The organism is Variovorax sp. W2I14, assembly GCF_050435205.1.
Lineage (GTDB): Bacteria > Pseudomonadota > Gammaproteobacteria > Burkholderiales > Burkholderiaceae_C > Variovorax > Variovorax paradoxus_C.
Genome location: NZ_JBNDJX010000001.1, coordinates 1410051 through 1465667, shown reverse-complemented (window position 1 = coordinate 1465667; position 55617 = coordinate 1410051). Strand labels below are relative to the sequence as shown.

At 67.2% G+C, this 55617-nt stretch carries 55 protein-coding genes and 1 pseudogene (2 of these 56 running past the window's edge); 39 read left to right on the top strand and 17 right to left on the bottom strand.

The window, feature by feature from the left end:
• Positions 1-492 carry the 3' portion of a Bug family tripartite tricarboxylate transporter substrate binding protein gene (locus QF040_RS06865; RefSeq protein WP_429610396.1) on the top strand. The gene continues 468 nt to the left of window position 1, outside the view, so only the last 492 of its 960 coding nucleotides appear in the window; its start codon lies off the left edge, out of view; its stop codon occupies positions 490-492.
• Between the two features lie 22 nt (positions 493-514).
• A complete protein-coding gene (locus tag QF040_RS06860; RefSeq protein WP_306879345.1) occupies positions 515-835 on the top strand; it encodes a non-heme iron oxygenase ferredoxin subunit in 321 nt (106 codons plus the stop codon).
• Between the two features lie 7 nt (positions 836-842).
• Here the strand turns inward: QF040_RS06860 and QF040_RS06855 are convergent, their stop codons facing one another.
• Positions 843-1829 (bottom strand): LysR family transcriptional regulator, encoded by a 987-nt coding sequence (locus tag QF040_RS06855; protein WP_429610395.1) that lies wholly within the window; start codon positions 1827-1829, stop codon positions 843-845.
• 101 nt (positions 1830-1930) lie between these two features.
• Here QF040_RS06855 and QF040_RS06850 point away from each other — a divergent pair, with 101 nt between their 5' ends.
• The 4 genes from QF040_RS06850 to QF040_RS06835 all read left to right on the top strand — a co-directional run bounded on the left by QF040_RS06850 (position 1931) and on the right by QF040_RS06835 (position 5443).
• Complete coding sequence (locus QF040_RS06850; RefSeq protein ID WP_429610394.1) at positions 1931-3160, top strand: pyridoxal phosphate-dependent aminotransferase; 1230 nt, start codon at positions 1931-1933, stop codon at positions 3158-3160.
• Entirely contained in the window at positions 3157-4143 is a 987-nt protein-coding gene (locus tag QF040_RS06845; RefSeq protein ID WP_429610393.1) for a Bug family tripartite tricarboxylate transporter substrate binding protein, read from the top strand. The genes QF040_RS06850 and QF040_RS06845 overlap by 4 nt, the downstream gene beginning before the upstream one ends.
• 14 nt (positions 4144-4157) lie before the next feature.
• On the top strand, positions 4158-4844 hold the full coding sequence (locus tag QF040_RS06840) for an RraA family protein (protein WP_429610392.1): 687 nt from the start codon (positions 4158-4160) through the stop codon (positions 4842-4844).
• A gap of 104 nt (positions 4845-4948) precedes the next feature.
• Entirely contained in the window at positions 4949-5443 is a 495-nt protein-coding gene (locus QF040_RS06835; protein WP_429610391.1) for a RidA family protein, read from the top strand.
• A gap of 12 nt (positions 5444-5455) precedes the next feature.
• Here the strand turns inward: QF040_RS06835 and QF040_RS06830 are convergent, their stop codons facing one another.
• On the bottom strand, positions 5456-5986 hold the full coding sequence (locus QF040_RS06830; RefSeq protein ID WP_429610390.1) for a DinB family protein: 531 nt from the start codon (positions 5984-5986) through the stop codon (positions 5456-5458).
• Between the two features lie 55 nt (positions 5987-6041).
• Positions 6042-7121, bottom strand: coding sequence for a DUF72 domain-containing protein (locus tag QF040_RS06825; protein WP_429610389.1), 1080 nt, complete (start codon positions 7119-7121; stop codon positions 6042-6044).
• 61 nt (positions 7122-7182) lie between these two features.
• On the opposite strand from QF040_RS06825, the gene QF040_RS06820 reads away from it, so the two are divergent.
• The 8 genes from QF040_RS06820 to QF040_RS06785 all read left to right on the top strand — a co-directional run bounded on the left by QF040_RS06820 (position 7183) and on the right by QF040_RS06785 (position 13740).
• Positions 7183-8661, top strand: a complete 1479-nt coding sequence (locus QF040_RS06820; protein ID WP_429610388.1) for a sensor histidine kinase — start codon at positions 7183-7185, stop codon at positions 8659-8661.
• Positions 8658-9296 (top strand): response regulator transcription factor, encoded by a 639-nt coding sequence (locus tag QF040_RS06815; RefSeq protein ID WP_429610387.1) that lies wholly within the window; start codon positions 8658-8660, stop codon positions 9294-9296. The genes QF040_RS06820 and QF040_RS06815 overlap by 4 nt, the downstream gene beginning before the upstream one ends.
• Positions 9297-9558: 262 nt before the next feature.
• Positions 9559-10053, top strand: coding sequence for a GlcG/HbpS family heme-binding protein (locus QF040_RS06810; protein ID WP_429610386.1), 495 nt, complete (start codon positions 9559-9561; stop codon positions 10051-10053).
• A gap of 5 nt (positions 10054-10058) precedes the next feature.
• Positions 10059-10754: an ankyrin repeat domain-containing protein gene (locus QF040_RS06805; RefSeq protein ID WP_429610385.1), complete on the top strand. Its 696-nt coding sequence runs from the start codon at positions 10059-10061 to the stop codon at positions 10752-10754.
• Positions 10755-10796: 42 nt separating this feature from the next.
• A complete protein-coding gene (locus tag QF040_RS06800; protein WP_429610384.1) occupies positions 10797-11441 on the top strand; it encodes an FMN-binding negative transcriptional regulator in 645 nt (214 codons plus the stop codon).
• Between the two features lies 1 nt (position 11442).
• Positions 11443-11679: a hypothetical protein gene (locus QF040_RS06795; RefSeq protein ID WP_429610383.1), complete on the top strand. Its 237-nt coding sequence runs from the start codon at positions 11443-11445 to the stop codon at positions 11677-11679.
• On the top strand, positions 11669-12784 hold the full coding sequence (tadA, locus tag QF040_RS06790; RefSeq protein ID WP_429610382.1) for a tRNA adenosine(34) deaminase TadA: 1116 nt from the start codon (positions 11669-11671) through the stop codon (positions 12782-12784). The genes QF040_RS06795 and tadA overlap by 11 nt, the downstream gene beginning before the upstream one ends.
• Positions 12781-13740, top strand: a complete 960-nt coding sequence (locus QF040_RS06785; protein WP_429610381.1) for an LD-carboxypeptidase — start codon at positions 12781-12783, stop codon at positions 13738-13740. Before tadA ends, QF040_RS06785 begins: the two co-directional genes overlap by 4 nt.
• 42 nt (positions 13741-13782) lie before the next feature.
• On the opposite strand, the gene QF040_RS06780 is transcribed toward QF040_RS06785, so the two are convergent.
• Positions 13783-14121: a hypothetical protein gene (locus tag QF040_RS06780; protein WP_307599661.1), complete on the bottom strand. Its 339-nt coding sequence runs from the start codon at positions 14119-14121 to the stop codon at positions 13783-13785.
• Positions 14122-14385: 264 nt separating this feature from the next.
• Between QF040_RS06780 and QF040_RS06775 the strand changes: the two genes are divergently transcribed.
• The 5 genes and pseudogenes from QF040_RS06775 (at position 14386) to QF040_RS06755 (ending at position 19655) form a co-directional block, all read left to right on the top strand.
• On the top strand, positions 14386-15333 hold the full coding sequence (locus tag QF040_RS06775; protein WP_013541367.1) for an adenylate/guanylate cyclase domain-containing protein: 948 nt from the start codon (positions 14386-14388) through the stop codon (positions 15331-15333).
• 76 nt (positions 15334-15409) lie between these two features.
• Positions 15410-15763, top strand: coding sequence for a hypothetical protein (locus QF040_RS06770; protein WP_429610380.1), 354 nt, complete (start codon positions 15410-15412; stop codon positions 15761-15763).
• Between the two features lie 210 nt (positions 15764-15973).
• Complete coding sequence (locus tag QF040_RS06765) at positions 15974-17812, top strand: DUF1800 domain-containing protein (RefSeq protein ID WP_429610379.1); 1839 nt, start codon at positions 15974-15976, stop codon at positions 17810-17812.
• Positions 17813-17828: 16 nt separating this feature from the next.
• A pseudogene (locus QF040_RS06760) lies at positions 17829-19305 on the top strand (DUF1501 domain-containing protein).
• Positions 19302-19655, top strand: coding sequence for a hypothetical protein (locus QF040_RS06755; protein ID WP_307506857.1), 354 nt, complete (start codon positions 19302-19304; stop codon positions 19653-19655). The pseudogene QF040_RS06760 and the gene QF040_RS06755 overlap by 4 nt, the downstream one beginning before the upstream one ends.
• Positions 19656-19768: 113 nt before the next feature.
• On the opposite strand, the gene QF040_RS06750 is transcribed toward QF040_RS06755, so the two are convergent.
• From QF040_RS06750 to QF040_RS06725, 6 genes are all read right to left on the bottom strand, one after another.
• Positions 19769-20299, bottom strand: a complete 531-nt coding sequence (locus QF040_RS06750) for a hypothetical protein (RefSeq protein WP_429610378.1) — start codon at positions 20297-20299, stop codon at positions 19769-19771.
• A 27-nt stretch (positions 20300-20326) separates the two neighbouring features.
• A complete protein-coding gene (locus tag QF040_RS06745; RefSeq protein ID WP_307645445.1) occupies positions 20327-20689 on the bottom strand; it encodes a response regulator in 363 nt (120 codons plus the stop codon).
• 73 nt (positions 20690-20762) lie between these two features.
• Positions 20763-21980, bottom strand: coding sequence for a hybrid sensor histidine kinase/response regulator (locus QF040_RS06740; RefSeq protein WP_429610377.1), 1218 nt, complete (start codon positions 21978-21980; stop codon positions 20763-20765).
• Positions 21970-22578 carry a chemotaxis protein CheB gene (locus QF040_RS06735; RefSeq protein ID WP_306879373.1) on the bottom strand — a complete coding sequence of 203 codons (609 nt, stop codon included), beginning with the start codon at positions 22576-22578 and terminating at the stop codon, positions 21970-21972. Before QF040_RS06735 ends, QF040_RS06740 begins: the two co-directional genes overlap by 11 nt.
• Entirely contained in the window at positions 22575-23357 is a 783-nt protein-coding gene (locus QF040_RS06730) for a CheR family methyltransferase (RefSeq protein ID WP_373424306.1), read from the bottom strand. Before QF040_RS06730 ends, QF040_RS06735 begins: the two co-directional genes overlap by 4 nt.
• A gap of 98 nt (positions 23358-23455) precedes the next feature.
• Positions 23456-26959 carry a response regulator gene (locus QF040_RS06725; protein WP_429610376.1) on the bottom strand — a complete coding sequence of 1168 codons (3504 nt, stop codon included), beginning with the start codon at positions 26957-26959 and terminating at the stop codon, positions 23456-23458.
• Positions 26960-27104: 145 nt separating this feature from the next.
• On the opposite strand from QF040_RS06725, the gene QF040_RS06720 reads away from it, so the two are divergent.
• The 9 genes from QF040_RS06720 (at position 27105) to QF040_RS06680 (ending at position 37643) form a co-directional block, all read left to right on the top strand.
• Positions 27105-29435 carry an ATP-dependent DNA helicase gene (locus tag QF040_RS06720; RefSeq protein WP_429610375.1) on the top strand — a complete coding sequence of 777 codons (2331 nt, stop codon included), beginning with the start codon at positions 27105-27107 and terminating at the stop codon, positions 29433-29435.
• Complete coding sequence (locus tag QF040_RS06715; RefSeq protein ID WP_429610374.1) at positions 29422-30072, top strand: alpha-ketoglutarate-dependent dioxygenase AlkB; 651 nt, start codon at positions 29422-29424, stop codon at positions 30070-30072. Before QF040_RS06720 ends, QF040_RS06715 begins: the two co-directional genes overlap by 14 nt.
• Before the next feature lie 198 nt (positions 30073-30270).
• The gene (locus QF040_RS06710) at positions 30271-31164 is read left to right on the top strand and encodes a nitrilase family protein (RefSeq protein ID WP_429610373.1); all 894 of its coding nucleotides are present in this window, start codon (positions 30271-30273) and stop codon (positions 31162-31164) included.
• Between the two features lie 76 nt (positions 31165-31240).
• Positions 31241-32401, top strand: a complete 1161-nt coding sequence (locus tag QF040_RS06705; protein ID WP_429610372.1) for a substrate-binding protein — start codon at positions 31241-31243, stop codon at positions 32399-32401.
• Between the two features lie 38 nt (positions 32402-32439).
• Positions 32440-33273, top strand: coding sequence for a branched-chain amino acid ABC transporter permease (locus QF040_RS06700; RefSeq protein ID WP_429610371.1), 834 nt, complete (start codon positions 32440-32442; stop codon positions 33271-33273).
• A gap of 34 nt (positions 33274-33307) precedes the next feature.
• Positions 33308-35077 carry an ABC transporter permease subunit gene (locus tag QF040_RS06695; RefSeq protein ID WP_429614622.1) on the top strand — a complete coding sequence of 590 codons (1770 nt, stop codon included), beginning with the start codon at positions 33308-33310 and terminating at the stop codon, positions 35075-35077.
• Positions 35074-35790, top strand: a complete 717-nt coding sequence (locus tag QF040_RS06690; protein WP_429610370.1) for an ABC transporter ATP-binding protein — start codon at positions 35074-35076, stop codon at positions 35788-35790. The genes QF040_RS06695 and QF040_RS06690 overlap by 4 nt, the downstream gene beginning before the upstream one ends.
• 67 nt (positions 35791-35857) lie before the next feature.
• The gene (locus QF040_RS06685; RefSeq protein WP_429610369.1) at positions 35858-37009 is read left to right on the top strand and encodes a transporter substrate-binding domain-containing protein; all 1152 of its coding nucleotides are present in this window, start codon (positions 35858-35860) and stop codon (positions 37007-37009) included.
• A gap of 4 nt (positions 37010-37013) precedes the next feature.
• Positions 37014-37643 carry an ANTAR domain-containing response regulator gene (locus QF040_RS06680; RefSeq protein WP_429610368.1) on the top strand — a complete coding sequence of 210 codons (630 nt, stop codon included), beginning with the start codon at positions 37014-37016 and terminating at the stop codon, positions 37641-37643.
• A gap of 82 nt (positions 37644-37725) precedes the next feature.
• On the opposite strand, the gene QF040_RS06675 is transcribed toward QF040_RS06680, so the two are convergent.
• Positions 37726-37965: a hypothetical protein gene (locus QF040_RS06675; protein WP_429610367.1), complete on the bottom strand. Its 240-nt coding sequence runs from the start codon at positions 37963-37965 to the stop codon at positions 37726-37728.
• 309 nt (positions 37966-38274) lie between these two features.
• Here QF040_RS06675 and QF040_RS06670 point away from each other — a divergent pair, with 309 nt between their 5' ends.
• From QF040_RS06670 to bioD, 5 genes are all read left to right on the top strand, one after another.
• Positions 38275-38586 carry a hypothetical protein gene (locus QF040_RS06670; protein WP_013541381.1) on the top strand — a complete coding sequence of 104 codons (312 nt, stop codon included), beginning with the start codon at positions 38275-38277 and terminating at the stop codon, positions 38584-38586.
• A gap of 10 nt (positions 38587-38596) precedes the next feature.
• Entirely contained in the window at positions 38597-39463 is an 867-nt protein-coding gene (locus tag QF040_RS06665; RefSeq protein WP_429610366.1) for an NmrA family NAD(P)-binding protein, read from the top strand.
• 306 nt (positions 39464-39769) lie between these two features.
• Complete coding sequence (bioA, locus tag QF040_RS06660) at positions 39770-41164, top strand: adenosylmethionine--8-amino-7-oxononanoate transaminase (RefSeq protein WP_429610365.1); 1395 nt, start codon at positions 39770-39772, stop codon at positions 41162-41164.
• Positions 41148-42380 (top strand): 8-amino-7-oxononanoate synthase, encoded by a 1233-nt coding sequence (bioF, locus tag QF040_RS06655; RefSeq protein WP_429610364.1) that lies wholly within the window; start codon positions 41148-41150, stop codon positions 42378-42380. The genes bioA and bioF overlap by 17 nt, the downstream gene beginning before the upstream one ends.
• Positions 42377-43105, top strand: a complete 729-nt coding sequence (gene bioD / locus QF040_RS06650) for a dethiobiotin synthase (RefSeq protein WP_429610363.1) — start codon at positions 42377-42379, stop codon at positions 43103-43105. Before bioF ends, bioD begins: the two co-directional genes overlap by 4 nt.
• 122 nt (positions 43106-43227) lie before the next feature.
• On the opposite strand, the gene QF040_RS06645 is transcribed toward bioD, so the two are convergent.
• Entirely contained in the window at positions 43228-44262 is a 1035-nt protein-coding gene (locus QF040_RS06645; RefSeq protein WP_429610362.1) for an aldo/keto reductase, read from the bottom strand.
• A 243-nt stretch (positions 44263-44505) separates the two neighbouring features.
• Here QF040_RS06645 and QF040_RS06640 point away from each other — a divergent pair, with 243 nt between their 5' ends.
• From QF040_RS06640 to QF040_RS06625, 4 genes are all read left to right on the top strand, one after another.
• Positions 44506-45498, top strand: a complete 993-nt coding sequence (locus QF040_RS06640; RefSeq protein WP_041942910.1) for an AraC family transcriptional regulator — start codon at positions 44506-44508, stop codon at positions 45496-45498.
• Positions 45499-45523: 25 nt separating this feature from the next.
• Positions 45524-46465: a cation diffusion facilitator family transporter gene (locus tag QF040_RS06635; protein ID WP_429610361.1), complete on the top strand. Its 942-nt coding sequence runs from the start codon at positions 45524-45526 to the stop codon at positions 46463-46465.
• 123 nt (positions 46466-46588) lie between these two features.
• Entirely contained in the window at positions 46589-47821 is a 1233-nt protein-coding gene (locus QF040_RS06630) for a class I SAM-dependent methyltransferase (protein ID WP_429610360.1), read from the top strand.
• 197 nt (positions 47822-48018) lie between these two features.
• Positions 48019-49506 (top strand): MFS transporter, encoded by a 1488-nt coding sequence (locus tag QF040_RS06625; protein ID WP_429610359.1) that lies wholly within the window; start codon positions 48019-48021, stop codon positions 49504-49506.
• Between the two features lie 3 nt (positions 49507-49509).
• Here QF040_RS06625 and QF040_RS06620 read toward each other — a convergent pair whose 3' ends face one another.
• A complete protein-coding gene (locus tag QF040_RS06620) occupies positions 49510-49983 on the bottom strand; it encodes a hypothetical protein (protein ID WP_429610358.1) in 474 nt (157 codons plus the stop codon).
• A gap of 163 nt (positions 49984-50146) precedes the next feature.
• On the opposite strand from QF040_RS06620, the gene QF040_RS06615 reads away from it, so the two are divergent.
• Positions 50147-50965, top strand: coding sequence for an ornithine carbamoyltransferase (locus QF040_RS06615; protein ID WP_429610357.1), 819 nt, complete (start codon positions 50147-50149; stop codon positions 50963-50965).
• A gap of 111 nt (positions 50966-51076) precedes the next feature.
• On the opposite strand, the gene QF040_RS06610 is transcribed toward QF040_RS06615, so the two are convergent.
• The 4 genes from QF040_RS06610 to QF040_RS06595 are packed head-to-tail and all read right to left on the bottom strand — an operon-like array spanning position 51077 to position 54632.
• Positions 51077-51937 (bottom strand): transporter substrate-binding domain-containing protein, encoded by an 861-nt coding sequence (locus QF040_RS06610; protein WP_429610356.1) that lies wholly within the window; start codon positions 51935-51937, stop codon positions 51077-51079.
• Positions 51930-52757 carry an ABC transporter permease gene (locus QF040_RS06605; RefSeq protein WP_429610355.1) on the bottom strand — a complete coding sequence of 276 codons (828 nt, stop codon included), beginning with the start codon at positions 52755-52757 and terminating at the stop codon, positions 51930-51932. Before QF040_RS06605 ends, QF040_RS06610 begins: the two co-directional genes overlap by 8 nt.
• Complete coding sequence (locus QF040_RS06600) at positions 52754-53563, bottom strand: ABC transporter ATP-binding protein (protein ID WP_429610354.1); 810 nt, start codon at positions 53561-53563, stop codon at positions 52754-52756. Before QF040_RS06600 ends, QF040_RS06605 begins: the two co-directional genes overlap by 4 nt.
• 13 nt (positions 53564-53576) lie before the next feature.
• Complete coding sequence (locus tag QF040_RS06595) at positions 53577-54632, bottom strand: ABC transporter substrate-binding protein (protein WP_429610353.1); 1056 nt, start codon at positions 54630-54632, stop codon at positions 53577-53579.
• Positions 54633-54784: 152 nt separating this feature from the next.
• Between QF040_RS06595 and mgrA the strand changes: the two genes are divergently transcribed.
• A protein-coding gene (gene mgrA / locus QF040_RS06590) for an L-glyceraldehyde 3-phosphate reductase (RefSeq protein ID WP_429610352.1) crosses the window boundary here: on the top strand, positions 54785-55617 show its 5' portion. It continues 208 nt past the right edge of the window; the window shows 833 of its 1041 coding nt (coding positions 1-833); it begins with the start codon at positions 54785-54787; its stop codon lies off the right edge, out of view.

Here is a 55617-nt window from a genome sequence, read left to right as displayed (position 1 = left end):
TCGATCTCGCACCTGGGCGTGGAGCTCATCAAGCTCAAGACGAATTCGTTCGCGGTGCACATTCCGTATGCATCGTCGGGGCAGGCTGTCACCGCGATCATCCAGGGCGATGTGCAGTACGCGTGTCTGCCTCCCGTCACCGTGATGCCCCAAGCCAAGGCCGGGCGGCTGAAGGCGCTGGCGGTGACGTCGGCCGAGCGTTCGGCCCTGTTGCCCGATCTGCCCACGCTGCGCGAATCGGGCCTGCCCGACATCCAGGCCGTGCCGTGGTTCGCCTACATGGCGCCCAAGGGCACGCCCAACGAGGTGGTGCAGCGCATGAGCCGCGAGATTGCGGCCGTGCTGCAGGACCCCGAGACGAAGAAGCGCCTGCAGACCGCGTATTTCGACCCCGTGGGCAGCACGCCCGAGGCGCTGGCGAAGTTCATGGGTGAGGAACTGGTCCGCTGGAAGCCGGTGATCCAGCGTGCCGGCCTCAAGCCCGACAACTGACGAGCGAAGAAGGAAAAAACACATGAGCACAATGACTTGGGTCGACGCCGCGGCGGTCGACGACGTTCCCGCCGACGACGTGGTGGGCATCGAGGTGCAGGGCCGCGACATCGCCCTCTACGGCACCGAGGACGGCATTCACGCGACCGACAACATCTGCACGCACGGGCATGCGCGGCTGTGCGATGGTTTTCTCGAAGGCCATGAGATCGAATGCCCGCTGCACCAGGGGCGTTTCGACGTGCGCACGGGCAAGGCGATGTGCGCGCCGCTGACGGAGGACCTCCGCAGCTATCCGGTGAAGATCGAAGGCGGGCGGGTGTTCCTGGCGTTCGAGGCGTAGGCATTTTTTATCTGCGCGTCTTCCTGGCGACTTTCTTCGCAAGTTCGCGCGGCACCCGCTGTCGTTTCGGCGAGCGTGCCGGCGCCACGTCGTGCTGGCTGGCCCGCAAGGTGAAATCGCAGGTCTTGACGGCCAGCTCGACGATGCGTGCCAGCGCGGGGCTGACGTTGTCGCGCCGGTAGACCGCGCTGTAGACCAGCGGCGGCGGCATGGGATCGCTCTTGACCACGCGCAGCAGGCCGCTTCGGATATCCGGGCGCACATAGTCCAGCGCCTGCTGGCTCAGGCCGAAGCCGCTGATCGTCAGCTCGCGCAGCACTGTCGTGCTGTTCGTCAGCATGACCTTGCCGAAGCGAAAGCCGTGCTCCGCGCGCCAGGCTTCATAGAACCTGTTCTTCGAGGCGCCCGCGGGCTGCTCGATCACCGGGTAGTCGGCAAACTCGTGCGGCTTCAGTGCGCGAGCGGGAATCTGCAGGCGTGGGCTTGCGATCCAGACCTGCTCGACCTCTGTGACCTTGATCGATTCGAAGGCCTGGCCCCAGAAGGTGCCGGGCATGACAGCCAGGTCGAGCTTGCTGGCTTCCAGACGCTCGAAGAGCGTGAGCCCCGCGTCCACCACGGGCTCGATCGTCACCTGGGGATGGAGCTTCTGCAGCAACTGGATCAGGCGCGTGAGCCAGGTCATCGCGATGAGCTCGGTCACGCCGACCCGGAAGGTGCCGCGCAGCGTCTTGTCGACGCTGATGTCGTGCGCAATGCGCTGCCAGAGGCGCTGCGTCTCTTCCGCGAGCGGCAGCAATTCGCGGCCGACCTGCGTCAGCTCCAGGCCATGCGAAGTGCGGTGCAAGAGAGGCCCGCCCAGCGACGCCTCCAGTTCCGCCAGCCGCTTGGAAATCGCCGATTGCGTGGTGTGCAGCTTGACCGCCGCGGCGCTGAAGCTCTGCAGCTTGACGCTGAAGAGAAAGGCCTCCAGTTGCTTGAAGGTGAAGTTCATCCGGCGGAATGTACGCCTACGGGCGCGCGCGAAAAAAAGGAATGGCCTGCCCAGCGGATTTCTCGTTTGTGCCGCGGCAAACGGACTTCGATACTGCGTGCATGCTTCACATCGCACCCCGCCTGAACCGAATCAAACCGTCCCCCAGTTCCATGGCAGGCCAGAGGGCGCGCGAGCTGCGCGCGACCGGCCGGGACATCCTCAGTCTGACCGCTGGCGAGCCCGACTTCGAGACGCCCGCGAACATCAAGGAAGCGGCCATTCGCGCCATGACGGCCGGGCAGACCCGCTACACAGACGTGGGCGGCACGCGGGTGTTGAAGGAGGCCATCGCCGGCAAGTTTCTCGGCGAGAACGGGCTGGCCTATGCATCGAACGAGATCATCGTCGGCACCGGCGCCAAGCAGGTGATCTTCAACGCGCTGATGTGCACGGTGGCCGCGGGCGACGAGGTGATCGTGCCGGCGCCGTACTGGGTGTCCTACCCGGACATCGCCTTGCTGGCCGGCGGCGTTCCGGTCTGCGTCGACTGCCCGGCGGCCATGGGCTTCAAGCTGCAGCCCGCGGACCTGGAACGCGCCATCACCGGCAGGACGCGCTGGTTGATGCTGAACTCGCCGAACAACCCGAGCGGCGCGACCTACACGCGGGCGGAATTGCAGTCACTGGCCGAGGTGCTGCGCCGCCATCCGCATGTCTGGGTACTGACCGACGACATCTACGAACACCTCATCTATGGCGACGCCGAATTCGCCACCATGGCGCAGGTGGCCCCCGACCTCAAGGACCGCACGCTGACGGTGAACGGCGTGTCCAAGGCCTATGCGATGACGGGCTGGCGCATCGGCTACGGCGCGGGGCCGTCGGCGCTCATCCAGGCGATGGTCAAGCTCCAGTCGCAAAGCACCTCGGGGCCGAACTCGATCGCGCAGGCGGCGGCCGTCGCGGCGCTCACGGGTCCGCAAGACAGCATTGCCACGAACCGGCGCGAATACGCGCAGCGGCGCGACACGGTGGTGGCGGCGCTCAACGCCATCGACGGCATCGATTGCGCCGTGCCCGATGGGGCGTTCTACGTCTTCGCTTCATGCAGCGCGCTGTTCGGCCTTCGCACGCGGCAGGACGTGGCGATCGAGACCTGCGACGACTGGGTGATGCACCTGCTCGATGCACAGAACCTCGCGGCACTGCAGGGCAGCGCCTACGGCGTGCCGACGCATTTCCGCCTCTCGTTTGCCGCGAGCACCGAACAACTGCTGGAGGGTTGCCGCCGCATCGCGCGGGCGCGCGACGAACTCTCGGGCTCCGCCATCCACCAGGAACCGCAATGAAACTCCGATCCTTTCTGAAGCTGCTGCCGGCCCTTGCCGCGAGCACCGTCTGCCTCGGCGCTGCGCACGCACAGGGCCCGGATGCCTTTCCGTCGAAGCCCGTGAAGATCCTCGTGGGCTTCTCGCCCGGCGGCTCCAACGACGTGGTCGCGCGCCTGATCGCGCCGAAGCTGGCCGAAGGGCTCGGGCAGCCGATCCTGATCGAGAACCGTCCCGGCGCCGGCGGCAACATCGCGGCATCGGCCATGCTCGCCGCGCCCGCGGACGGGCACACGCTGCTGATGTGCACCACGGGCACGCTGTCGATCCAGCCGTACATCCTCAAGAGCATGCCTTTCGATTCCGAGAAGGACATCGCACCGGTCACCCAGATCGTCAACGCGCCCTACATGCTGCTGGTGAACACGACGCTGCCGGTCAAGAGCGTGAAGGAGCTCGTGGCGTATGCCAAGCAGAAGCCCGGCGAGATCAACTTCGCTTCTTCGGGCACGGGCACCGGCGGGCACCTGGCGGGCGAAATGCTAAGGAGCCGCGCGGGCATCGACATCGTTCACGTGGCCTACAAGGGCACAGGACAGGCGATGACGGACCTCATCGCCGGCCAGGTCTCGATGATCTTCGACCAGCCCGTGAGCTCGATGCAATACGCACGCGCCGGCAAGCTGCGCGCGCTGGCGGTGGCGAGCCCGCGCCGGCTGGCTGCCTTTCCCGACATTCCGACCGTGACCGAGGCCGGCGTGCCCGACTTCGAGCCGGTGACCTGGGCCGGCATCTGCGCGGCGAAGAACACGCCGCCCGCCGTGGTCGACCGCATCCAGCGCGAAGTCGCCAAGGTGCTCGCGATGCCCGAGATCGCCAAGCGGCTTGCCGCCGACGGCCTGGAGCCCGTGGGAAGCACCGCGGAGCAGTTCCGCGCCTTCCTGGCCGCGGACAAGCGCAAGTGGGGCCGCGTGGTGAAAGACGCCGACGTGAAAGCCGAATAGGAAAGAGACAGACGATGAATCAGCTACCCGACATCATTCGCGACTTCGAGCGCGTCTCCTCCGACCTGGTCCAGCAAGCCTCGGCCTTCCAGCCGGCCATCCTTGCCGACGTCGCGGGTCGCCGCGGCGCGCTGCACGGCCGCATCCAGGCCCTGCGCCACCGGATGAAGCTGGCCGGCAGCGCACTCACGGTCGAAGTGCGGCCGGGCGACAACCTGATGATCCACGCGGCCATCGCGCTGGCCAGGCCTGGCGACGTGTTGGTGATCGACGGCAAGGGCGACCAGAGCGCCGCGCTCATGGGCACGATCATGATGAACGCCTGCCGGCAGGTCGGCATCGCCGGCGTGGTGATCGACGGCGCGGTGCGCGACAGCGCCGAGATCGACGAGATGAACTTTCCCGTCTTCTCGGTCGGCACCAATCCCAACGGTCCGACGAAGCTGGCCTCGGGGCGCATCGGCCATCCGGTCTCGGTGGGCGGCGTGACCGTGCGCCCCGGCGATCTCGTCGTCGGCGATGCCGATGGCGTGGTGATCGTCGAGCGGGAGAAGGTAGAGGCGCTTCTTCAGGCCGCGGAGAAAAAGGTCGAGGACGAAGCCGCGCGCATCGAGGCCATCAAGAACGGCAACACGGCCGCCAAATGGCTGGATGCCGCGCTGCGCAACGCGGGCGTTCTCAAGGCGGGCGAGACGCTGTAGCGCCAGGGCGAACCGGCCATCTGTTCTGCACTTGGTCCGCGCGATCTGTATCTGTTTTTGGCGCGTTCCATTGGCGACAATGGCCCCCGTTTCATGGAACACATATGACGACAGCGCAAAGCCGAGACCAGATTGCCGATCAGATTGCCGCCGAGCTGGGCCACAGCTTCGCCGGGGAGATGCTTGCGGGCGGGCATTACGTGCCCATCGTGCGCGACGGCCGCACGCTCTACACCAGCGGGCAGGTGCCGCGCGTGGGCACCACGGTGGTCGTCACGGGCCGCGTGGGCGACGTGGTGTCGCTGGAGAAGGCGCGCGAGGGTGCGCAGATCTGCGCGCTGCGCTGCCTCACGCTGCTGCGCCGCGAACTCGGTTCGCTCGATGGTGTCGAGAAGGTGCTGCGCGTGGGCGTATTCATCCAGTGCACCGCCGAGTTCACGCAGCAGAGCGAAGTGGCCGATGCCGCGTCCGATCTGCTGCACCGCGTTTTCGGCGATGCCGGCGTGCATGTGCGCACGGCGGTCGGTGTGTATCAGTTGCCGAAGAATGCGAGCGTCGAGTTGGAGATGACGGTCGCGGCCAAGGACAGCAAGGCCTGAGGGTCTGAGGCCCTACGCGGCCTGCAGCCGGTCTTGGCCCTGCAGCCGGCGCGACGGGTCGGTGCTGTGCAAGTACACCGCGAAGGTGTCCCACGGCAGGCCGACAGCGTGCTGCCGCATGAGCCGGCCAACTTCACCGCGGTGATAACCGCCGTGGGTGACCACATGGGTCAGCATTTCCTCGCGCGTCATGTAGCCCTTGTCGCCATCGGTGAAGCTGAAGGGCACGGATTCGGACAACTGCTCCGGCGTTGCCGATTCCAGGTAGTCCAAGTACCAGCGGTCGAGCGCGGCAACGGCGGTGCGAAGGGCTTTGAGCGACGGCGTATCGGGCGTGTTGTCCGAGGCGAACCCATGCGCCTTGCCGGTGAGGTGCGCAGCGAAGATCTGGTCGACCACGTGGCAGTGGTTCATGAGGCGGATGGCGTCGTGCCGCGCGTCCTGGTGTCGCTCCGGATCGAAGCCTTCCATCTTTTCGAGCAGTTCGTCGTTGGCCCAGGCGCGGTAGTTGAAGAGGGTGCGAAGCAGTGACAGGGAGCTCATGACCGTTGTTCCTGTGGGGAGGCGCGGGCCATGCTACGTGAATAGGATTTCCTGTCTACCCCGTGCGCGATGGCAGATCGACGATGTCCCGCGCGAGCGAGGCAATCGTCAGCGGGGCGCAGCCCTCGGCGTTGTTGCTCACGGTGACGAAGGCGTTCTGGCCCGCGCGCGTGGTGCCGGCAATCACCTTGGCGAGCGCCGCGCGCGTCTCGGGGTCAGGGTCGACGATCTTGTCGAACGGGCCGTAGAGTTTTTCGGCATCTTCATAGCCGAATCGGCCGTGCCGGCGGTGCAGGTTCCAGCGGCACACGAGCGGCCCGGGCCACAGGGCGCGCAGCATCGGCAACTGGTCTTCGATCGGCGGCATCTTGGCGTGCAGGCCCATGCAGAAGGTCGCGCCCGCGCTGTGCAGCATGTCGGCGAAGGCGGGGCACAGCAGTTGCGGGTCGCGCACCTCGACGGCGATGACGGCATCGGGCGCGGTCTGCTTCAGGCCGGGCAGTGCTTCGAGCATTTCGCCGATGCGCGTGAGCAAGGCTGGCTGGTCGGTGAGCAGTTGCGAAGGGATCGGGCTCAGCTGGAACACCAGCGCGCCGATGCGGTCGCCCAGGCCTTCGAGCGCGGGCTGCACGAATTCCTGGATCGCGATCTCGCTGTTGAGGAACACGGGGTTGACCTGCGTGCCGCGGCCGCTTTCGTCGCGCACGGTGGCGTCGGTCACGAGGCTCGGCGCCTTCACCACGAAGCGGAAGTCGGCGGGCACCATGGCCGCGTAGCGCGCGTACTGGCTCGCGGTGAGGGCGCGGTAGAAGTTGCGGTCCAGGCTCACGGTACGAAACAGCGGGTGCTGCGCCAGCGCTGAGAGGCCGTTCTTCGAGAGCACGGTCTCCGCATATTCGCCGTCCCACACGAGGTTGGCCCAGCCGGGGTAACTCCATGACGAGGTGCCCAGGCGCAGCCCTTGTGGAAGGGCGGCCGCCAGTTCGACCAGGGCCGGATCGGTGGGCGCGGGAGCGACGGTGGCGCCACGCGGCTTCTTCTTCGCGGGCGGCTCGGTCTCGGGTGGCGGCGCGGCTGCGGGCGCCTCCGGCGGGCGCGGCAGATCGGGGAAAAGAGAGTCCTGTACTTCGCTCATGCTGGGGCCGCATTCTCGGCCAACACAGAGCGGCCTCGCAGCGGCGGGCACAATCCGCGCCATGAAACAGTGGTTGCGCTCGCAGGGTGGTTGGTGGCTGGCATGGCTGGTCCTCACGGCCGCGGGCGCGGTGTGGCTGGCGCGCGCGGAGCTCGTGCAACTGCAGCAGGACTTCGAGACGGACGCGCGCATCGCGCACCGGCTCATGAGCCAGCAGGTGGTGCAGTACGACGCGGTGCTCGCCACGCTCGCGCTGCTGGAGCCCGGCGCCGATGCGGGGCAGCCGGAGCAGCGCTTGCCCTCGGTGTACGCGTCGATCCTGAAGGTGCAGCGGCGGGCGCGCGATGAGGCATGGCCCGATCAAAAGCAGGCGGACGCGCTGGCCGCGGCGGAGGCCCGGTCGCGCAGCCAGCAGCGCGCCGAACTCGCATCGCTCGACCTCGCGCATGGCCGCTACCAGCTCGTGATGGGCGCCACGCCCTTGAGCTATGCGCTCGAGATCGACCTGGCCGGCTCCGTGCCATGGCGCGACTGGTCGATGAATCCGCAGACGAGCCCGGTGCGTGTGAGCCTGCAGCGCGATGGGCAACAACTGGTGCTGCAGCCCGGTCGCATAGGCGAAGGCGGCTGGCGCTTCGGTCTCACCAAGGCGCTCGCGTCGCCGAGCCAGCCCTTCGAACTCGTGGCGGAGCGTCAGGTCGGCTGGGGCGAGCTGCCGTGGCGCAGCATCGCCGGATGGGCGGTGGCGATGGCGGTGCTGATGGCTGGCCTGTGGATGGCGCAGCGGCAGCGCATCGCACGCCGCCGCGCCGAAGAACTGCTGCGGCTCGGACAGGTCGCGCGGCTCAACGCATTGGGCGAGCTGTCGGCAGGTTTGGCGCATGAGCTCAACCAGCCGCTCACGGCCGTGCTGGCCAATGCGCAGGCTGCGCGCCGGCTGCTCGATGACGATCCGCCCGACCTCGCCACCGCGCGCGACGCGATGGGGCAGGCCGTGGTGCAGGCTCGCCGCGCGGCTGACGTGGTCGGCCGTTTGCGCCGCGTGATCGAGCGGCCCGAGGCCGGTGGCGACGTGAAGCCGCTGGTGCTGCAGGAGGTGGTGCGCAGCGCGATGCACCTGCTCGCGCCCGAGTTCGCGCAGCGCGGCGTCGCCGCCCAGTTCGATGCAGGCGCGCAGGCACCGGTGCGCGTGCAGGCCGAGGCAGTGGCGCTGGAGCAGATCGTTCACAACCTGCTGATGAACGCGCTGCAGGCGCTGGACCTCGTGCCCGCCGCCGAACGTCGGCTCGTGGTGTCGGTCGGCCGGAACGGGCAGGAGGGCGTGTTGACGGTGACCGACAACGGCCGCGGCATTTCGCCCGAGGCGATGCCGCGGCTCTTCGAGCCGTTCTTCAGCACGCGGGAAGGCGGCCTCGGTCTGGGCCTGAGTCTCAGCGAGACGCTGGCGAGCGGCATGGGCGGCAGCCTGACGGCGGCCCATGCGGCGCCGCGCGGCGCGCGCTTCACCTTGTTGCTGCCGCTGGTGGCGCAGTCGACATGAACAACTCGATCACCCAGCAACCCCAGTCCCCGCTGATCCACCTGATCGACGACGACCAGGCGGTGCGCGACAGCCTCTCGCTGCTCATCGGCACGGTCGGCCTGCGCGTGCAGGGCTGGGCCGATCCGCAGGCTTTCATCGACGGCTTCGACCGCGCGAGCGTCGGCGCCATCGTGCTGGACGTGCGCATGCCCGGCATCAGCGGGCTCACGGTGCTCGACCGGCTGATGGCGCAGGGCGTCGATCAGCCGGTGATCATGCTGACCGGCCACGGCACGGTCGAGATGTGCCGCCGTGCCTTCAAGGCCGGCGCGGCCGAGTTCCTGGAGAAACCGGTGGACGACGAGCAACTGCTCGAGGCGCTGCAGCAGGCGGTGCGCCAGCATGTGGGCACGCGCGAACGCTCGCAGGCCGACAACGCCGCGCGCGAACGCGTCGCACAGCTGTCGGAGCGCGAGCGCGAGGTGCTGGCTTTCATCGTGCAGGGACTCACCAACAAGGAGATCGCGCGCACGCTGGCGCTGTCGCCGCGCACGGTGGAAACGCACCGGGCCAACCTGTTCGCGAAGCTGGACTGCGATTCGCTGGCGCAGTTGATCCGGCGGTATGCGGTGCTGGTGAGCTTGGAAGACTGATACCGCTTGCGTTCGACGGTAGATAGATCCGTTCACGTTGAGCTTGTCGAAGCGCCGCGCGAGGCTTCGACAAGCTCAGCCCGAACGGTTTTGGCAGCCCGAGAACGCCATTCCGTGTGAAAGGCGTGCTCCGTAGTTCTACGGAGCGGCGGGCGTAGCCGTACGAATGGTCGCGGCGGCCGACGTTTTCTACAGTGGCGCAGCCGTCGGCCACAACAGACAGTGGCCGGCGCATTCACCTGATCCACTGGAGAAATCAAACATGCGTTCCACCCTCTGCCTCGCCGTCCTGCTCGCCGCATCGGCCGCACAAGCGCAGACGCCGGCACCCGCCGTGCGCACCGAGAAGAACATCTCGCTCGCCCTGGCCAACCAGATCGCCGCCGAAGCCGTGGCCGCCTGCGCCGCCAACGGCTACAACGTGGCCGCCACTGTGGTCGACCGCGCCGGCACCGTGCGCGCCGTGCAGCGTGCCGACAACGCCGGCCCGCACACGCTGGCCTCGAGCGAGCGCAAGGCCTGGACCTCGGCATCGGCCAAGAGCCCGACGCAGGCCATGATGGAAGGCGCGCAGAAGAACCCCGGCGCCGCGAACCTGGTGTACCTGCCGGGCTTCCTGCTGCTGGGCGGCGGCGTGCCGGTGAAGTCGGGCAACGAAGTGATCGGCGCCGTGGGCGTCGGCGGTGCGCCGGGCGGCCACCTGGACGAGCAGTGCGCCAATGCGGCGATCGAGAAGGTCAAGGGCCTGCTGGGCTGAATGTGATGAAGCGCGGTCTTTGGTCTTTCATCCTGGCTGGCGCACTCGGCCTGGGCGCATCGGCCGGCGTGTCGGCCCAGGTGCCGCCGCTCGCGGCCGAGGTGCTGGCCTACGAAGGGCTGCACCGCGCCGCATGGCATGGCGATCTGCCGAAGCTGAAGGCGTTGATTGCCTCGGGCGCGAGCCTCGATGCCCGCGATGCGAAGGGGCGCACGCCGTTGCATGTCGCCACTTACGCGCGGCAGGGCGAGGCGATCAAGCTGCTCGCCAAGGCGGGCGCGAACCTTGACCGGCTCGAGGACGATCGCTATGACGCGGTGACCATTGCATCGATCGCCGACGACCCGGCGACGCTTGCATTGCTGCTGTCGCTCGGCGCCAATCCCGGGCAGACGACGAGCCGCTACGACGGCACCGCGCTCATCGCCGCCGCACACCTGGGCCACGACGAAGTCGTGCGCCGCCTGATTGCGGCCGGCGCGCCGCTCGACCATGTGAACAACCTGCACTGGACGGCGCTGATCGAATCGATCGTGCTCGGCGACGGCGGGCCGCGCCACCAGCGCACGCTGGCCGCGCTGCTCGATGCGGGCGCGAGCGTGAAGCTGACCGACCGCCAGGGCAACACGCCGCTGCAATTGGCGAAGGCGCGCGGCTACACCGCGATGGTCATGCTACTGGAAGCACCGCGCGCAAGATAGGTCGGCTCGGGGACAATCGGGGTTCGCCACGAGGAAAAAACCATGTACATGCCCCCGCAGTTCAATGCCAAGGACCCGGCGATCGCGCTGGAGTTGATGCGCTCGCACCCGTTCGCGAGCCTGATCTCGAACGACGACGACGGCCTGCCGTTCGTCACGCACCTGCCGCTGGTGGCGGAGCCGGGCGAGGGCGACGGGCTGGTGTTGTGGGGGCACTGCGCCAAGCCGAACCCGCACTGGCGCTACCTGCAGGCGCGGCCGCAGGCGGTCGTTACTTTCCTCGGCCCGCATTCGTACCTGTCGCCTCAGGTCTATCCCGACCTGGCCCGCGTGCCGACGTGGAACTACCTCGCGGTGCATTGCACGGTCGAGGCCCGGCTGGTCGAGGAGCCCATGGAGAAAGACGTGCTGCTCAAGAAACTCATCGGCGACCACGAGCCCGCCTACGCGCAGCAATGGCGCGACCTGGGCGAGGAGTTCCAGCTCAAGATGCTGAACGGCATCGTCGGCTTCGAGCTGAAGGTGACCGCGCTGCAGTGCAAGGTCAAGATCAACCAGCACCGCAAGGAATCGCATGCGGCCATGCGCGCCATGTACGGCGCCGGCACGCCGGACGAACAGGCGCTGGCGGCGTGGATGGACCGGCTCGGCATGAACGCCGAAGCGCCGGTGGCGGAAGGAAACTGAAATGCGCGTGTTCGGATTGCTCGGCCTCGTGCTGGCACTCGTGATCGGCGGACTGATCGCCAAGAAGCAGCTGACGACGGCCGTGGTGCCCGTGTTGCCGTCCGTGCCCGGTGCCGCGGCGCCCGCACCGGGTGAGGCTCGCGCCGATGTGCGCACGCAGAGCCAGCAGGTCCAGCAGCAGGTGAAGGATGCGCTCGACGCCGCGGCGCAGGCGCGCAAGATGCCGGATGACAACTGAGTTGCCATCGCAGACAAACGACGCGCATTGGATGGCGCTCGCGCTGGCCGAGGCGCGTCTCGCGGCCGAGGCGGGCGAGGTGCCGGTGGGCGCGGTGCTGGTGAAAGACGGGCAGGTCATCGCGACCGGCCGCAACACACCCGTGGCGCAGCACGACCCGAGCGCGCATGCCGAGATCAACGCCCTTCGCGCCGGTGCCGCCGCGCTGGGCAACTACCGGCTCGATGGCTGCGAGCTGTTCGTCACGCTCGAACCCTGCGCGATGTGCGCCGGCGCGATGCTGCATTCGCGGCTGGCCCGCGTGGTGTTCGGCGCGACCGATCCCAAGACGGGCGCCGCGGGATCGGTGCTCGATCTCTTCGCGGAGCCGCGGCTCAACCACCGCACGCAGGTGCAGGGCGGCGTGCTGGCGGAGGAATGCAGCGCGGTGCTGCAGGGCTTCTTCCAGCAGCGCCGCAGCGTGGCGCGCGAGCAGGCCGAGCCCTTGCGCGACGACGCGCTGCGCACGCCGGCCGAGCGCTTCGCTTCGCTAAGCGACTACACCTTCGCGCCGCACCACGTGCAGGACCTGCCGAGCCTGCAGGGCTGGCGCCTGCATTACGTGGACGAAGAGGGCGCAGCGGGCAGCGATGGCCAATCGGCGCCTTGCCTTTGTCTGCACGGCCCGGGTGAATGGGGCTACTTCTTCCGTCACCTTGTCGGCGCGCAAGGGCTGCGCACGCTGGTGCCCGACCTCATCGGCTTCGGCAAGAGCGACAAGCCCAAGCGCGAAGCCGCGCACAAGCTCGAGTGGCACCGCGACGTGCTGCTCGAATGGCTGGACCGCGTGCAGCCGCAGCCCGTGGTGCTGGTGCACAGCGTCGCGGCCAGCGAGCTCGCATCGTTGCTGCAAGTCGCGGCTGCCGATCGTTTTGCGGCCACGATCGCCGCGCCCGATGGCGGCGAGCGCATCAAGGACGCGTGGCGCGCGCCGTACCCCGACCGTGGCTACGAAGCCGCGCTGCGCGCACTCGGACCGGTCGCTTCGTCCTCGGGTCCGACGGCCTCGCAGGCCGCGCTGCTCGCGCGGCTGGCGCGCAACGCAATGGGATACTCGACCTCGTGACCAAACACATCTACATCTACTCTCCGTCCAGCGCGATCCGCGACAAGGCCGCCTTCCGGCGCGGCGTGAAACGACTCCAGGCCCTCGGCCACGAGGTCGAGATCGATCCCGACGCTCTCTCGGTGCACCAGCGTTTTTCGGGCGACGACGCCACGCGGCTCGCCGCCATTTCGCGCGCGGCCGCGAGCGGCGCCAACATCGCGCTCATCGCACGTGGCGGCTACGGACTCACGCGCATCCTCGATCAGATTCCGTACAAGGCGGTGGCCAAGGCGATCCAAAAGGGCACCGAGTTCGTCGGCTGCAGCGACTTCACCGCGCTGCAGAACGCGCTGGTCGCCAAGACCGGCGCCGTCACCTGGTCGGGCCCCGCGGTCGGCGAAGACTTCGGCGCCGAAGCCGGTGCCGACGACATCATGGAAGCCTGTTTCGACGACCTCGTGAGCGGGCAGGGCGAAGGCACCGGCTGGCGCATGCCGGCGCGCGATGCCGACCTGAAGTTCAAGCCTGTGGAAGACGCCGTGCTCTGGGGCGGCAACCTCTGTGTGCTGACGAGCCTGCTCGGCACGCCGTACTTTCCAGTGGTCGACAAGGGCGTCCTTTTCATCGAGGACACCAACGAGCACCCCTACCGCATCGAACGCATGCTCGACCAGTTGAAGATGGCCGGCGTGCTCGGCAAGCAGAAGGCGATCGTGTTCGGCCAGTTCACCGGCATCCGCAAGGTGCCGGGCTACGACCGCGGGTTCGGGCTCGATACGGTGGTCGATCGCCTCCGCGCGTCATTGAAGAAGGTGCCGGTGCTCACGGGCCTGCCGTTCGGCCATGTGCCGACGAAGGTGCTGCTGCCGGTGGGCGCGAAGGTGGCGATGGCGGCCGAAGGGCGCGATGTCTTCCTCGTGTGGGGGCATCGGCATGCCCATTCGCACGACCATGACCAAGCGCACTCGCACTGAATGCCGCCCGGGTCGGCGGCGGCCTCGAAAGCCGCTTCGCCTTCAGCCGTTGTTGGTGAAGCGCTGATGGGCGCGCGGACCCATCGAGCCGGGCAGGCCGCCCTTGAACATGCTGTTGATGGATTTCATCTGGCGGCGGGCGGCGGATTCGCCGTCGATGGCGCTCAGCGCGGTCATCACGTCCTGCCGCAGATACCAGAGGGCCTCGACGTCGACCGCGAAGCGCACGCGCTGGCTGACGCGCTGGATCGAATGGCCGCCATGGGCCTGGAGCACCGACAGCATGGCCGTGCGAATCCGACCCAACTGGCTTTCGGTCGCCTGACGGGAACCGAAACTGGGCAAATTCAGCAGACGAAAAATGCGGCGGAAGAGCACCATGTGACGAATAGCGTATTGCCGGAAGCCGGGACGGCCGCTACCTTAAGCTTGAGTTCGCCGTTACACAAGATGTTAAACAGTGTTTCTTGTTTGCAAACAACAAGCTTTACGTATCAGTTTCAGCACTTATTGGAGTTTGATATCAAAAGTACTACATCCTTTGGCGAGCTCGGTTTTCGGCATATGTCAGACAAAACACGGGCAAGAGGCTGAAGAGCTTCCTGACCATAATCAACCAGCGATCGCTACCGAGTACAAGCCAGTATGGGTGTCAATGCCACAGTCGTTTTCGCGGACCTGACGGGGAGCACGAGGGTCTTCGAGGCCATGGGGAATGCGCGCGCCACCGAGACGGTGACGCGCCTGACCCAGTGGATCGGCGGCGTCTGCCAGGCGCACGGCGGCCGGGTGGTGAAGTCGCTGGGAGACGGCGTCTTTGCCATCTTCTCCAGCGGCGCCGCCGCCACGCACGCGGTGATCGAACTCCAGCGCTACCACCAGAAGCGCCTTCAGGTCTGGCCCGCGCCCTTGCGCATGGCGCTGCAGATCGGCGTGGCCAGCGGCGAAGTGGTCGAGGTGGAGGGCGACTGCTTCGGCGACGCTGTCAATCTCGCATCGCGCCTGAGCGATCTCGCCGGGCCCGGACAGATCTGGGTGACCGATGCGGTGATCTCGCAACTGCGCGAAGGCAGCGTGCAGCATCGCGACCTCGGGCTCATCAACATCCGCGGCCGCAGTGAGATGTCGGTTGTGCACCGCATCGACTGGCAGGAGGACGTGACCTCCTTTCTCACCGTGCCGGCCGCGCTGGCGCCGATGCGGATTCCCGATTCGTCGTTCGGCCAGATCGAGCTGTCCTGGCTCGACGTGCGCTCCATGTTCAGCAGCGAGCAGTTGCCGATTCACCTCGGGCGCGTGGACGACGCGCAGTTCGTGGTCAACGACCCACGCGTCTCGCGACTGCATGCGCGCATCGAAATGCGGCAGGGCAGCTGCGTGCTGATCGACATCAGCACCTATGGAACCTGGGTGCGCTTTCATGGCAACGGCGGGCCGAGCACCGAGATCGCCTTGCGCCGCGAGGAATGCGTGCTGCACGGCCGCGGCGAAATCGGCCTGGGCGCGCCGCTGAGCGATTTCAGCGCGCCCACCATCGCCTTCAACACGACTGGCGGCGAGGTGATGCTGTCGCGCCGCGAGGTGAGTCCTTGAGAGAAGGTGCACCGGCGGGTTGCGTCGGGCGTTGCTTGTGAACCGGGCGCTGTTCGCCCTTGGCCATGGAGCCGCTGTGAACCTCAAACAACATTCTTCTGTTTTCAAATGGGCAACCCTCGGCGCGATCGCGGCCGGTGCGTTGCTCGCCGCGGGCGCCGCCAATGCGCGCGGCCACTGGTCGGTGCAGATCGGGACGCCCGGCTATGTGGGCGGCGGTTATCCGGCGCCGTATTACGCGCCGCCGCCGGTTTACTACCCGGCACCGATCTACTACCAGCCCGCGCCGCCCGTCTACTACCGGCCGCAGCCGCCGGTGTACTACCGCTCGGCACCCGTCTACAGCCCGCCGCCCGGACGCATCTACTACGGTCCGGGCTATCCGTACCGCCCGCCGAACGGCTACGAATGGGAAGACGAGCAGGACTGAAGTCCTGACCCAAGGCGCGATAACTTAAGACTTGCTCCAGCGGGTCGCTGGAGTTGCCAATTTTGTTTCAGAAGTGACGAAAAAGTCACATAAAGTCACAAATATTGGATTGACGACCTGTCGCCAAAGGTTCTCACCACCGAAATCCATAGGGCACAGCACTTGCCTTGAATCGCTACCGGCGCAGGAACGCCGCAGGAGCGAGGAAACATGGTGGAACCGATAGAAGCCGGCTGCGCGAGCGTGGCCGACGATTTGGCGTACGTCGATGCGCCGGCAACAACAGATACAGCTGAGACCGAAGCGTCGTCCAGGCCCCTGAAGGCGTTGGCGACGTTCTCCATCGCGGCCGCGCTTGGGGCCTGCGGGGGTGGAGGTGGAAGTGGCGGCGGAGGCGCTGGAGCCGGATTCGGCGCCGGCATCGGCGGCCTGCCAGGGGCAGGCTCAGGCCCCGGCGCGGGATCGGACGCGGGCCCGTACCGCTACACGCAAGCCAAGACCGACGAAGAAGCCGCGCGCTTCCTGCTGCAGGCCCAGTTCTCGGCCTCCGAACCAGAGATCGCCGACCTGCGCAGCAAGGGCTACCTGCCGTGGCTCAGTGAGCAGTTCGGCGCACCGCGCACGCAGTCGGCCTGGGAATGGATCGACAGCAAGCCCTGGAACACCGTCGAGATCGATGCGGCCGTCTGGCGCCAGCTGATGGTGTCGGCTGACCCGGTGCGCAAGCGCATGGCGCTGGCGCTCAGCGAAATCTTCGTGGTCTCGGCCAATGAGATCGGCTCGAGCTGGCCGCACGCCATGATGGCCCAGTACTTCGACACGCTGGTCGCGGGCGTCACCGGCAACTTCCGCACGCTGCTGGAAGACATCACGCTGAACCCGGCGATGGGCTTCTACCTGAACACCCGCGACAACCGAAAGGAAGACGGCCGGGGCCGCCAGCCCGACGAGAACTACGCGCGCGAAGTCATGCAGCTCATGACCATCGGCCTGTCGCAGCTCAATGCCGACGGCACGGTGAAGACCGACACCGACGGCCAGCCGCTGGACACCTACACGCAGGACGACGTGACAAACCTCGCACGCGTCTTCACCGGCTACGTGCTCGACATCCGCACCGGGGAGCGCGAGGGTTTCAAGCCACCCGGCGGCGGCGGCGCCTTCGACACCAAGGACTGGACCACGCGTCCCATGGCCTACCTGGCCGCGAACCACTCCATGCTGGAAGCCAAGTTCCTCGGCACCACCGTGCCCGGCGGCACGCCCGGCCCGGCGGCGCTGAAGATCGCGCTCGATGCGCTTTTCAACCACCCGAACGTCGGTCCCTTCATCGGCAAGCAGTTGATCCAGCGGCTGGTGACCAGCAACCCGAGCCCGGCGTACGTGAAGCGCGTGGCCGATGTCTTCGGCAACAACGGCGCCGGCGTGCGCGGCGACATGAAGAGCGTGTTCGCGGCCATCCTGCTGGACGACGAGGCGCGCGGCCCGGGCGGCCTTTCGGACCCGAACTTCGGGCGCCTGCGCGAGCCGATGCTGCGCCTGGTGCAATGGGGCCGCACCTGCGGCATCGCCTCGGCCACCGACGCCTGGAAGATCGACAACCTCTCGGATGCCAGCTTCAACCTCGGCCAGAGCCCGCTGCGCTCGCCCTCGGTCTTCAATTTCTTCCGGCCCGGCTACGTGCCGCCATCGACCGCCATCGCGAGCAACAAGCTGGTTGCGCCCGAGTTCCAGCTGGTCAACGAAAGCAGCGTGGGCGGCTATCTCAACTTCATGCAGAACAGGCTGTCCAACGGCTTCGACAACAAGGACGTGATGGCGAGCTACGCGGCCGAGAAGGCGTTGGTGCTCGATCCGGCCGCGCTGGTGCGCCGGCTCAACCTCGTGCTGACCGGCAATCAGTTGCTGCCCGCCACCGTCAACCTCATCACCACCGCGCTTGCCACGCCGAATCTCACGGCGGCGAGCAGCGATGGCGCGAAGCTCAATCGCATCTGCGCCGCCGTCCTCCTGGTGATGGGTTCACCCGAATACCTTGTCCAGAAATAAAGCGAGAGCGTCTTTCATGTACCTGATCGATCCCGCCCGTCACACCCGCCGTGCGTTCCTCCGCCGCTCGGGCCAGCTCGCGATGGCCGGCACCGCGCTGCCGTTCGCGCTCAACCTCGCCGCCATGGGTGAGGCCGCCGCGCAGGCCGCGCCCGGCAACGACTACCGCGCGCTGGTGTGCGTGTTTCTCTTCGGCGGCAACGACTATGCGAACACCGTCGTCACCTACGACGCCGACAGCTACGGCAAGTACAGCCTGATCCGTGGCGGCAATGGCGAGGCGGGCGGCGGCATCGCCATCGCGCGCGCCGCACTCACCGCGACCGAGCTCAAGCCGACGCAGGCGCTGCCCGGCGGGCGCACGTACGCGCTGCATCCGTCGATGACGGGGCTGGCGGACCTGTTCAACAACCAGGGCAAGGTGGCGGTGCAACTGAACGTCGGCCCGCTCATCAAGCCGCTGACGCGGGCGCAATACAACAGCAGCAACCGCCGCGACTTTCCGATTCCGCCCAAGCTCTTCTCGCACAACGACCAGCAGTCGGTGTGGCAATCGTCCTCGCCCGAGGGCTCGACCGTCGGCTGGGGCGGCAACCTCGGCGACCTGGCCCTCGGGCCGAACGGGGGCTCGCTCTTCACCTGCATGTCGGTCTCGGGCAACGCGGTGTTCCTCTCGGGCGACCAGGCGCTGCAGTACCAGGTGGGAACGGGCGGCGCGGTGCGCATTGGCGCCGTGAGTGGCGTCGGCGGCAACCTCTACGGTTCGGCAACGGTGAAGGCGGCCATGCAGCAGATCGCCCAGCGCGAGAGCGGCCACACGCTGGAGAACGAATACACGAAGGTCATCCGGCGCGCGGTCACGGCCGAGGGAAAGATCACCGAGGCGATCCAGTCGGACTTTCCCTCCGGCACCTTCCCGCAGCAGAACTACCTGGCCGACCAGCTCAAGATGGTGGCGCGCCTGATCCGCGGGCGCGAAGCACTGGGCGTGAAGCGCCAGGTGTTCTTCGTCTCGATGGGCGGCTTCGACCTGCACGACGACCTGATCGCGCGCCAGCCGGGGCTGATGAAGAACCTCTCCGAAGCGCTGGTCGCGTTCCACGCCCAGATGGACGCACTGGGCCTGGCCGAGAAGGTCACCACGTTCACCGCCTCCGACTTCGGCCGCACGCTCTCGAGCAACAGCAATGGCTCCGACCATGGCTGGGGCGGCCACCATTTCGTGGTCGGCGGCGCGGTGAAAGGCAAGGCGATCTACGGCACGGCGCCGCCGGTGAGCATCACCAACACCGCGAGCGACATCGACCAGTGGCACGTGGGGCAGGGCCCGCCTCTTGCCCACCACCTCGGTCGACCAATACGCGGGCACGCTGGCGCGCTGGTTCGGCGTGCCCGACGACCAGCTCGACGGCATCCTGCCGAACCTCAAGAACTTCGGCATGACGGCGCCGAGCGGCATCGCCTATCCGCGCAACGTGGGGTTCATGGGATGAACGACGCAAGCGGCATGAAGGGAATGAAGGGCCTGAACGGAGAGGAGGGCGGCATGCGCGTGTCCTTTCCGTCCGATGGCGGCAGGAAGGCGTCCGTGCGCATCCACAGTGGGGACCTGACACCCATGCACCCCTTCTCCAGCGTCGAGGGCGCCATCGCGGCCATCGACGCGCTGGACCGCGGGCTGCGGGAGTTCGAGCTGTCGGTGTCCGACAGCCTGCAGGACTATCTCGGCGTGCAGATGGCGCAGATCACCGACCGCGCACTGGCCCGCGGCTGGGAGCCCATCAGCTTCATGCAGAAGAATGGATACCGGCGCTATCGCTTCAAGGCGATGCGCCGGGCCTGAAGCATCGCCTTTCTTCTCTACCATGCGTTCGAACCAGACCGCTGCCATTGGCACTCTTGCGACCCTGTTGCTGGTGCTCGGAACGCCCTGACCGCCTTCCACGGTCGCGCGCGTCAGTCCAGCCGGATGCGGCCCCACAGTTCGAGCGTGCGCTTGCCGATGCGGTCCATGACCTTGGCCTGCACGCTGTAGAGCCCGGCCTCATTGCTCGGGCCGAAGCCGAAGTTCATGCTGGCCGAACCGAGCACCAAGGTTGCCGCGGGCGGCTCCGAAGTCCAGAGCGGACCGCCTCCGGCCGGCACGCGCTGTCCGCTGGGGGTGATCATGAAGAACTCGACCACCACATCGCACTGGCCGACGGCATTCGGCGCGCAGCCGCGCAGGAACAGCATCGCGCTGGAACTGATGCCGCGCTTCACGCTGTCAGTGACCCGCAGCGTCGGCGCGCGGCTGGCGGTGCTCCAGGCCTTGCGCAGCTCGGCCTCGTCGGGGGTGATGAGCAATTGCGCGAGAAAGTCGCCGTCGCTGCGCATCGACTCGGTGTCGGGAATCGGCTTGCCGGTGCCGTCGGTCCATCCCGCCGTCGATGCGAGCGGCACGAGAAGCAAGAGAACAACGACAGGAAGACGGAAGAGGCGGCGCATCGGCACAAGCCTCCCGTTCTGTTCTGGCTAGCGCGCCGGCTGCGCCAGGATCCGATCGAGCTGCGCAATGTCGATCGGCTTCTGCAGGTGATGGTCGAACAGCCCCTTGGCGGCTTCGCCGGCCGCATCTTCGGCCGAGAAACCCGAAATCGCGACCAGGAGCCGCGGCGTGCCTTCGGCGGTGCTCGCACGCAGTCGCCGCGCCACCTCGGAGCCCGGAAAGTCGGGCAGGGTGAGGTCGATCAGCGCGGCATCGAAGTGTTCCTCGGCTGCCGCGTCCATCGCCTGCTGCGCCGTGTAGGTGCAGCGGGCGGTGTGGTCCTGCAGCGTGAGCAGTTCCTGCAGGAGGTCGGCAGCGGCCTGGTTGTCGTCGACGATCAGCACGTTCACGGCGGTGAGTCTCTTGAGTAGGTCTAAAGATGCAGTATCAACGGAATGTGTCTTGAGCGGCGTAAGGGTGTTCCTACGCTTGGGACGCGGGGCCCGCCGCGGCGGCCCGCAGCGGCAGCTCGACGGTGAAGCGCGCGCCCTGGCCGGCCGCGCTTTCCACGCCGATCTGCCCCGCATGCAGGTCCACGATCTTGCGCGTGATGTAGAGCCCGAGGCCCAACCCGGCCGCGTGCTGGCGGCTGTGCTCGGTGCGCTCGAACTGCTCGAAGATGCGCGCCTGGTCCTCGGGCGCGATACCGATGCCGTGATCGCGCACGCTCACGCGTGCCACGTCGCCGGCCCGCTCGACCACCATCTCGACCGGCTTGCCGCCGCCGTAGCGCAGCGCGTTGGTCAGCAAGTTGGTCAGCACCTGTTCGATGCGGAACTCGTCCCACACGCCGTGCAGCTCGGCCGGCGCTTCGAGCGAAATCGTCGAGCCCGCGGCTTCGGCCTGCTGGCGCAGGTTCTCGACCACGGCGCGGGCGAGCACCGCCAGGTCGACCGGCTTGGTCTGGATCGACAGCGCATCGCGCCGCATGCGCGTCACATCGAGCATGTCGTCGATGAGCCGCACCATGTTGCGGATCTGCCGCTGGTCGCGTTCGATCATCGCGGGCAGCCGCTCGGGCGAGAAGCTCGCGAGGTTCCCCTTGCTCAAGTGAAGCTGGCGCAGCTGCGCCTCCAGGTAGAGCGTATTGAGCGGCGTGCGCAGCTCGTGCGAGACCATCGACATGAAGTCGTCGCGCATGCGCACCGCGCGCTCCAGTTCGAGCTGGGTGTGCTGCAGCTGCTGCACCAGCTCTTCCTGCTTCCTGTGCGCGGCCGCGAGCAGCTCCATCTCGTGGCGCAGCGCCTTCCGGTGCTGGTAGAGGTCGACGAACACGTTCACCTTGCTGACCACCGCGTGCGGATCGAGCGGCTTGTGCAGGAAGTCGACCGCGCCGCTCTCGTAGCCCTGGAAGGCGTAGTTCAGCTCGCGCCCCGCGGCGCTCACGAAGATGATCGGGATATGCCGCGTGCGCTCGGTGCCGCGCATCATTTCGGCCAGTTCGAAGCCGTTCATGCCGGGCATCTGCACGTCGACGATGGCGAGTGCGAATTCATGCTCCAGCAGCAGCGAGAGCGCGGCCTCGGCCGAGCCGGCGCGGTACACGACGCGGTCGGGCGAGCGGATCAGCGCCTCCAGCGCCAGCAGGTTCTCCGGCAGGTCATCGACGATCAGCAGCTTGCTTTGGACGTCAATGGGCATGGGCGGCCTCCAGTTGCAGGAGCAGGGCGCGAAGCTCGCGCAGCGGCAGGACGTGGTCGGGGGCGTGTCGCGCAAGGGCGGCGTTGGGCATGATGGAAATCAGGGCTTCTTTGGGGTCCTGCACGGCGGTGAGTCCGCCGGCCAGGTGAATGCGATACAGGCCTTCGGCGCCATCGTCGTTGGCGCCGGTCAAGAGAAAACCGGCCAGTGCGGGGCCGTAGGCGTCGGCGGCCGAGGCCATCAGCACGTCGATGGACGGCCGCGAGAACAGCACCGGCGCCTCGCAACTGAGCGAGAAGCAGCGCTCCCGCTCGATCGACAGGTGGTAGCCGGGCGGCGCGAAATAAAGCGTGCCGACGGCAATCGGCATCTTGTCGGCGGCCTCGTGCACGGGAATGGGCAGGCGCTGCGCGAAGATCTCGGCGAGATGGCTGTCGTGGTTCTCGGGCAGGTGCAGCACGACCGTCATCGGCAGGCGCCAACCGGCGGGCAGGTCGTGCAAGAGCACCATGAGCGCATCGATGCCGCCGGCCGAAGCGCCGAGCACGACCATGTCCACGCGCTTGCGGGTGTAGGGACGAGGCAGCGTCGTCGTCATGTCGCCTTGCGGTAGATGCGCTCGGCGCGGGCGTGCGGCGCGAAGCGGTCTGCGTAGCCGGAGAAATCGATGCTTTCCTTCGACCCGAGGCCCAGAAAGCCGCGGTGCGACAGCGACTCGTGGAAGAGCCCGAGCGCACGGTCCTGCAGCAGCCGGTTGAAGTAGATGAGCACGTTGCGGCACGACACGAGTTGCGTTTCGGCGAACACGCTGTCGGTCGCCAGGCTGTGGTCCGCGAAGATGACGTCGGCGCAGAGCGAGGGGTCGAAACGCGCCGCGTCGTAGGCGGCGGTGTAGTAGTCGGAGAACGCACTGCGCCCGCCCGCGCGCTGGTAATTGGTGGTGTAGCCGCGAATCGCCTCCAGCGGAAAGATGCCCTGGCGCGCCTTCTCCAGCGAGGCCGGGTTGATGTCGGTCGCGTAGATCTGGGTGCGTTCGAGCAGGCCTTCTTCGCGCAGCAGGATCGCGAGCGAGAACACTTCCTCGCCCGTGCTGCAACCGGCCACCCACACCTTCACCGAGGGGTAGGTGTGCAGGATCGGCACGACGTGATCGCGCAGCGCCAGAAAGTACGCCGGGTCGCGGAACATCTCGCTCACCGGAATCGTGAGGAACTGCAGCAGCCGGCCGAACAGCCCCGCGTCGCGCAGCACTTTCTCTTGCAGCGCCGAGATGCTCGGCAGCCCGAGCTGGTCGAGCGCATAGAGCACGCGGCGCTTCTGCGAGGCCGTCGTGTAGTTGCGGAAGTCGTAGCTGTACTTGAGATAGATGGCCTCCATGAGCAGGCGCAGCTCGATCTCGGTGTCGCTCAGCGGCTGGAGCGGCGAGGGCGGGGAAGACGGCGGGGAAGACCGCCGAGGTAAGGGCTGCTTGTCGGTCACAGGCGCTCCATCTTGGGCATCCACACGCGCAACAGCGAGAACAGCCGCTCCAGGTCGACCGGCTTGGCCAGGTAGTCGTTGGCACCGGCTGCGAGGCACTGGTCGCGGTCGTCCTTCATGGCCTTGGCGGTGATGGCGATCACCGGCATCTTCTCGAAGCGCGGGTCGGCGCGCAGGCGCCGGGTGGCTTCCAGGCCGTCCATCTCCGGCATCATCACGTCCATCAGCACCAGGTCGATCTCGCGCACCTGGTCGAGTTTTTCGAGCGCCTCGCGGCCGTTGCGGCCGATTTCCACGGCCGCGCCGCGCTGCTCCAGCGCGCTGGTGAGGGCGAAGATGTTGCGCACGTCGTCGTCCACCAGAAGGACGGTGCGGCCCTCGAAGATGCGGTCGCGCCCGCGCGCCGTTTTCAGCATGCCCTGGCGCTCGGTCGAGAGCGAGGCTTCCACCTTGTGCAGGAAGAGCGTCACCTCGTCGAGCAGGCGCTCCGGCGAGCGGGCGCCCTTGATGATGATCGAGCGCGAGTAGCGCTGCAGCTCGGCTTCTTCATCGCGCGTGAGGTTGCGCCCGGTGTAGACGATGACCGGCGGGAACGACACGATTTCTTCCGCCGCCATGGCCTTGAGCAGATCGCTGCCCTGCATGTCGGGCAGCCGCAGGTCGGTGACCATGCAGTCGAACACGCGGGTGCGCAGCAGCTCCAGCGCTTCTTCGCCGGAGCCGACGGCCACGATCTCGATGTCGTCGTCGCCGATCAGCTTGATCACGGCTTCGCGCTGCAGCTCGTCGTCTTCCACCAGCAGCACGACCTTGACCTTCTGCGTGAGCTTTTCCTCCAGCCGGCCGAAGACCTTCATCAGTTCGTCGCGCGTGGCCGGCTTCAGCGCGAAGCCGATGGCGCCCATGTGCAGCGCGGCGGCCTGTGCGTTGTCGGCGGCCGACACCACATGGATCGGGATGTGGCGCGTGTGCGGCGAATCCTTCAGTTTCTGCAGCACGTCGAGGCCGGTGCTGTCGGGCAGGCGCATGTCCAGCAGGATGGCGTCGGGCACGAACTGCGTGGCCAGCTCGAAGCCGTCGGCCGCGCCGTGCGCCACAAGGCAGCGGTAGCCCAGCTCGTGCGCCAGGTCGTAGAGGATGTGCGCGAACTGCGGCTCGTCCTCGATCACCAGCACGCGGCGCACCTGGTCGCGCGGGATCGCGCGGTCGTCGTCGAACTGCGGCGCCGGCACTACGGCCCGCGGCGCGGGCGCTTGCGGTGCGGCAGGGGCGAGGGCGGGCGCGGCGGCGGAGTTCCGGTTGCCGGGCACATAGGTGGGCACGTTGCGCGGCGCGCTGGCCTGCTGCCCCGAAGCCTGCGGCGCCAGCGCCGGCAACTGCAGCACGAAGGTGCTGCCCTTGCCCGGCTCGCTCTGCACGGTGAGCGTGCCGCCCAGAAGGTGCGTGAGGTCGCGGGAGATCGACAGGCCCAGGCCCGTGCCGCCGTAGCGCCGGCTGGTGGTGCCGTCGGCCTGGCGGAAGGCCTCGAAGATCAGTTCGTGCTGTTGCGGATCGATGCCGATGCCCGAATCGGAGACCGCGAAAGCCGCGCCGCCATCGGCCGTGGCGGAGACCACCAGCGCCACTTCGCCCTTGTCGGTGAACTTGAGCGCGTTCGACAGCAGGTTCTTCAGGATCTGCTCGACCCGCTGCCGGTCGGTGACCAGCGAGGCCGGCGCGCCGGGCTGCAGCTCGAGCCGGAAGCTCAGGTTCTTCTGCATCGCGAGCGGGCTGAAGGTGCTCTCCAGGCTTTCTGCGAGGCGCGCGAGCGACACGTCCTCCGGCACCACTTCGAGCTTGCCCGCCTCGACCTTGGCGATGTCCAAAATGTCGTTGATCAGCACCAGCAGGTCGTTGCCCGATGAATAAATCGACTCGGCGAACTTCACCTGCTCCAGCGTCAGGTTGCCCTGCGGGTTGTCGCCGAGCAGCTTGGCCAGGATGAGCGCGCTGTTGAGCGGCGTGCGCAGCTCGTGCGACATGTTCGCAAGGAACTCCGACTTGTAGCGGCTCGCGCGCTGCAGCTCGTCGGCGCGGTCTTCCAGGTCGCGCTGCACGCGGCGCAGGGCGGTGTTGCGCTGGTCCAGCGCCTCGGTGCGCTCGGAGAGCTGGCTGTTGGTCTGCTCCAGCTCGGCCTGCTGGTTCTCCAGCATCGCCTGCGAGGCGCGCAGGGCCTTCGACTGTTCTTCGAGCTCTTCGTTGGCGGTGCGCAGCTCTTCCTGCTGCACCTGCAGTTCCTCGTTGAGCTGCTGGGTCTCGGCCAGCACCTCCTGCAATTGCTCGCGGTAGCGGGCCGCGGCAAGCGAGGTGCCGATGTCGTCGGACACCACGTCCAGCAACTGGCTCGCGCGCTCGTCGGGCGCGCCGGGCAGGCCGAGCTCGACCACGCCGTTGACCATGCCGCCGTTCATCACCGGCAGCAGCAGCACCGTACGGGGCGCCATCGCGCCCAGGCCGGAGTTGACCTTGAGGTAATCGGCATCGATCGGATCGATCAGCATGCGGCGCCGCTCGGCCGCGGCCTGGCCTACCAGGCTCTCTGTGGGCGAGAAGACCTGCGGCGAGGCTTCGGCATCGGCCGAGAAACCGTAGCTCGCGGCCCGGCGCAGCGGACCATGGCGCTCCCGCACATACATCGCGCCGACGCTGCTGCCCAGGTGCCGCGAGAAGAAGGCGAGGATCTTGCGGCCCATGTCCGGCGCGCTCAGCTCGCCGACCAGTTCGCCCACCAGCTCGGTCTGCGCGCCGCGCAGCCACGCTTCTTCGGAGAGCCGCTGGGTGTGCTCGGCCTGCTCCTTGAGCACCACGTCGTAGCTGTCGGACAGCCGCACGAGTTGGCGGCGGCCGAAGAAGCTGATGAGGCCGGTCAGCGTCAGCGTGAACAGCAGGAAGAGGCCGACTGTCCACCAACTGGTGCGGTTGGCGTCGTTGTTGCGCTGGAAGCGCAGCGTCTGCTCGGTGTCCATGAACGCGGTGTATTCGGCGCGCATGTCGTCGGTCAGCCGCTTGCCGCGGCCTAGCCGAATGGCCGCCTGTACGTCGCCGCCGGCGCGGCGGATCGCAATCATGTCGCGGGCGAATTCGTTCCAGGCATCCTGCAGGCTGGCGATGCGGTCCACCCGCTCGACCTGCTGCGGGTTGTCCGACACAAGCCTGCGCAAGGCGTCGGCATCGGGTTTCAAGCGGGGCAGGGCGCTCTGGTAGGGCTCCAGAAAGGTGTCGTCACCAGTGAGCAGGAAGCCGCGCAGCCCCGTTTCCATGTCGATGCTGCGGCGCTGCAGCTCGCTGGCCGAGCGGGTCACGCGGTCGGTGTGCTCCACCCAGCCGATGGTCGAGAGCAGGAAGAGGATGAGCCCGACGAACACCACGGCGCCGAACAGTCCTCCGAGCATCGGGAGCTTGAGATTGCGGCTCAGCAGGCGGTCGAAGTCGTCGGGATCGATGGCGGCAGGTGTTTTCATCAGCACATTTGTAAGCAAAACTTGTCAAGTTTTGCCGGAAATGGAGGGGCGCCCTGTCGGAGAAGACCCCGAGACGAGCGCATGGACCCTCAACGTTAACATTCCATCGATCGTTATACTGTGCTTTCATACAGTGAATCGAGAGATGGCCCCGGCTTCCTCCACCACCCCACCAGATGCGGCTTCGGCCGCCTGCGTCGTTTCGGTCAAGGCGCTTTGCGCTTTCGGCGCGAAGGCGGGCGACCTCGACCTGCGCTTCGTGCCCGCGCCCAGCGCGCTCGAAGGCATGGCCGGCCACGCGCTGGTGCAGGGGCGGCGCGGCGGCAGCTACCAGAGCGAGGTATCGCTCGACGCCCGGCACGGCGCACTGCGGGTTCGCGGCCGCGCCGACGGCTATGTGCCCGATCCACCGCGCGTGGAAGAGATCAAGACCTTCCGCGGCGACTTCGACGCCATCCGAGGCAACCACCGCGCGCTGCACTGGGCGCAGGCCCGCGTCTACGGCTGGATGCTGTGCGACCAGCACGGGCATGCGCAGATGACGGTCGCGCTGGTCTACCTCGATCTCGCCACCGGCGAGGAAACCGTGCTCGAGGAACAGCACACGCGCGAGGCACTGCGCGAACATTTCGAGTCGCTGTGCGAGCGCTACAGCGCCTGGGCGCAACAGGAAGCCGACCACCACGGCGCGCTCGACCGAACGCTGGCGCAACTCGCGTTCCCGCATCAATCTTTCCGCACCGGCCAGCGCGAACTGGCTGAAGCCGTCTACCGCGCAGCCGCCGGCGGGCGCTGTCTCATGGCGCAGGCGCCGACCGGCATCGGCAAGACGCTGGCCACGATCTTTCCGCTGCTCAAGGCCCGCGCGGCGGGCAAGCTGGACAAGGTCTTCTTTCTCACCGCCAAGACCTCGGGCCGGCCGGTGGCGCTCGATGCGCTGCGGGTGCTTGGCAAAAGTTGTGCAGCGGGCGGCGCGCAGCCCCGCGTGCTCGAACTCGCGGCGCGCGAGAAGGTCTGCGAATACCCCGACCGCGCCTGCAACGGCGATTCGTGCCCGCTCGCCAAGGGCTTCTACGACCGATTGCCCGCCGCCCGCATCGAAGCCGCGCAAACCGGCTGGCTCGACCGCCAGGCGCTGCGGCAGGTCGCGCTGCAGCACACGGTCTGCCCCTATTTCCTCGCGCAGGAAATGGCCCACTGGAGCGACGTCATCGTGGGCGACTACAACTACTACTTCGACGGCAGCGCCTTCCTCTTCGCCATCATGAAGGACGCCGACTGGCGCGTCGCGGTGCTCGTCGACGAAGCCCACAACTTGCTGGAGCGCGCGCGCGGCATGTACACCGCGCAGCTCGAAGGCGGGGCGCTCGAAGAGGCGCACCGCATCGCGCCCGCGCCGGTGCGCGGCCCGCTCGCACGGCTCTTTCGCGAGTGGGACACCGTCCAGCAATCGCAGACCGACAACTACGAAACCGCCGACGAGATTCCCGAGCGCTTCGTGCGCGCACTGCAGGCCGCCAACACGGCGATGGCCGAGTACTTCGCCGCCAAGCCCGAGGCCGCGCAAGGTCCGCTGCAACGTTTCTTCTTCGACGCGCTGCACTTCGCCCGGCTCGCCGAGGTGTTCGACGACCACTCGGTGTTCGAGCGCACGCTCGGCATCACGCAACAAGACCGCACGCTGGCCATCCGCAACCTCGTGCCCGCGCCATTCCTCGAAGGCCGGTTCGCGGATGCGGTCTCGGTCACCTGCTTCTCGGGCACGCTCTCGCCGTTCGAGTTCTATCGCGACGCGCTCGGCCTGCCGCCGGACACCGCGCCGCTCGACGTGGCTTCGCCGTTCCACAGCCAGCAGCTGCGTGTCGAGGTGGCAATGGATGTCTCCACGCGCTTTCGCGACCGCGCCGGATCGCTCGGCAATGTGGCCGGCATCATCGGCGCCCAGTTCGAGCGCATGCCCGGCAACTACCTGGCCTTTTTCAGCAGCTTCGACTATCTGGAGAGCGCCCGCGCCGCCTTCTCGGCGCGGCACCCCGGCGTGCCCGTGTGGACGCAGACGCGCGGCATGCTCGAGGCCGACCGCCACGGCTTCATCGCACGCTTCGAGGAAGGCGGGCAGGGCATCGGCTTCGCGGTGCTCGGCGGTGCATTCGGCGAGGGCATCGACCTGCCGGGCAGCCGCCTCGTCGGCGCCTTCGTTGCGAGCCTGGGGCTGCCGCAGTACAACGCGCTGAACGAGATCACGCGCGAGCGCATGCAGTCGCGCTTCGGCAAGGGCTATGAATACACGTATCTCTATCCGGGCCTGCAGAAGGTGGTGCAGGCGGCGGGCCGCGTGATCCGCACCGAAGAAGACCGCGGCGTGCTGCACCTGCTCGACGATCGCTTCGCGCGCACGGAAATCCGCGAGCTGCTGCCGCGCTGGTGGCATGTGGAAGTGGGCGGAATGGGAAGGGCACGCGATGCGCTCCGCTAGGCGCCTCGAACACGCGGGCCAGGACGATCTGTTCGGCGGAACGCCCACGGCCGTCATCGAAGGGCTGCGCTACGAGCGCGAATTCCTGTCGCGCGATGAAGAAGCCGAACTGCTGCGCATCGTGCAGGCCTTGCCGCTCAAGGAGATGCGCTACAAGGAATACACTGCGCGCCGCCGCGGCATCGGCTTTGGCGGCAGCTACGACTTCGATACCAACCGCCTCAAGCCCGGCGCGCCGCTGCCTGACGCGTTGCATCCGCTGCGGGCGAGGGCGGCGGCATGGCTGGGCGTTGCGCCCGAAGAACTCAGCCACATGCTGATCGCCGAGTACCAGCCCGGCACGCCGCTCGGCTGGCACCGCGACGTGCCGGACTTCGAGGACATCGTGGGCGTGTCGCTGCAGGGCGATGCGGTGATGCAGTTCAGGCCGTACCGGCCGCAAGGCGCATCGAGCTCCGAGGCGGGCAACGTGCAGTTCCTGATCGAGCCGCGCTCGATCTATCTGCTGCGCGGTCCGGCCCGTTGGGCGTGGCAGCACGCCATCGCGCCGACCGAAGCGCTGCGCTACTCGATCACGCTGCGCACGTTGTCCCGCAGGCGCCCGGGATCGCACACGAGCGCATTGCAGGCGCGGTGAGTGCGCGCCATCGCGCTTTGCGCATGCCGCAGAAAATTCAAATTGACACCGCGAATACCTTCTTCTAATCTCCGACCCCACGACAGCACTCGGCCTTGAGTGCGTCGGGCAGCAACATCGCTGCTTCACATACCGGCTATGAAAGCCCTCGAACAACGCGCAAGCGGGGTCGAGGGCTTTTTGCTTTTTGGAGCTTGAATGACAACAGCAGTGCAGGAAGAGGGCCTGGGTTTTCCGGACCTCGTCGTGGCGAGCGTGCAGATGGAGCCGCACGTGGGCCACACGGCGGCGAACGTCGCGCGCTCGGTGCAACTGATCGAAGAGGCAGCCGCGCAGGGCGCATCGATCGTGGTGCTGCCAGAGCTGGCCAACAGCGGCTACGTGTTCGCCAGCCGCGCCGAGGCCTTCGCGCTGGCGGAGCCGGTGCCCCACGGTCCAAGCACACAGGCCTGGGCCGACGCGGCCCGCCGCTGCAACGTGCACGTGGTCGCGGGCATCGCCGAGCGCGAGGACGACCGCCTCTACAACGCGGCCGCGGTGCTCGGCCCGCGCGGCTGGCTCGGCACCTACCGCAAGCTGCACCTCTGGGGCGACGAGCACCTGTTCTTCGAACCCGGGAACAAAGGGCTGCCGGTGTTCCACACCGAGCTCGGCCGGCTGGGCGTGATGATCTGCTACGACGGCTGGTTCCCCGAGGCCTATCGCCTGCTCGCGATGCAGGGCGTGGACATCGTCTGCATGCCGACCAACTGGGTGCCCATGCCCCAGCAACCCGCGGACCGCCCGGCCATGGCCACCACGCTCGCGATGGCCAGCGCCCACAGCAACGGCATGAACATCGTGTGCGCCAATCGCACGGGCACCGAGCGCGGCCAGCCCTTCGTCGGGCAGAGCCTGATCGTGGGCGCGCAGGGCTGGCCGCTGGCCGGGCCCGCTTCGCACGACGGCGAAGAGATTCTTCTCGCGCGCATCAACCTCAAGGCGTCGCGCCAGGCGCGCCACCTGAACGCGTTCAACGATGTACTGCGCGACCGCCGCGACGACATCTATGACCCGATGCTGGGCACGGGCTGGCCGCTTCCGCGGCACTGAATCCACGCCTTTTTTGCTGTTCTTTTCCGCTGTCACCCACTCAACTTTTCCATCGACCCCCAAGAGGACTCTGAACATGAAGATCGCTTCCCTCCTGCGCCTCGGCGCCATGACGACCGCCACCTTGCTGGCCGCCCACGCCCAGGCTGCCGACCCCTTGCGCATCGGCGTGGCGGTTGGCCTGTCGGGCGCCAACAGCGTCGTGGCGCCGGCCGCGGTGCAGTCGTCGCAACTGGCCGTCGACGAGATCAATGCCGCCGGCGGCATCCTCGGCCGCAAGGTCGAGCTCGAGATCGTGGACGACGCCTCCGGCGCCGTCGGCGCGCAGAAGGCCTTCGACACGCTGGTGTTCCAGAAGAAGGTGGCGGCCATCATCGCGATGGAAAACAGCGCGGCGCGCAATGCGGCGCTGCCGGTGGTGAGCAAGGGCAAGGTGCCCTATATCTACACCTCGTTCTACGAGGGACGCTCGTGCAACAACTGGATGTATGTGAACGGCTGGGTGCCCGAGCAGCAGGTGGCGCCCGTGGTCGACTACTTCCTCAAGAGCAAGAACGCCAAGACCTTTTTCCTGGTCGGCAACGACTACGCCTTCGGCCGCGGCATGCTCGACTTCACCCGCAAGTACATCGAGCAGAAGGGCGGCAAGGTGGTCGGCGAGGAATACCTGCCCATCGACGGCAGCGACTGGACCTCGGTGATCTCCAAGCTGCGCGCCGCCAAGCCCGACGCGCTCGTCAGCGCCACCGCGGGCGGCGCGCCCAACGTCTCGCTGGCCAAGCAGCTCAAGGGCGCGGGCCTCACGCTGCCCTACGGCAACCTCGCGATCGACGAAGGCACGGCCAAGACCATGGGCGATGTGGCCAGCGGCATGTACATGTCGGCCTCCTACCTCACGGGCATCGACATCCCCGAGAACAAGAAATTTATCGAGGCGATGAAGAAGAAGTTCGGCGCCGACCTGAAGACGCCCAACGAGTTGTCCGAGCCGCAGTACGAGGCCTTCTTCCTCTACAAGGCCGCCGCTGAAAAGGCCGGCTCGGTCGATGCGGCCAAGGTGGTGAAGGCGCTCGGCGAGGTGTCGTTCACCGGCCCCCGCGGTGCGGTGTCGATGAACAAGAGCCGCCACACGCCGCTGTCGATGCGCCTCGGCCAGGTGCAGTCGGACGGATCGATCAAGATCCTCGAAACCTTCGCGAGCGTCGATCCCGGCGCGCAGTGCCCGAACCTGAAATAACGTCGCAAACGAAGAGACGAAAAGACAAAGGCCGCCACATGGTGCTGTTGCTGGATTTGCTCACGACCGCCGCGATGCTCTTCATCGTCACCGCCGGGCTGATGATGATTTTCGGGGTCATGAAGATCGTCAATTTCGCCCACGGCGCGCTGCTCACTCTGGGCGGCTATGCGAGCTACTTGGTGACCCAGCTCAAGCTCGATCCGTGGCTGAGCTGGCCTCTGGCATTGGTGGTCGGCGTGGTGGCGGGCATGGCGGTGGAGTGGCTGATCGTGAAGCCGCTCTACAAGCGTCCGCTCGACGCCATCCTCGCGACCTGGGGGCTGGGCATCGTCATCGGGCAGTCGATCGTGATGGCCTTCGGCCGTGAGGTGCAGTTCGTCGACGCGCCGCTCGCGGGGACCTGGTCGCTCGGCGGGGTGGACTACTCGGCCTACCGCCTGCTGCTGGTGCCCATCGCCATCGCGCTGTGCCTGCTGCTCACCGCGCTGCTGAACGGCACGCGCTTCGGCATCCGCACCCGCGCGGTGATCATGAACGAGGAGCTGGCCAGCGGCCTGGGCATCCACGCGGGCCGCGTGCGCTTCATTACCTTCAGCCTGGGCGCCGGCCTGGGCACGCTGGCAGGCGCGATGATCACGCCGCTGTCCAGCGTCGATCCGAACATGGGACTGCCCTGGCTGGTGAGCGCCTTCATGCTGGTCATGGTGTCGGGCCATTCGATGCCCAGCCTGCTGCTGACCTGCGTGGTGTTCGGGGCCTGCCAGGTGCTGGTGAGCACCTATGCGAATCCGGTGCTCGGCGGGCTGACCATCGCGGTGCTCGCGGCGGTCACGCTGCGCATCCGTCCGAAGGGGTTTGCCCGTGGCTGACAGCATCGCCATCGCTTCCACGGCGCCTTCTTCGCTGCGTGCCACGCTGCACTCGGGCCGCGGGCTCACGGTGCTGGGCGGCATCGGCCTCGCGTTGATCGTGGCCGGGCCTTGGGTGTTCGACACCTACCTGCTCAACATCCTCGTGAAGGCCTTCTTCTTCGCCATCGCGGCGATCACGGTCGATGTGCTGTGGGGCTACACCGGCTATCTGAGCTTCGGCCAGTCGGCCTTCTTCGGCATCGGCGCCTATGCGGCGGGGCTGGTGTTCACGCACAGCGGCTTCAGCGTTTCGACGGCCTTGCTGGCGCTGGGCGCCGCCATCGTCGTCAGCGCGGCGGTCGGGGCGCTGGTGGGCTGGCTGTCGTTCTACCGGGGCGCCTCGCCGTTCTTCGCGACGGTCATCTCGCTGGTGTTGCCGATCGTGCTCACGCAACTGCTGCTGTCGGGCGGCCAGTGGACCGGCTCCAGCTCGGGCCTGACCGGCTACGAGAGCTTCGACCTTTCGATAGAGGCCTGGTACTGGGTGGTCGGCGGCATGCTCGTGCTGTTCGGCCTCCTGGGTTGGCTGCTGGTGCGCAGCGACGCGGGGCGCGTGCTGGCCGCCATTCGCGACAACGAGTCGCGCTGCACCTACCTCGGCATTCCGACCGCGATGGTCAAGATCGTGCTGCTGACCGTCATGGCGATGGTCGCGGGTATCGCGGGCTTCGGCTACGGCGCGTTCAGCGGCGTGGTGGCGCCCGAGCTCACCGGCTTCGCGCTGGGCACCGAGCTGATCATCTGGGTCGCGTTGGGCGGGAGGGGCACGCTCTGGGGGCCGCTCGTCGGCGCGGTGCTGATCAACGTGGCCACGGCTTATCTCAGCAGCAGCATGCCGTTCGCGTGGCAACTGATCGTCGGCGTGGCCTTCGTGCTGGTCATCGTGCTGCTGCCGCAGGGGCTGGTGCCGCTGCTGCTCAAGCCCTTCGGGTTGGGCCGCATCGCCGCGCGCCTCCCGGTGCTTGAAGTGCGCAAGGCCAGGAGCGTGGCGGCACAAGCAACCGAGCCGGCCCTGCACATGCAGCAGGTGGCGAAGCACTACGGCGCGCTCAAGGTGCTGCAGGGCATCGACCTGGAAGCGCGCGCCGGCGAGTTGGTCGGCCTGATCGGTCCGAACGGCGCCGGCAAGACCACGCTGATGCGCTGCATGAGCGACGGCGCCGAGCGCAGCGCCGGCACCGTGAAGCTCTGCGGCCACGACATCCGCGATTTGCCGCCCGAGGCCTGCGTGCGCTTCGGGCTGGGGCGCAAGTTTCAGAACGCCAACATCTTCGAGTCGCTGACGGTGGCGCAGTGCCTGCGCATCGCGGGCACGCTGCTGGAGAAACCCTCGCTCGTGCGGCAGGACGCCGCGCTGCGCCTGCCGGCCTATGCGCTGGACGTGGTGCGCACCACCGGGCTCGATGCCAAGCTGGCAACCATTGCGCGCGATCTCTCGCACGGCGAGCAGCAGGCGCTCGAACTCGCGATGGTGCTGGCGCTGGAGCCGCGCATCGTGCTGCTCGACGAGCCGACCGCGGGCCTCACCAAGACCGAGCGTTCGCAGATCGGCGACGTGCTGGCCTCGCTCGCGCACCGGCATGGCCTGTGCTGCCTGCTGGTGGAGCACGACCTCGATTTCGTCGAGCAGATCGCCACCCGCATCGTGGTTCTGCACCAGGGAACCATCGTGATGCAGGGCAGCTTCGAGGAGGTTGTGAATTCGCCGCTGGTGAAGACCATCTACGCCGGCAGCGCGCACGCACCGCAGGAGGCCGCATGAGTGAAGGCCAGACGAAGGCATTGCGGCTGGAGCGCCTGAGCAGCGGCTACGGAGCCTCCCTCGTGCTGCGTGGGCTGTCGCTGGACATCGCACCCGGCGAGGCCGTGGCGCTGCTCGGAAAGAACGGCATGGGCAAGAGCACGCTGCTCAAGACCGTGATGGGCTACCTGCCCAAGAAGGGCGGCCACGTCCACCTGAACGGGCAGGACATCACGCGGCAGCCGCCGCACCGCATCGCGCGCCAGGGCATCGCCTATGCGGCGCAGGAGCAGGCGCTGTTCGCCGACCTGAGCATTCGCGACAACCTGCGGCTCGGGCTGGAGAAGGAGTCGGTGTTCGACGAGCGCTTTGCGGACATCGAGCTGCTGTTCCCGGTCTTCAAGACTCGCCTGAAGCAGGACGCCGGCACGCTGTCGGGCGGCGAGCAGAAAATGCTGCTGCTGGCCCGTGCGCTGATGATGCGGCCCTCGATGATCCTGCTCGACGAAATCACCGAGGGGCTGCAGCCTTCGGTCATTGACCGGCTGGCCCGCGCGCTGATGCACGAACGCGCCCGGCACGGCACCGCGATGCTGATCGTGGAGCAGAACGTGCCGTTCGCACTGGAGGTCGCCGACCGCTACGTGGTGCTGAAGCAGGGCGAGCTGGTCGACGAGCGGAATGCCAAGGCCGCAGGCGCCGCGGCGTCCGTTTTCGATCACCTGCGCGTGTGACTTCGGACGCAAGGCACGGATTCTGCTGGTGCCTCTTGAATGACGATGGTGACGATGGAGAAAGCCGATGACCACTGAGAAGAAACCCGCCCCGGCCGAAGACGGCTGGCGCGTCGGCGTGCTGCATTCGCGCTCGGGCGCGACCGGCGTGACCGAGTCGGAGCACTTCTTCGGGACCGCGCTCGCCATCGAGGAGATCAACGGCCTGGGCGGCGTGCTCGACCGCCCGCTGCTGCCGGTGGCCTACGACCCCAAGGGCGATGCCGACGAATACCGGCGGCTCGCAACGCGGCTGCTGCTGGAGGACGAGGTCAACGTGATCTTCGGCTGCTCGCGCTCTTCGAGCCGCAAGGCCGTGCTGCCGGTGATCGAGCGCAACAACGCGCTGCTCTGGTATTGCTCGTTCTACGAGGGCTTCGAGTATTCGTCCAACGTCATCTACACCGGCGCGGTGCCCAACCAGAACAGCGTGCAGCTCGCGGCCTACCTGTTGAAGAACCGGGGCCGGCGCTTCTTCCTGATCGGCGCCGACTACATCTTTCCGCGCGAGTCGAACCGCGTGATGCGCGAGATGGTCGAGCAGCACGGCGGCGAGATCCTCGACGAGGTCTATGTGCCGCTGGAGGCCTCCGAGGCGCAACTGCAGGACGTGATGCGCGACATCGCCGATGCGCAGCCCGACGTCATCTTCTGCACCATCGTCGGCCAGTCGGCCCGGCGGCTGTACCAGATCTACCGCGAGCACGGGCTCGACCCGCAGCGCATGCCCATCGCCAGCCTGTCGATGGTGGAAGAAGAAGTCCGCATGACCGGCGCCGACGCCTGCGCGGGCCACATCACCTCGGCCACGTACTTCAGTTCGCTGAAGAACGAATGCAACGACCGCTTCAGCGCGCTGTGGCGCAAGCGCTATGGCGACCGGCCCACCAGCATGTGGTCCGAGGCGGCCTACAGCCAGGTGCACCTGTTCGCCCGGGCGCTGGAGCGCAGCGGCAGCCTGGACACGCGCAAGCTGGTCAACGCGGTCCGCTCGGTGCGCTTCGAGTCGCCCGAGGGGCCGCTGTCCATCGATGCGGAGAACAACCACACCTTTCTCACGCCGCGCATCGGCGTGTGCCGCAGCGACGGGCAGTTCGACCTGCTGTGGGAAGGAGCCGGGCCGGTCAAGCCCGACCCGTACCTGTCGACCTTCGGTTTCTCCGAGTTCTGGCTGAGCTGACGTCATGAGCAGCTTGCGTCGCCTCTACGATGATTTGCGCAGCATCTGCGTCGCGGTGGTGTACCCGCCGGGCGAGGACCGCGACATCCTTCTCGACCAGCTCAAGCGCATCGGCTGCCGGCTCAAGATCATCTGGCCCTTTCCCGCTGCGCCGCCTACGGGTTGCGACGTCATCTTCTTCCAGGTGTCGCAGGAGCTGCAGGACAGCACGAGCTGGTGCGCCAGCGCGGTGGAAGCAACGCTGATCGCGCTGTCCGACTACGAGAGCCCGACCACGCTGAAGCTGTTGCTGGACACCAGCGCACACGGCGTGCTGACCCGCCCGTTCCGCTCGTCGGGCGTGCTGAGCACGCTGGTGCTGGCGCGCTCGTCGCGCGGCTACCAGGAGCGGCTGCAGAGCAAGGTCAGCAAGCTCGAAGAGACGATCAAGTCGCGCCGGCAGATCGAGAAGGCCGTCCGCATGCTGGCCGAAACGCAGTCATTGACCGAAGCCAAGGCTTATGAGCACATGCGCACGCGTGCCACCACGCTGCGGGTCACGGTGGCGGAAGTGGCGCTGATGGTGGTGGAGGCGCACGAGGCGATGGAGAAGCTGGGTCTCGGGCGTCTGCGCGAGGGCGGAAGCGGAAGCTGACCGGCATCGGCGCTCCCGGATTTCCTTGCCCCTCAGGTTGGTTCGACCAACAGCGTCCCGAGGTGGCCCAAACCTCGCAGGCTCAGACTGGAAAAAATCGGCTCCGGCGATCTTCCGTCTCAAAGAATGCCTTGTGCTGGCGAACAACGGTGCGCCCATCGTCCAGCCGGTAGACAACCTCTTTGAGAACCGGCGCATAGCGTTTGGTGACGCTCAAGTGCTCGATGTAGACGCCGCTTGCGGTCACGGTGGCGTGGTGGTCGAAAGCATCGACCACTTCAACCCGTTCCGTTTCGCGGACGATGGTTGTGTAGGTAGCCATGGCACCTCCTGCCCGACATCGGGAAGCATGGCCGGGAATGGCTTGCTTCCAGGTGATTCGTAATACTTACGTTTTCGTGGCGTACAGGTGAGCGGGTTTTCCATGTCTTCCAATCCGCTCGTCGAGCCTTGCGGGCTTCACTTCAGGCCCGGGCGTGGTGCGCGGGTTCGAATGGCGTACAGATCCCTTCGATCCGCGGGCGACGGCGACAGACAACGCTGACGCGCATCGCGCCCGTCTTCTTACCCACGTCGCGATTCGCACGCCCAGCATGTGAAGCTTCTCACTCAACCTGAAGGAGCGATGACCATGCCAAGAGGCGACAAGTCGTCCTACACGGACAAGCAGAAACGCAAGGCCGAGCACATCGAGGAAGGCTACGAGCACCGCGGTGTCGGCAAGGGCGAGGCCGAGCGCCGCGCTTGGGCGACGGTGAATGCCGAGACCGGCGGCGGCAAGAAGAGCGGATCGGGCCGCGGCAAGTCCGAGAACCACGCGCCTTCCCGCAAGGGCGGCCACAAGGGCGGGGCGGCGGCGGCATCGCGCACGGCCGAGGAACGCTCGGCATCGGCGAAGAAGGCAGCCGCCACGCGCAAACGGAACGCCGAGAAGCGGTCGTAGGGAAATTGCGATGCACATCATCCTGGGCGCGACGGGCCATGTCGGCTCTGCATTGGCGCAGGCGCTGCTCGCGCGCAATGAGCCGGTCACCGTGGTCACGCGCAAGGCAGGCAAGGCCGAATCGCTGAAGACCAAGGGTGCCCATGTGGTCGAGGTCGACGTGTTCAACACGGCCGCGCTGCACCGCGTGATCGAAGGCGGGCATCGGCTCTTCGCGCTCAATCCGCCGGCGCCGCCGTCGTCCGACACGGTCGCTGAAGAGCGAAAGAGCCTGAACGCCATCGTCGCCGCGCTCGAAGGCTGCAAGCTCGAGAAGATCGTCTGCGAATCGACCTATGGCGCGCAGCCCGGCGATGGCATCGGCGACCTCGGCGTGCTGTACGACATGGAGCAGGCGCTGCGACAAACCGGCGCGGCGCCGGTCAGCGCCATCCGCGCGGCCTACTACATGAGCAACTGGGACGCCTCGCTGGCGACCGCGCAGAAGGAAGGCAAGGTCCACAGCATGTACCCGCCCGATTTCAAGCTGCCGATGGTGGCGCCGCACGATCTCGGCGAGTTCGCCGCGAGGCTGATGCTGGGCGCGGCCGAGGCCTCGGGGCCGCACTACGTCGAAGGGCCGGAGCGCTATTCACCCGGCGACGTCGCGCGCGCTTTCGCCCAAGCGCTGGGGCGGCCCGTGGAGGTGGTGGTGACGCCGCCCGAACAGTGGGAGCAGGCGTTCCGGTCGCTGGGGTTCTCGGAGCCTGCCGCGAAGTCGTATGTGGCGATGACGCGGCTCACGCTGGAGAGCAAGGAGGAGCCCGAAAGGCCGGAGCGCGGGGCGACTTCGCTGGAGGAATACATCTCGGCGCTGGTGAGGAAAAGCGCCACCTGAGCGCCGGGAAAACGCGGATCGCCTTAACCGGACATTGACGTGTCCGGTGAGGCGCCACAGCACCGATTTCTGGCTTACATCCGACATTCGTCGCTTTTCTTTGGCGTTGACCGGACAACTTGCACTCGGCTTGCGAAGCTCCCTCCCGCCCAATGCGGTCGCGTTGCGCGAGCTTGTTCCCAACGTACGCGCTATGCCGTTCTTCGTCGTCCAAGCGCGTGGCAATGCACCGGTGCCGACCTAGTTTGTCTGGCCTGCCAAGCGTCGATACGATCCCGCGCCTTGCCCCCTCAAAGGAATGCGCGGATGCCGCCATCGACTGCTTCTTCGTCCTCCGTCAACGCCTCCGCCAACACCCGCTGGCAACAGCGCAGCCGGGGCCACGTCTGGCATCCGTGCACGCAGAGCATCCGCCTCGAAGCGGTGCCGCCGTTGCCGATCGCGCGGGGCGAGGGCGTGTGGCTTTACGACCATGACGGCCGCCGCTATCTCGATGCGACGAGCTCGTGGTGGGTCAATCTCTTCGGCCATGCGCATCCGGCCATCAACGCCGCGCTGAAGGACCAGCTCGACGCGTTCTCGCACGTGATGCTCGCCGGCTGCACGCATGCGCCGGCCGTGGAACTGGCCGAGCGCCTGTCGGCATTGACTGGGCATGCGCTCGGCCATTGTTTCTATGCCTCGGATGGTGCCTCGGCCGTGGAGATCGCGTTGAAGATGAGCTTCCACGCGTGGCGCAATGCAGGCCGCGGCGGCAAGCAGAACTTCGTCGCGTTGCGGCACGGCTACCACGGCGAGACGCTGGGTGCGCTGCATGTGACCGACGTGCCGGTGTTCCGCGACGCCTATGCGCCGTTGCTGGGGAACGCGCACCTCGTTGCATCGCCCGATGCGCGAACCGCACGGCAGGGCGAGGACGCGGTTGATGTCGCGCGGCGTGCCGCCGCCGAACTCGAAGCGCTTCTTGCCGAACGGCACGCATCCATCGCCGCCGTGATCGTCGAGCCGCTCGTGCAGTGCGCCACCGGCATGGCGATGCACGACCCCGAATACCTGCGCCTCGTGCGCGCGCTGTGCGACCGCTACGAAGTGCACCTCATCGCCGATGAGATCGCAGTCGGCTGCGGGCGCACCGGCACTTTCTTCGCGTGCGAGCAGGCGGGCACCTGGCCCGACTTCCTGTGCCTTTCCAAAGGCATCAGCGGCGGCTACCTGCCGCTTGCGTTGGTAATGACGCGCGACGCGATATACGAAGGCTTCGTGGACGACGACGTGGCGCGCAGCTTCCTGCATTCGCATTCCTACACCGGCAACGCGCTGGCCTGCCGCGCGGCGCTCGCGACGCTCGATCTGTTCGAGCGCGAAGACGCATTGCGGCGCAACCGCGGCCGCGCCGAGCGATTGATGGGCCGGTTGCGCGAAGGCCTCCACGGCATGCCGGCGGACCACCTGCGCCAGCGCGGAATGATCACGGCCTTCGACGTGCGCGAGCCCGGCGCCCGGTTCGCGGAACGCTTTCATCTCGCAGCCCGTGCGAACGGATTGCTGATGCGGCCCATCGGCTCGACCGTCTACCTGATGCCGCCCTACGTGATCTGCGACGACGAGATCGACCGGCTGGTCGACGGCACGCTGGCCACGCTGCAAGCCGTCGCCGGGCCGGCTCAAGCAGAAGGAGTCCGCGATGCTGCGCTTGCTTGAACGCCTGCAGGACGAGATCACCGCGCTTGATGCGCAATCGCTGCGCCGCCGCCGGCAGATCGCCGAAACGGCCTGCGCGCCCGAGCAGTCGCTGACGCTGGCCGACGCAAGCGCGCCGCGCACGATGCTCGGCTTCAGCAGCAACGACTACCTCGGCCTCGCCGCGCATCCGGCGCTGGCCGCCGCGCTGGCCGAAGGCGCGGCGCGCTACGGCACGGGCAGCGGCGGGTCGCACCTGATCCTGGGCCACTCGCGCGCGCACGCCGAGCTCGAGGAGCGATTGGCCGACTGGATGGCGCCGTACATCCCCGAGGCGCGAAGCCTCTTCTTCTGCACCGGCTACATGGCCAACCTTGCGGTGCTGTCGGCGCTGGGCGGTGCGGAGGCGGTGATCTTTTCGGAGTCGCTCAACCATGCGTCGCTGATCGACGGCGCGCGGCTGGCCAAGGCGCGGGTCGAGCGCTATCCGCACTGCGACGTGGCGGCGCTCGACGCGCAGCTCGCGGCCTGCGATGCACCGGTCAAGCTCATCGTGAGCGATGCGGTCTTCAGCATGGACGGCAACATTGCGCCCGTGGCCGAATTGCTCGCGCTGGCGGAGCGGCATGACGCCTGGCTGGTGCTCGACGATGCCCACGGCTTCGGCGTGCTGGGCGCCACCGGCCGCGGCGTGCTGCAGGCGATGGCGCTGCGCTCGGAGCGGCTGGTGCTCATCGGCACACTGGGCAAGGCGGCGGGTGTGTCGGGTGCGTTCGTGGCGGCGCATCGCACCGTGGTCGACTACCTCGTGCAGCGCGGGCGGCCGTACATCTTCACCACGGCCGCGCCGCCGGCCATTGCGCATGCGCTGCTCGCGAGTCTCGCGCTGATCGAAGGCGAGGAGGGCGACGCGCGCCGCGCGCAATTGAAGGCGCGCATCGCGCAACTGCGACGGGGCCTGAAAGCGGTTCTTCCGCCGGATGGCAGCGCGTGGCTGCCCGATTCGCCTACCGCGATCCAGCCGCTGATCCTCGGCGACAACGCGCGCGCGATGCGGACGATGGCGCAGCTCGATGCACGCGGCCTTCGCGTTGGTGCGATCCGCCCGCCGACCGTGCCGGCCGGCACCGCGCGCCTGCGGATCGCGCTGTCGGCCAGCCACAGCGAGGCCGATGTGGCCAGGCTGGTCGACGTGCTCGGTGAGGCATTGGCGCAGCCGTGGAAGGAGGCCGCATGACGCGGCGCCGCTGGTTCGTCACGGGCACCGACACGGGGGTCGGCAAGACGCTGGTCAGCAGCGCGATGCTGAGCCTGCTGGCCGCCTCGGGCCTGCGCGCGGTCGGCATGAAGCCGGTGGCCGCGGGCCTGGAGCGTGTCGGCGGTGCGTGGCTGAATGAAGACGTCGAGCAACTGCACGCGGCCGGCAATGTCGATGCGCCGCTGGACTTGCGCTGCCCCTACCTGCTGCGCGCGCCGACGTCGCCGCATCTCGCTGCCAGGGAGGAGGGCGTGCGCATCGAATTGCCGCCGCTGCTGTCGGCCTTCGCTGCCCTGTCGCAGCGCGCGGACGCGGTGGTGGTCGAAGGCGTGGGTGGGTTCTGCGTACCGTTCGGCGACGACCTCGACAGCGCCGACCTCGCGGTGGCGCTCGATCTGCCGGTGATCCTGGTGGTCGGCCTGCGACTCGGTTGCCTGAGCCATGCGCTGCTGACCGCCGAGGCCGTTCGCGCGCGTGGTCTCGTGCTGGCCGGTTGGGTCGCGAGCGTCATCGAGCCGCAGATGCTGTCGCCCGAGGCCAATCTGCAGACGCTGCGCGACAGGCTCGGCGCTCCCTTGCTCGGCGTGGTGCCGCACCTGGCCGAGCCCGGTGCGGCCGGCGCCGCGCGGCATCTCGATCTGCGCGCACTGCGCGCGACCGCGGGGCACGCGGCGCGGCGCTCGGCCGCGCTGGACTTGGCCTGATACGGAATTGCGCTCGACCTGCCACAACCGTTCGGGCTGAGCCTGTCGAAGCCTCGCGCGGCGCTTCGACAAGCTCAGCGTGAACGGATTTATCTCTTCGAATGCAACCCGGTACGAGCCGATCAAGCCAGGTGCTTGTCGCGGTTCACGCGCTGGCGCTCCAGCATCCAGCCCGGGTACTCGGCCGGCAGCGCGCTCGCCTTGTCGAGCGTGGCCAGCTCGTCGACCGAGAGCTTGATGGCGGTGGCCGCGATGTTGTCGTCCAGTTGATCGACGCGCTTGGCGCCGACGATCACGCTGGTGACGACCGGCTGGTGCAGCAGCCACGCCAGCGCGATCTGCGCGACCGACACCTTGCGGGCCTCGGCCAGCACACGCATCGCGTCGATGCAGTCGTAGGCGCGTTCGCGGTTCACCGGCGGGAAGTCGAAGGTGGCGCGGCGGGTGCCCTTTTCGGTTTCGGTGTGGCGGTCGACCTTGCCGCTCAGAAGGCCGCCGGCCAGCGGGCTCCAGACCATGAGGCCGACGTTTTCGCTGCGCAGCATCGGCACCAGCTCGCGCTCCAGGTCGCGCCCGGCGATGGTGTAGTAGGCCTGCAGCGATTCGAAGCGCGCGAGCCGGTCGCGCTCGGCGATGCCCAGCGCCTTGGCGATCTGCCAGGCCGCCCAGTTCGACACGCCCACATAGCGCACATGGCCCTGCTGCACGAGGTTGTCGAGCGCGTGCACGGTTTCCTCGATGGGCGTGAGCGGATCGAAACCGTGGATCTGGTACAGGTCGATGTGGTCGAGCTGCAGGCGCTTGAGGCTCGCCTTGACGCCGTCCATGATGTGATAGCGCGAGGCGCCACTCGCGTTCGGGCCCTTGCTGCCGGTTTCGCCGAGCACCTTGGTGGCGACCACCACGCTGTCGCGCGGGATCCTGAGGTTCTTGAGGGCCTGGCCGGTGATGACTTCCGACTGACCTTCGGAGTACACGTCGGCGGTGTCGATGAAGTTGATGCCGGCGTCGATCGCGCGGCCGACCAGGCCCTCGGCCTCGCTCTGCTGGAGGTCGCCGATATGGGTCCAGATGCCCGAGCCGCCGCCGAAGGTCATCGTGCCGAGGCAGAGTTCGGAAACCAGGAGGCCGGTGCGGCCGAATTTGCGGTACTGCATGGAATAGATCCTTTGCGTTGAGAGAGGTGTCGGGGGATGCCGGGAGGCGCGTCGGTAAAAAGTATCCGCCCGCGGACCCCGGCGCGGCGAGCGCGTTCCTGCAAAGTCTTTGCCTATTTCTCCAGACCTCGTTCCAGACCCGTGCAGATTCATGGGAGCGGCGCTAAGCTGCAAACCACCCGATCCTCCACGGTGCCCGTCACCGTGATTCCCACCGCCGTCCCCCTGCGAGAGGCCCCCTACATGTCCGACGAAACACCCGAAATCGCTGCAGCCCTTGCCCAGCCGATGCCGCTGGAGCCCGAACTCGACGAAGCCAGGAAGGAACTGGTGGCGCTCATCAACCGCATCACCGGCGGCCGCGACGGCACCGTGGAAACGCCGGTGGCCGGCCTGCAGGTGTATTGCATCAGCAAGCCCGACCGCCCCAAGCACGCCTTCGCCACCCCGGCGCTCGGGCTGATCGCGCAGGGTTCCAAGCGGATCATCATGGGCGACGACATCTACGTGTACGACCCGATGCACTACCTCGTGACCTCGGTCGACCTGCCGGTGTGCGGCCAGGTGCGCCTGACGAGCGACAACGAGCCGTATCTCGGCCTGCGGCTGGAGCTGGCGCTCGACGAAATCGGCGAGCTCATCGGCGACGAGAAGCTGCCCGCCAAAGCCAACGCGCCGGCTTCCCGCGGCATGTACGTGAACCGCATCGCGATGCCCGTGCTGGAGCCGGTGCTGCGGCTGCTGCGGCTGGTCGAGAACCCGGAAGACGTGCCGATCATGGCGCCGCTCATCAAGCGCGAGATCATGTACCGGCTGCTGGTGAACGGCGAGGGCGCGCGCCTCCGCCAGATCGCGCTGCAGGACAGCCACACCCAGCGCATCGCCAAGGCCATCAGTGCGCTGCGCATCAACTATGCGCAGTCGTTGCGGGTGGAAGACATGGCGCGCGCGGTGCATATGAGCGTGTCTTCGTTCCACCACCACTTCAAGGCCGTGACCGCGATGAGCCCGCTGCAGTACCAGAAGCAGCTTCGCCTGCAGGAGGCGCGCCGCCAGATGCTGGTGACCGGCATCGACGTGGCGAGCGCGGCGCACAGCGTGGGCTACGAAAGCCCCTCGCAGTTCGCACGCGAGTACGGCCGCATGTTCGGCGCGCCGCCGCTGCGCGACAAGCAGCGCTGGCTCTCGGAGGCGGGCAACGATGCGATGGGGGCGGCTTCGATGGAAGCGGCCTGAACGGCAGCCCGGACAAACAAGCCGCATGGCCGAATCGAAAGTCGCGATCTACGGCGCCATCGGCGCCAATGTCGCTATCGCCATCACCAAGTTCGTCGTGGCGGGCATCACCGGCAGCTCTGCAATGCTGTCGGAGGGCATTCACTCGGCGGTCGACACCTTCAACGGCGTGCTGCTGCTCGTGGGCCTCAAGCTCAGCAAGCGGCCGGCGACGCCGGAGCATCCGTTCGGCCACGGCAAGGAGCTCTATTTCTGGAGCCTGATCGTGGCGGTGCTGATCTTCGGACTGGGCGGCGGCGTGTCGTTCTACGAGGGCATCCAGCACATCCGTGCGCCGGAGCCGATGCGCGATCCGACGTGGAACTACGTCGTGCTCGCGGCGGCTTTCGTGTTCGAGGGCACGAGCTTTCTGATTGCGCTCAAGCAGTTCCGCGCGCAGGCCAAGGGCACGCCGTTCTGGCAGGCGCTGGACCGCAGCAAGGACCCGACAACCTACACCGTGCTGGCCGAAGATTCCGCCGCACTGATGGGCCTGCTGGTGGCGGCGCTCGGCATCTACCTCGGCCACGCGCTGGACATGCCGGTGCTCGACGGCGTGGCCTCGGTGGTCATCGGCGTGCTGCTGGCGGGCGTGGCCGTACTGCTCATCGCGCAGGCGCGGGGCCTCCTGATCGGCGAAGGCATCCGGCCCGAGACGGCGCGCGCCATCCGCGCCATCGCGCTGGAGCAGCCCAGCGTCGAAGACGTGGGGCATGTGCTGTCGATGTACATCGGCGCCGACGAGGCGTTGGTGATCGTCGACGTGAACTTCAAGGACGATATTTCCACGGGCGAGGCGGGCGACGCCATCGCGGCCATCGAGGCCGAGGTGCGCGCGCGTTTCCCGACGATCCGGCGCATCTTCATCGAGGCGACCGAGGCGCCGCAAGCCGGCGCGGCACCGGCGAAAGACGGGGGCGCCTTGTAGCACTTGCTGCAATTTCTTGCGTCGTCACGACCATGCAGGTTTCAAATTTTTTCGTTATTGTTTTGCTCGCTGCAGCACCCCGGCGCACAGGCGACGGGAGAACCAAACAACACGGAGAGATGCATGCTTTGGGAAAAGAAGCTGGCGCAGTGGAGCGCCGCCGTTCGTGACCGCGCCAACCTGCCGGCACGCCTCACGCTGTGGGACGGCCAGTCCTACGACTTCGGCAATTTCAGCGGGCCTTCGGTCACGCTGCACGTCAAATCACCCGCCGCGTTGTCGCTGATGCTGCAGCCCACGCTCGACAACCTGGGCGAGGCCTACGTCAAGAGCAAGATCGACATCGAGGGCAAGCTCAGCGACGTGATCGACATCGCCTACGGCCTCGCTAAGACATCGATCGACAAGCAGGGCGGGGCGCTGCAGAACATGGCGCGCTACTTCGCGCACACCAAGTCGTCGGACAAGAAATCGATCCAGTACCACTACGACGTGTCCAACGAGTTCTACCAGCAGTGGCTGGACCCCAACATGGTCTATTCGTGCGCCTACTTCGAGAACGGCGACGAAGACCTCGCCACCGCGCAACTCAAGAAGATCGACCACATCCTCACCAAGATCGACCTCGGGCCGGGCCAGACGCTGCTGGACATCGGCTGCGGCTGGGGTGCGCTGGTGATTCGCGCGGCGCAGAAGTTCGGCGCGCGCTGCGTGGGCGTGACGCTCTCGCAGAACCAGTTCGACCTGGCCACCGAGCGCGTGAAAGCCGCGGGCCTCGAAGACCGCATCGAGATCCGCCTGCAGGACTACCGCGACGTGACCGGCGAGTTCGACCGCATCACCAGCGTCGGCATGTTCGAGCATGTGGGCCGCAAGAACCTGCCCGCGTACTTCAAGCACGTGCGCGAACTCCTGGCCGACGATGGCGTGGTGATGAACCACGGCATCACCTCGTCCGACCCCGAGGGCGGCGGCGTCTCGTACGGCGGCGGCGACTTCATCGACCGCTACGTGTTCCCGAACGGGGAACTGCCGCACATCAGCCTCGCGCTGCAGGCCATGCAGCAGGGCGGGCTCGAAGCCTTCGACATCGAGAACCTGCGCCGGCACTACGCGCAGACGCTGCGCTATTGGAGCGACAGCTACGAGGCCCACAGCGACAAGCTGCGCACGATGGTCGACGAGGAGAAATTCCGGATCTGGCGCGTGTACCTCGCAGGCTGCGCGTACGCGTTCGAGAACGACGACGTGGCCATCTACCAGATCGTCGGGCGCAAGGCCGGGCGCGCGGCGAAGACGCTACCGTGGTCGCGCCGCTACATCTACGACGGCACCTCGGCGCTGAACGCGGGTTGATGTTCCGGTGCGGCCGCATCGGCATGGCGGCAAAGCGATATCGCAAGGCCGCACGGGCGCGCGAACAGGACAACGGAGGGCCAGCGCCAGCACGGATTCGCACGGCCCGATAGCATCACGGGCTCGCGGCCTCACACCACCTCGGCGCTCACCGGACACCCCGTTCGGGGCAGCCTCCCCGGCCCGCGAAGAACCCCATGAGCGTCAGCACCAAAACAACAAACCGCCCCCTGGTCATCGCATCGATCATGGCTTCCATGGCCATGGTCGCCATCGAAGCCACCATCGTCTCCACCGTCATGCCGCAGATCGCCTCCGAGCTCGGCGGGCTGCATCTCTACAGCTGGGTCTTCGCCTCGTTCCTGCTCGCGCAGACCGCGATGACCGTGGTGTTCGGCAAGCTCTCCGACCTGTACGGGCGCAAGCCCATCATGTTCGTGGGCATCGCGATCTTCGTGATCGGCTCGGTGCTCGCGGGCTTCTCTTGGTCGATGCCGGCCATGATCTGCTTCCGTCTCATCCAGGGCATCGGCGCGGGCGCGATCCAGCCGGTGTCGCTCACCATCGTCGGCGACCTGTATCCGGTGCGTGAACGCGGCAAGGTGCAGGGTTATCTCGCGAGCGTCTGGGCCGTGTCGGCGGTGGTGGGGCCGATGATCGGCGCGCTCATCGTGCAGAAGCTGTCGTGGGCGTGGATCTTCTGGGTCAACGTGCCCATCGGCCTGGCTGCGGCGGCGGGCTTCTGGTTCTTTCTGCACGAGGCGCCGACGGTGCGCCGCTCGTCCATCGACATGGTGGGCGCGGTGCTGTTCACCGTCGGCATCGCCTCGCTGATGATCGCGCTGACCGAGTTCGGCGTCGGCAACACCGGTGTCGCGCTCGCGTGGACGGTGCTCTTCGTCGTCACGCTCGCGCTCTTCATCGCGCAGGAGCGCCGCGCGGCCGACCCGATGGTGTCGCTCAAGCTCTGGGGCGCGCGGATGATCGCGACCGTCAACGGCGCGGCGATGCTCGCTGGCATGGTGCTGATCGGCATCACGACCTTTCTGCCGATGTATGTGCAGGTGGTGCTGGAGCGCTCGTCGGTCACGGCCGGCCTCACGCTCACGATGGTGATGCTGGGCTGGCCCATCGGCGCAACGCTGACCTCGCGCACCTTTCACCGCATCGGGCTGTGGCGCATGGTGGTCGTCGGTGCGGCGCTGATTCCGGTCGGCACATCGACCTTCGCATTGCTTGGTGCCGGCAGTTCGCCGGTGCTGCCGGCCATCGGCTCGTTCGTCATAGGCCTGGGCATGGGCGTGATGAGCCTGGCTTCGTTGATTCTGATCCAGGAGGGCGTGGAGCTCTCGCAACGCGGCATCGCCACGGCCTCGAACGTGTTTTCGCGCAACCTCGGGAGCGCGCTGGGCGCGGCGTTTTTCGGCGCAGTCTTCAACTTCGGGTTGACGCGTGGGGACGGCAGCATGATGTTCACGGACGACGAGTTGCGCCTGCTGCTGCAGGGCGTGCATGGCTCGGTTGCTGGGGATGCGGGTATCCGGCTGGCGCTGGGCAGCTCGCTGCACCTCACGTTTCTGATGATGCTGGTGGTGAGCCTGGGCGTGGTGGCGCTGGCGTTGTGGTTGCCGAAGGAAGGGCTGGAGAGTTCGGCCGCCAGGGATGCCAAGGCGGCGCAGAAGTAGGGCTCAGCTCAGAAGCGTGACGATGGCCCACGGCATCGCGAAGCCTGTGACAAGTGCCGTCACCATGAACAGCAGGTCCTTCAAGTAGACGGGGGTTTTCGTGATTGCTCCGCCCACGCAGACCAGCACGATCGACGAGACGATCAGGACCGAAAGCGCGATCAGGCCCGACGAGAGCAGATAGTCGTACAAGCCGCCCAGCAGAAGGCCGACGAACGCGATGCCGAGAAAAGCGATAGGCCGCGATATCGGCTGCTGTTCGGCCTTGGGTGCGTCCGCTGGTGCGGCTGCGGCAATCGCCGATGCATGCCACATGACACCGCCGAGCAGCGCGAGCAGCGTGACTGTTGCGACGGCACCGGCGCCGAATCCGGGAAAGATCTGAGTGGCCAGCATGCCGACCGCGAGGCCGCACAGAGCGGCGAGCAGGGCCCGCCAGAACAGGATGGCGAAGAGAAGCCCGATGAGTTCGTCCATGGCGGCCATTCTGCCGTCACGCGGGAGCCTGAACGTCGGCGGTTCTCAACGTCGGGGTGGCAGATGAAGTCATCCTTGAACCGCATGATCTTGCAGTCGCTGGCTTTCGATGCAGAGTCGCGATTTGCGACACTCGCGCTCCACCTAGACAGGATGCTCGACCATGAATCTGGTCTCCCTTTCCGAATGCACGCCGGACGATGTACGCGCCATCTGGCGCCTCGCGGGCGCGCCCGACGTGAAGCTGGATGGCCACGTCGCCTGGTCTTTCGAAGGCAACGGCATTCGCACGCGCACGACATTTCTGCGCGCCTTCCGCGATCTCGGCCTGTCTTTCATCGACCTTCCGAATCTGTTGAAGACGGCGGAGCGGACCTGCGACCTGGCGGGCTACCTGGACCCGTTCTATGACATCTATGTCGTGCGTGATTCCGACCATGCCCGGCTTCAGGAATTCGCAGCGGCCTCCGGGCGGCCTGTAGTGAATGCGATGTCCGCAGAAGGGCATCCCTGCGAAGTGCTGACGGATGCCTACTTCATCGACACCACGCTCATGCCGATCGAGCGCGCCAGGGTCTGCCTCTGGGGGCCGATGACCAATGTCTTTCGTTCGTGGCATGAGCTCTCGCGGGTGCTGGGCTTCTCGCCCCAGCATGTCTGCGACGCACCTTTTCAAGAGGCGGACATCGTCATCATCGACAGTTGGCCCAGCGGTGGCGAGACGTCTTGCAGGTCGCTGACGGAAGATGATCTGGCTCGCATGGGGCATCCTGTGCTGCTGCCGACGCCGCCGTTTTCAGTGGGCCGCGAACTTGCATTCGATCCGGTGCATCACGCACGCTTTGCCGGCTATGAACAGAAGGCGCTCCTCTTGCCGGTTCAGAAGGCAATCCTGCGGCATCTGCTGGGCGCCCGAGTTCGGCGCATGGCACTTTCGAGCGGGCTGTCCGGATCGTCTGCCGAGGAAAAGTGTCCTGTTTGAAAGACATTTCCCCATGAAAGCCAAGAAATGTGGCGTATGAAGGACAACACCAGATTGCCCATCGAGCCGGGCAAGGCGAAGTAGATCCCCCGAGACATCGAAGGCCGCCAGCTAGGAATGGCACACAAACCCATCCTTGAGCAGCGTGATCTCGAACTGCAGGTTGCCCGCACGCGCGTCTCTCGCCTTGGCCAGCGTGCCGTCCGAACGCCATTGGCGCAGGGCCGCGGCGAGATAGTCGCGCGAGGCCGTATCGCCATCGGCCAGCCGGATCGCGGCATCCGCTGGCAGGCGCACATCGCTGACCAGCGGCTTGTAGAAGCGCCACTCTTCGTTCTGCATGAGCCGCTCCAGCACCTCACCGTCCTCGGCAAGAGCGGCGCATTCACCGGCCATGAAGGCCGAGGCCGCATGCACGGACGACGGGTAGCTGCGCGGCTGCGCGCCGTAGCGTTGCGACACCGCGCCGGCATAGCCCGAGCCTTCGCCGACGCAGACCGAGGCGCCTCGCAGTGCGGCTTCGTCCTGCACCTTTCCGCGTCGCAGCGCGACCACGAGGCCGCGGCCGGTGTCGTAGCTGCCGGGGGCGGCGGCGATGTCTTGTGCATTGGGGGAAGCGGGGACGCCGGCGACCAGCAGGTCGATGCGGCCTTCGCGCAGTGCCGATTCTTGCGTGGCCGGATCGAGGCCGACCAGTTCCAGAGGTATGCCGAGCGATGCCGCCAGTTGCCGCGCGAGCGTGGCGTCGAAGCCATCGGGCTCGGACGGCGTCGGCGCCTCGGCGGGGGCGGGGCGCGGATAGCGGCGCACGCCCACGACGAGCTTGCCCCGCTCGATGGCGCGGGCGAGCACCGGCCCTTTCGGCAGGCTCGACAGCGAGGGCGTCGCAAAGGCCCAGGCGCCGCCGATGCTCGCGAGCACCACGGCCGCGGCGAGTGCGGCGCCTGCCAGCACAAGCCTGCGATCAGTCATCGAGGCTCAGCCCCTTGCGCCAGCGCAGCAGCCGCTGCTCCAGCAGGGCGAGCAGGTAGTTGAGCAGCAGCCCGAGCACGGCCAGCAGCAGGATGCCGGCATACATCGTCGGGATCTGAAAGGTCTCCTGCGAATTCAGCGTGAGAAAGCCCAGGCCCGAATGCGCGCCGATCATCTCGGCCGCGACCAGCGCAGTGATGCTGTACGCCCCCGCGAGCCGCACGCCGGTGAAGATCGACGGCAGCGAGGCCGGCAGCACCACCTTGAAGAAGATGAAGCGCTGCGAGGCGCCCATCGACAGCGCCGAGTTCACGAGCAGGCGGTCGACCTGCTTCACGCCACTCACCGTACTCAGCAGCACCGGCCAGAACGAGGCCCAGAAGATGATCGCCACCTTCGAGAGTTCGCCGATGCCCAGGAACAGGATGAACACCGGGAACAGCGCGAAGGCCGAGGTCTGCCGAAAGAGCTGCAGCACCGGATCGACGATGGCTGCCAGCCGCTTCGAGCTACCGATCAGCAAGCCCAGCACCACGCCGAAGAAGCTCGCGAGCAGCAGGCCCCACAGCGAGCGCTGCAGGCTCGCGGCCAGGTGCTTCCAGAGCTGGCCGGTATCGACGAGCTGGGCGATGCTGGCGACGACGGCGGAGGGCGGGCTCAGGTAGGCGTCGCTCACGATGCCCAGGCGCGGGAGTGCCTCCCACAGCGCCAGGAAGATGGCAATGCCGATGCCGCGCTCTGCCACGCGGGCGAAGCTGCGTGCGAATTTGAAGAAGCGGCCGGGCGTGCGCGCTGCGGGCGCGTCGAGCACGGCGCTCACGAGACAACCCCTTCGAGTGACCGCGGCTTCAGCCCGGCCTGCACTTCGTCCTTCAACACCTCCCACGCACGCTGTCGCAGCGCCGCGAAATCGGTCGAGTGACGAATCTCCGCCGAACGCGGGCGTTCCAGCGGAATGTCGATGATGTCCTTGATGCGCCCGGGCCGCTGCGTCATCACCGCCACGCGGTCGGAGAGGTACACCGCTTCCTCCAGGCTGTGCGTGATGAAGACGATGGTCTTGCGGTACTGCTCCCAGATGCGCAGCAGCTCGCCCTGCAGGATCTCGCGCGTCTGCGCGTCGAGCGCAGCGAAGGGCTCGTCCATCAGCAGCACGTCGGGCTTGTAGGCCAGCGAGCGCGCGATGGCCACGCGCTGCTTCATGCCGCCCGAGATCTCGTGCGGATAGCGGTCGGCAAAGCCGTGCAGTCCGACCAGTTCGAGGTATTCGCGCGCGGTGCGGCGTCGCTCGGTCTTGCCGATGCCGCGTATCTCCAGCCCGACCGCGATGTTGTCGAGCACCGAGAGCCACGGAAAAAGCGCGTAGCCCTGGAACACCACGCCCTGGTTGCGGTTGATGCCCGCGAGCGGCTGGCCGTTGATGGCGATGCGCCCGCCAGTGCGCTCGGTGAGCCCCGCGAGGATGCCGAGGAAGGTCGACTTGCCGCAACCCGAGGGACCGAGCACCGACAAGAATTCGCCTTCGCGCACATCGAGGTCGAAGCCTTCGAGCACCCGCACGCGTTCGCTCGCGCCGCGCGCGGCGTAGTCCATCCGCACGTCGCGGGCCGAAATCTTGAGGCTCATGGCGCTTGCACGTTCACGACTTCGCCGTCTGCAGCGCGAAGGGGTTGAATTCGTTGGTGTACACGTCCTTCACCGCCACCTTGCCCGCGGCGAGCTTGCCTTCGGACTGCAGGACGTCGATGTAGTACTGGATCGGCGGCTCGGTCACCACCAGGTCGTCGACATAGGCGTAGCGGTCGACGTTCTTCAGGTCCATGTTGATGCGCTTGGCCACGAGCTTTCGCGCGTCCTCGGTGTTGGCGTTGACCCAGTTGCCCGCCTTGGCCAGCGCCGCCACCACATCGCGCACCGCCTCGGGGTGCTGGCGGATGAACTGGCCGTGCGCGCTGTAGGGCGCCATGCCGCCGAGGCCGCCATCGAGGTCGAAGTCGCTCCACAGGCGCACCAGCGATTCGGCGTTGTCCGCGCGGCCCGAGAAGGGCGCGTGAATGATCGCGAGGTCGGTGTTGCCGGTCACCAGCGTCTGCTCGGCCTGCTCGTCGGGAATGACGACGAAATTGATCTTGTTCACGTCCACGTCGTGCTGGCGCAGGTACTTCTTGGTCACGAACTCGGCGCAGGCGCCGAAGCTGTTGAAGCCGATGGTCTTGCCTTCGAGGTCCTTCGGGTTTCGTATGCCCGAGTCCTTGCGAACGAAGTACTTCATGTGCGGCGCTTCCTGCAGCGTCTTGCCGCCCGCGGCCACCACCTTGAGGTCCGCACCCGAGGCAATGGCCGAGATCACCAGCGGCACCATGCGGCTGCCGAAGTCGATCTCGCCCGTGCCCACGAGCGGAATGATCTGCGGCGCGGCGATCTTGCCGACGTACTCGGGGCGGGTGTTGGTGCCCTCGAAGTAGCCGAGCTCGTCGGCCAGGTAGACGAGGTCGAACGACGGGTTGTTCGGGTACTTGAAGGCGACCTTGTCGCCGGTCTTCTTCACCACGGCCGGGCCGCTGGCGGCTGCGGTCTTGCTGCTGTCTTCGCGCGAGCAGCCCGCGAGCGCCAGGCCGCCGATGGCCGTCAGCGATGCAAGGGTCTTGAGCGCCACGCGGCGGGAAGGAATGGAAGAGGGCGTCTCGATGGGCATGGCGGCGCGCTCCTGCACGGGAGCGGTGGGGCTGGTGGGAAAGCGACGATCCTAGAAAGCCCTGCCCGCGTCACCAACGAAGAAAACCGCGCATGCATATGCGCAAACGCGCGGGCATCATGTCGCTCCCTTTCCACTTTCCATCCCACTTCATGACCTACCTTGCCGCCCCCGAGCGCTACGACGCCATTCCCTACCGCCGCGTCGGGCGCAGCGGGCTCGTGCTGCCCGCGATCTCGCTCGGCCTGTGGCACAACTTCGGCGACAGCACGCCCATCGATGTGCAGCGCAAGCTCCTGCGCACCGCCTTCGACCTGGGCATCAACCACTTCGACCTCGCCAACAACTACGGCCCGCCGTACGGCAGTGCCGAAACCAATTTCGGCCGCCTGCTGAGAGAAGATTTCAAGGCGTATCGCGACGAACTCATCATCTCCAGCAAGGCCGGCTGGGACATGTGGCCCGGTCCCTACGGCCAGGGCGGCGGCTCCCGCAAATACGTGCTCGCGAGCCTCGACCAGAGCCTGCAGCGCCTGGGCCTCGACTACGTCGACATCTTCTATTCGCACCGCTTCGATCCGCACACGCCGCTGGAAGAAACCGCCTCCGCGCTGGCGCAGGCCGTGCAGCAGGGCAAGGCGCTCTACATCGGCATCTCGTCGTACTCCGCCGGCAAGACGCGCGAAATCGCCGCGCTGCTGCGTGAATGGAAAGTGCCGCTGCTCATCCACCAGCCGGCCTACAACCTGTTCAACCGCTGGATCGAGAAAGACCTGCTCGATGCCACCGACGAACTCGGTGCGGGCGTGATCGCCTTCACGCCGCTCGCGCAGGGGCTGCTCACGGACAAGTACCTCAAGGGCATTCCGGCCGATGCGCGCATCAACCGGCCCGGCGGCGGTTCGCTCAAGCAGGAGCACCTGTCGGGCGACAACGTGGAACGCGCACGCGCACTCAACGAGATCGCCCAGCGTCGCGGCCAGAG

Coding starts and splice junctions, on each gene's coding strand:
- QF040_RS06615 (WP_429610357.1), top strand. CDS start 50,147: ATGAATCTGGTCTCCCTTTCCGAATGCACGCCGGACGATGTACGCGCC.
- QF040_RS06740 (WP_429610377.1), bottom strand. CDS start 21,980: ATGCCCATTGACGTCCAAAGCAAGCTGCTGATCGTCGATGACCTGCCG.
- QF040_RS06825 (WP_429610389.1), bottom strand. CDS start 7,121: ATGAGCGAAGTACAGGACTCTCTTTTCCCCGATCTGCCGCGCCCGCCG.
- QF040_RS06725 (WP_429610376.1), bottom strand. CDS start 26,959: ATGAAAACACCTGCCGCCATCGATCCCGACGACTTCGACCGCCTGCTG.
- QF040_RS06670 (WP_013541381.1), top strand. CDS start 38,275: ATGCCAAGAGGCGACAAGTCGTCCTACACGGACAAGCAGAAACGCAAG.
- tadA (WP_429610382.1), top strand. CDS start 11,669: ATGACAACTGAGTTGCCATCGCAGACAAACGACGCGCATTGGATGGCG.
- QF040_RS06665 (WP_429610366.1), top strand. CDS start 38,597: ATGCACATCATCCTGGGCGCGACGGGCCATGTCGGCTCTGCATTGGCG.
- QF040_RS06610 (WP_429610356.1), bottom strand. CDS start 51,937: ATGACTGATCGCAGGCTTGTGCTGGCAGGCGCCGCACTCGCCGCGGCC.
- QF040_RS06805 (WP_429610385.1), top strand. CDS start 10,059: ATGAAGCGCGGTCTTTGGTCTTTCATCCTGGCTGGCGCACTCGGCCTG.
- QF040_RS06755 (WP_307506857.1), top strand. CDS start 19,302: ATGAACGACGCAAGCGGCATGAAGGGAATGAAGGGCCTGAACGGAGAG.
- QF040_RS06780 (WP_307599661.1), bottom strand. CDS start 14,121: ATGGTGCTCTTCCGCCGCATTTTTCGTCTGCTGAATTTGCCCAGTTTC.
- QF040_RS06690 (WP_429610370.1), top strand. CDS start 35,074: ATGAGTGAAGGCCAGACGAAGGCATTGCGGCTGGAGCGCCTGAGCAGC.
- QF040_RS06830 (WP_429610390.1), bottom strand. CDS start 5,986: ATGAGCTCCCTGTCACTGCTTCGCACCCTCTTCAACTACCGCGCCTGG.
- QF040_RS06645 (WP_429610362.1), bottom strand. CDS start 44,262: ATGCAGTACCGCAAATTCGGCCGCACCGGCCTCCTGGTTTCCGAACTC.
- QF040_RS06845 (WP_429610393.1), top strand. CDS start 3,157: ATGAAACTCCGATCCTTTCTGAAGCTGCTGCCGGCCCTTGCCGCGAGC.
- QF040_RS06720 (WP_429610375.1), top strand. CDS start 27,105: ATGGCCCCGGCTTCCTCCACCACCCCACCAGATGCGGCTTCGGCCGCC.
- QF040_RS06735 (WP_306879373.1), bottom strand. CDS start 22,578: ATGACGACGACGCTGCCTCGTCCCTACACCCGCAAGCGCGTGGACATG.
- QF040_RS06815 (WP_429610387.1), top strand. CDS start 8,658: ATGAACAACTCGATCACCCAGCAACCCCAGTCCCCGCTGATCCACCTG.
- QF040_RS06840 (WP_429610392.1), top strand. CDS start 4,158: ATGAATCAGCTACCCGACATCATTCGCGACTTCGAGCGCGTCTCCTCC.
- QF040_RS06765 (WP_429610379.1), top strand. CDS start 15,974: ATGGTGGAACCGATAGAAGCCGGCTGCGCGAGCGTGGCCGACGATTTG.
- QF040_RS06680 (WP_429610368.1), top strand. CDS start 37,014: ATGAGCAGCTTGCGTCGCCTCTACGATGATTTGCGCAGCATCTGCGTC.
- QF040_RS06620 (WP_429610358.1), bottom strand. CDS start 49,983: ATGGACGAACTCATCGGGCTTCTCTTCGCCATCCTGTTCTGGCGGGCC.
- QF040_RS06730 (WP_373424306.1), bottom strand. CDS start 23,357: ATGGAGGCCATCTATCTCAAGTACAGCTACGACTTCCGCAACTACACG.
- bioA (WP_429610365.1), top strand. CDS start 39,770: ATGCCGCCATCGACTGCTTCTTCGTCCTCCGTCAACGCCTCCGCCAAC.
- QF040_RS06710 (WP_429610373.1), top strand. CDS start 30,271: ATGACAACAGCAGTGCAGGAAGAGGGCCTGGGTTTTCCGGACCTCGTC.
- QF040_RS06855 (WP_429610395.1), bottom strand. CDS start 1,829: ATGAACTTCACCTTCAAGCAACTGGAGGCCTTTCTCTTCAGCGTCAAG.
- QF040_RS06715 (WP_429610374.1), top strand. CDS start 29,422: ATGCGCTCCGCTAGGCGCCTCGAACACGCGGGCCAGGACGATCTGTTC.
- QF040_RS06810 (WP_429610386.1), top strand. CDS start 9,559: ATGCGTTCCACCCTCTGCCTCGCCGTCCTGCTCGCCGCATCGGCCGCA.
- QF040_RS06800 (WP_429610384.1), top strand. CDS start 10,797: ATGTACATGCCCCCGCAGTTCAATGCCAAGGACCCGGCGATCGCGCTG.
- QF040_RS06775 (WP_013541367.1), top strand. CDS start 14,386: ATGGGTGTCAATGCCACAGTCGTTTTCGCGGACCTGACGGGGAGCACG.
- QF040_RS06750 (WP_429610378.1), bottom strand. CDS start 20,299: ATGCGCCGCCTCTTCCGTCTTCCTGTCGTTGTTCTCTTGCTTCTCGTG.
- QF040_RS06835 (WP_429610391.1), top strand. CDS start 4,949: ATGACGACAGCGCAAAGCCGAGACCAGATTGCCGATCAGATTGCCGCC.
- QF040_RS06600 (WP_429610354.1), bottom strand. CDS start 53,563: ATGAGCCTCAAGATTTCGGCCCGCGACGTGCGGATGGACTACGCCGCG.
- bioF (WP_429610364.1), top strand. CDS start 41,148: ATGCTGCGCTTGCTTGAACGCCTGCAGGACGAGATCACCGCGCTTGAT.
- bioD (WP_429610363.1), top strand. CDS start 42,377: ATGACGCGGCGCCGCTGGTTCGTCACGGGCACCGACACGGGGGTCGGC.
- QF040_RS06685 (WP_429610369.1), top strand. CDS start 35,858: ATGACCACTGAGAAGAAACCCGCCCCGGCCGAAGACGGCTGGCGCGTC.
- QF040_RS06860 (WP_306879345.1), top strand. CDS start 515: ATGAGCACAATGACTTGGGTCGACGCCGCGGCGGTCGACGACGTTCCC.
- QF040_RS06675 (WP_429610367.1), bottom strand. CDS start 37,965: ATGGCTACCTACACAACCATCGTCCGCGAAACGGAACGGGTTGAAGTG.
- QF040_RS06595 (WP_429610353.1), bottom strand. CDS start 54,632: ATGCCCATCGAGACGCCCTCTTCCATTCCTTCCCGCCGCGTGGCGCTC.
- QF040_RS06820 (WP_429610388.1), top strand. CDS start 7,183: ATGAAACAGTGGTTGCGCTCGCAGGGTGGTTGGTGGCTGGCATGGCTG.
- QF040_RS06635 (WP_429610361.1), top strand. CDS start 45,524: ATGGCCGAATCGAAAGTCGCGATCTACGGCGCCATCGGCGCCAATGTC.
- QF040_RS06850 (WP_429610394.1), top strand. CDS start 1,931: ATGCTTCACATCGCACCCCGCCTGAACCGAATCAAACCGTCCCCCAGT.
- QF040_RS06640 (WP_041942910.1), top strand. CDS start 44,506: ATGTCCGACGAAACACCCGAAATCGCTGCAGCCCTTGCCCAGCCGATG.
- QF040_RS06705 (WP_429610372.1), top strand. CDS start 31,241: ATGAAGATCGCTTCCCTCCTGCGCCTCGGCGCCATGACGACCGCCACC.
- QF040_RS06795 (WP_429610383.1), top strand. CDS start 11,443: ATGCGCGTGTTCGGATTGCTCGGCCTCGTGCTGGCACTCGTGATCGGC.
- QF040_RS06625 (WP_429610359.1), top strand. CDS start 48,019: ATGAGCGTCAGCACCAAAACAACAAACCGCCCCCTGGTCATCGCATCG.
- QF040_RS06700 (WP_429610371.1), top strand. CDS start 32,440: ATGGTGCTGTTGCTGGATTTGCTCACGACCGCCGCGATGCTCTTCATC.
- QF040_RS06630 (WP_429610360.1), top strand. CDS start 46,589: ATGCTTTGGGAAAAGAAGCTGGCGCAGTGGAGCGCCGCCGTTCGTGAC.